This is a genomic window from Proteobacteria bacterium CG1_02_64_396 (genome assembly GCA_001872725.1).
Taxonomy (GTDB): Bacteria; Pseudomonadota; MNWR01; order CG1-02-64-396; family CG1-02-64-396; genus CG1-02-64-396.
Window position 1 is genome coordinate 1 of the sequence record MNWR01000104.1, and the last position, 54,178, is coordinate 54,178.

Here is a 54,178-nt window from a genome sequence, read left to right on the forward strand (position 1 = left end):
CCGTCCTGATCAGATTGCTAGCATTGTAGGAGAGGTTCGTAATCCCGGAGAGGTTGACTTTAAAGAGGGGATGACCCTTTTCGATTTAATCCAACACGCCGGGGGGCCGACCAACGACACTTATATGGGACGGTTGGAAATCAGCCGACTCAACCCCAAAGGAAGTGAAAACACTCGCCGCCTGATTGTCCTTTCCGACATCCAACCCATCTTGGAGGGAACGCGCCCCTCCCCGCGCTTGGAGCCCCAGGACATCGTCACCGTGTTCAGTGTAAAACGCTTCCGTCCTGATCAGATTGCTAGCATTGTAGGAGAGGTTCGTAATCCCGGAGAGGTTGACTTTAAAGAGGGGCTGACCCTTTTCGATTTAATCCAACACGCCGGGGGACCGACCAACGACACGTACATGGGACGGTTGGAAATCAGCCGACTCAATCCCAAAGGAAGTGAAAACACTCGCCGCCTGATTGTCCTTTCCGACATCCAACCCATCTTGGAGGGAACGCGCCCCTCCCCGCCCTTAGAACCTCAAGACATCGTCACATTATTCAATGTGAATCATTTCCGGCCTGCCCAAGTTGTCCGAATTTCGGGAGAGGTTCGTAATCCCGGGGAGGTTAACTTTAAAGAGGGGATGACCCTTTTCGATTTGGTCCAATTTGCCGGCGGCCCCACCAATGACACGTACATGGGACGGTTGGAAATCAGCCGTTTGAACCCCCCAGGCAGTCTCGAAGCACGTAGTCTTTTGAGCATTCCACGTTTGGCTGATCTATTGGCGGGAAAAGGGCCGAATCCCCCCCTCCAACCTCAAGACGACGTGAAAATCTACAACCGTGCCCATTTCGAGCCCGAAGCTTCGGTCGGTATTCAGGGCGAGGTACTCAACCCCGGCAACTTCACCCTTATGAAAGGGATGCGGTTGCTCGATCTTGTCTATGCTGCGGGCCTCAAACGATCCTCCTACCTCAAATCGGTGGAACTGGGACGTACTTGGTTCGATGGCACCGAAATGAAACACGAACGCCGTAATATCGATCTTGAATTGGTCATCAAGGGGGACGAAAGTGCCAACCCCCTGCTTCAGGCCCGCGATTATGTTGTCGTCCGTCCCATCCCCGACTGGAAGGAGGATCGGACGGTCACTCTGCGTGGCGAGATTGTCTTCCCTGGAACCTACCGACTGGATGACAACGAAACCCTCGCCCACCTTGTTGAACGTGCAGGTGGGTTTACCGACGCCGCTTACCTGCCGGGCGCCATCTTCAGCCGCCAAGCGGTCAAAGCCAGCGAAGAATCGCGCAAACAGGAACTGATTCGGCTACAGGAATCGATAATTGCCGCCGATCTGCAGCAAACCCAGGCCAGCAGCGTTGCAGGAAATGACGCCAGTGTGCTCGACAGCAGGATGGCCACCGCCAAGATGCTGATCGAACGACTCAAATCGACCCCCATGCTGGGACGGATTGTTCTGCAGTTGCACCAGGACGGCACCGTGGAGGGAAGTGTTCGGGATTTGCCCATGGAGGATGGCGATACCCTGTTTGTCCCAAGTAAACCGGCTCAGGTTGCCGTGCTCGGCGAGGTCTACAACCCCACCGCCTTTATGTGGGACGAAGACCTCGATGTCGGCGATTATCTTGCACTGGCCGGCGGCAACACCGAACAGGCCAATACCGATGGTATTTATGTGATTAAGGCCAACGGCTCGGTGATTTCGGCTCATAGTCGCTTTTTCGGCATCGAGGGTTATTCCTTGGCGCCGGGCGATACTGTTCTCGTTCCTCAACTCCTCCAGGAAGAATCCTTTGTTTCCCAGGCCCTACCTTGGTCGACCCTGATGTACAACATGGCGGTGGCGGCAAAGGTTCTACTCGGCTTCTAAACCACGATGGCAAAGAACACAAAAAAGGCCGGGAATCCCCAGCCTTTTTTGTGTCTTTTTTGTGTCTGTAAAATGGTTCGACTCAGCCCAAAACCTCGACCGCCGCTGGTACCTCCGCCTCTAAATAGCGCCGCATACGCTTGAGCCCCTGGACCTCGATCTGCCGCACTCGCTCGCGCGAAACCCCGAGTTCCTCGGCCAAATCGGCCAAACTGCGCGGATCGTCGCTGAGCACCCTTGCCTCAATCACCAACCGCTCACGCTCGGGCAGAACGGTCAGAGCCTGCGCGCCCCACTGGCGAAAACGGGCACCGTCGAGGGTCGCCATGACCTGGACTTCGGGGCCTGGACCTTCATCCTCAACCGTATCGAGCCAGCTCGCTGATCCATCTTGGGTCAGCGGGGCATCAAGGCTGTAATCGCCCCCGTGAACCCGGCCGTCGAAGGTCAAAACCTCGTCGACGCCGATCTTGTGCTCTTGGGCAATCTGAGCGGCGGTGTCGTAATCGAGTTCGGAGATCCGCCGCCGCGCCTTACGTAGAGCGATGAAGAGGCCGCGCTGCAAACGACTGGTACCGATCTTCACCAGCGACCACGATTTGAGCACGTATTCCTGAATGTTGGCCCGGATCCACCACATGGCGTAGGTGGCCAGCCTCACACCCTTGTCGGGGGAAAACTTCGCCACCGCCCGCATCAAACCGATGTTGCCCTCTTGTACCAGATCGGCCAGCTTCAGGCCGTACCCCTTGTATTTCAGCGCCACCTTAACCACCAGACGCAGATGGCTGGTCACCAGGGCGTGGGCCGCTTCAACCTCCCCTTGGTCGATCCAGCGTAGAGCTAGGTCGTGCTCCTGCTGCGCCGAGAGCATCGGGTAGGTGTGGACCTCTCGGATGTACTGGGCCAAACCGGCATCATGGGCCAATAAAGCTCGCATCAATTGCTCCTTGAACTGTTTTGGAACGACCTTACAGGGACCGCTCCCCCGATAACGCTGGCACTCAAAGAGCGGAAGTGCCAAATATAGTTCCTAAACCTGCTCCAGCAAGCGGCATAAGATTGCCTCGGATCGGGTTATCGCGTAGAAATACGGCCTTTTTTTCCAGGCCCCTTCAACCTTTGCAGGACCGAATCATGGACTTAATGCCCCACGTCATGACCACCTACTCCCGGATGCCGATTGCCCTGTCGCACGGCACGGGGTCGCGTGTCGTCGATACCCAAGGCAAGTCCTACCTCGACTTTTTATCGGGGCTGGCGGTAACCAATCTGGGGCATGCCCATCCGGCGGTCACCGAGGCGCTGCGGGAACAAGCGGGCAAGTTGCTGCATTGTTCCAACTTGTTCCAGATTCCGGTTCAGGAAGAGGTCGCCGAGCTGCTCTGTGCCAACAGCTTCGCCAGTCGGGTGTTTTTCGCCAACTCAGGAGCCGAGGCCAACGAAGCGGCACTGAAGATCGCCCGCAAATGGCACGCCCTTGAGGGGACCGGACGCAGCGATTTCATCACCTTCGTCGGCTCCTTCCACGGACGCACCCTGGCCACCGTCACCGCCACCGCTCAGCCAAAATACCAAGAGGGGTTTGGCCCCCTCATTCCCGGTTTCTCGTACGCCAAGTTCAACGATCTGTCCTCGGTCGAGGCGCTGATTACCCCCAAGACCGCCGCCATCATGGTTGAGCCGATCCAGGGGGAAGGAGGCGTGGTTCCTGCCACGCCTGAGTTCCTCAAGGGGCTGCGGGCCCTGTGCGACCAACACGGCATTTTGTTGATTTTCGATGAGGTCCAAGTCGGCATGGGGCGGACCGGGCGGATGTTTGCCCACCACCTGTACCAGGTGGAGCCCGACATCATGACCCTGGCCAAGGCGCTGGCCAACGGGGTTCCGGTCGGGGCGATGCTGGCCCGCGACCCCGTTGCCCGCGCCCTCACCCCTGGTACTCATGCCTCTACCTTCGGGGGCAATCCCTTGGCGATGGCGGGGGCCAAGGCGGTGCTTGAGGTCATGACCGCCCCCGGCTTTATGGATCAGGTGCAACGACAGGGGGAGGCGCTGCGCCAAACCCTGAAGTCGATGCAAACCCGCCATGCCGTGATTAAAGAGGTCCGCGGCGCCGGTTTCATCCAGGGCTTGGTCCTGGAGGTCTCCTGCGCCGAAGTGGTCTCGCTGTGCCTCAATCGAGGTCTTTTGCTCAACTGCGCCGCCGGTAACGTCGTGCGCATCCTGCCGCCGCTCACCCTGAGCGACGCCGAAATGGCCGAAGGGCTCGCCATCCTCGATCAAGTTCTTTCCGACCTTTTTTGAGGCGACACCCCTCTGCCGTACCCAAGGTTTTCCCATGGAACGTAATACAATGCCGTATCCCGATTTCGACCGGACGAAACATCTCCTCACCGTAGCTGATCACCCCAAGGAGCAGGTTTTCCGCTGGATTGATCGTGGCATCGAACTGAAGAAGATGCGCCTTGAGGGGATCGAACACCGCCCCCTGGTCGGCAAGACTCTGGCGATGATCTTCGAGAAGGCCTCAACCCGGACCCGGGTCTCCTTTGAGGCGGGGATGCATCAGCTGGGGGGCCACGCCCTGTTCCTTTCGCCCAAGGATACCCAGCTGGGGCGAGGCGAACCGATTGAGGACACCGCCCGAGTCCTGTGCCGCATGGTCGACGGCATCATGATCCGCACCTTCGAACAAGAGACGGTGGAACGGATGGCCGCCTACTCCTCGGTGCCGGTGATTAATGGCCTGACCGATTTTGCCCACCCTTGCCAAATCCTGGCCGACTTGATGACCCTCAAAGAGCGGTTCGGCCACATCGACGATTTGGTGGTCAGCTGGGTCGGCGACGGCAACAACATGGCCCACTCCTGGATCTTCGCCGCCGCCCACCTCGGCTTCACCCTACGGCTGGCTACCCCCGAGGGGTTTGAACCCCAAGCGGAGGTCATGGCCTGGGGGCAGGAGCGCAATCCCTCGATTTTGCTGACGCGTGACCCTCTGGAGGCGGTGGCGGGAGCCCACGCGGTGACCACCGACGTTTGGGCCTCGATGGGACAAGAGGACGAAGAGGAGGAGCGGGCCAAGATTTTCGAGCTCTATCAGGTTGACGAAGAGGTCATGGAGCATGCCGGTAGCGACGCGGTGTTTCTGCACTGCCTGCCCGCCTACCGGGGCGACGAAGTGGCGGCGGCGGTGATCGACGGGCCGCAATCGCTGGTGTGGGACGAGGCCGAAAACCGGCTGCATGTGCAAAAGGCGGTGTTGGAAGATCTGATGGGGGGTAACCGCTAAGGAAGCGCTGATTTAATGGCGCTTCCGAGCAGCCCAGGGATGGGCCCCCAAAATGGCGCGCAGTCGTAGGAGGCGACCCCGTCGCCGAAGCGCTGCTGATTTTGCAAGCGAAGCCAAAACGGCGCCGCCTCAAGGCGCCTACTTTTGGTTTTGGCGCAGCGTGCCGATTCAAGGCAGGATGCCCTTAATCAGCGTTTCCCTAAGTTGTTCCTCGTTGAACGAGCACAAAAAAGGGCGCCCTTCGGCGCCCTTTTTTGTGCTGCCCCTTCCCTGCCCTACTCGGGCATGAAATCCCGGGCATTGAGTGCGCGCCCCGTTACCCCACGCGAAGCGGGGGAAAGCAAAAATCGGAAGATTGGCAAAATCTGCTCAGGGGGCGGATTGCGGTCGGGCATCTCGCCGGGGTAGGCCCGCTGCCGCATGTCGGTTTGGGTCGGTCCCGGATCGACCGCGTTGATCCGCACCTCGGTTTTTTCAAGCTCCTGCGCCCAAGTCTGGGTCAGCGACTCGACCCCGAATTTCGCCGCCGAATAGGCCCCCCACCATGCCCGCCCCTGCCGTCCCTGAGCGGCGCTGAGGTTCACGATGCTGGCCCAAGGGGCCTTTCTCAGCAACGGCATCAATACCCGGGTCATGGCAAAGGTGCCGGTGAGGTTCACATCGATCACCCGCCGCCAGTTCGCCAAATCGGTCCATTCAAGCGCCGTCATCGGCCCGAGCGCCGCCGCGGCATTCACCAAACCGTTAATCTGTGGGTGAAGCTGGCCGATGGCATCGGCGACCGCCACCAGCTTTTCGTGATCGCCCAGGTCGACATCGACCGCCACCGCCTGACCGCCGAACCCCTCGATGATGTCGAGCACCGCTTCGAGGCCCGCCCGTTTCTTCGCGACCAACACCACCGAAGCGCCCCGGCGTGCCAGATCCAGCGCAATCGCCCGACCGATGCCGCGCGAGGCGCCGGTCACAACAAACGCACCCCCCTCCAGACGCTCGTCGGGACCGGGGATGTGCCATTGGGGGTCGAAGGTGGTGGTGGTCACGTCTCAAGCCTCGTCTTCGTCGTGGTGGTTATGGTTATGCTCGCGGGTCAGTCGCAGCTCTTTTTGCAGGTAGGCGCCGCGTCGCATCAACAAAACGATCAAAATCAACATCAGTCCGCTCTGGATCAGGATCAAATACAGCGCCGCATGGCTGGCCGACTTGGCCAGCAGAGCTCCAAGTCCCAAGGCCAGTGCCATCAGCCAGATGATCCCCACCGTCGCCAGCCGGGAGAAACCCAGGGCGTTGACCCGATGGTGCAGATGGTCCTGGCCGGTGTAGGCGATCCATTCGTGGAAGTTGTGGATCAAATTGCGGTGAATGCGCGAAACGGTGGTGTAGAGGATGTCAAACAGAGGCAGCGCCAGAATCAGCAGAGGGGGCAGATAGGCGCGCAGGCGGTCCCCTTCGGCCCAATCGCCCATCACGCACAGGGCGGCGAGCATGTAGCCAATGAAAATCGAGCCGCCATCCCCCATGAAGGTCAGAGCCGGTTTGTCATAGCGGGCGTTGTAGGGCAGGAATCCCAAGCAGGCCCCCAGCAGGGCGGTGGCCAGCAGCACCATGTCGCTCTGCCCCCCCTGGTAGGCAACCAGGGCAAGCAACCCCGAGGCGATCACCCCCAACCCCCCCGCCAGGCCGTTCATGCCGTCGAGGAAGTTAAAGGCGTTGGCCGCCCCGATCACCCAAAGGATGGTCACCACCGCCTCGATCCACCAACCGACGGGGCCACCCCCCATAAACTCCAGCCGCACCCCGTAATGGACCAGAATCATACTAGCCCCAACCTGAACCCCTAATCGCAAACCGGCCGACAGAGAGTGCAGATCGTCGAGGACCGACACCGCCGCCACCAACCCGGCCGCGAGCACCACCCCCTTGAAGGGGTCGGTGAAATCGAAGTTGAACAGCAGGCTGCCGAAGGTTCCGGCGATGATGGCGATCCCCCCCAGACGGGGAATGGGGGTTTCGTGGATGCGCCGCTCCCCCGGGTGATCGATGGCGCCGCTGCCGAGCGCCAGGGCGATCATCCCCGGCATGAGCAAAAAGGTCAGGGCGAGGGCGTAGAGGGGGACCAGGATCCAGCCGGGGATTCCCAACCCCTTGGCCAGGGGACCGGCGCCGAACAGCACCACCCCCAACGCGAGCAAAACCCCATAACACCACTTGGACAGGGGGAAGGTTTGTCCGAACTCGACCCTCATCGGCGGCACCAACGCTGCACCGCCAGGATCACCCGACGCTGCTCCTCGTCGTCCAGGGCGGGAAAGCAAGGGATCGAAACCAAGGTCGCCCACCAACGGGCCGCGTTGGGAAAACGGGCGGCCCAGGCGGCGTCGATCTCGTGTCCCCGTTCTACCGGACGGGCGGCTGCCACCTTCTGGGTCGCCAGAAAGGCGATCAAATCGTCGGCGGCGGCCCGATGTTCGGCCTGTACCACGTAGCGAAATGGCAGATCCCCCGCGCCACGAGGGAGCGGGATCAGGCGGCTGTTAAATTTTATGGCGTCGAAACGGGCGGCGATGGCACGGCGCCGCGCCACAAAATCGGGCAGCCGTCCCCACTGAATTAAACCCAGCGCCGCTTCAAGGTCGTTCATCCGCGCCGATAGATGGGTGCGATCCATGGGCGCACGGTCGTTATGAATCAAAGATCGAGCTCGGTTCAGAACCCCTTCGTCGTCCCCCAGAATCATCCCGCCGTGGCCGCTGGCCATCACCTTGGTGGCATAGAAAGAGGCAACCGCAAACCGCCCCCGCCCCCCCAGGGGAGCACCGTCGAAGAAGCGGCCGCCGATGGCCTGAGCCACATCCTCGATCACCCCCACCCGCCCATTCAGCGATGCCCAAGGGGTCCAATCGACTGCCAGACCAAAGAGGTGGGGCAGAACCACGGCGCGTGTGTTTTCGTTCAGCACGGCGCTCGCTGCCCCAAGGTCGAGCTGGGGGGTATCCGATGCGGCGTCGGCCTCGACCGGGGTCGCTCCGGTCAGGGTGACCGCGTGATGCAGCGAGGTGCAGACGTAGGCGGGGATCACCACCTCGTCGCCCGGACCGACCCCCAGCCCCAGCAGCAATGCGGTTAGGGCGTTGGATCCCGAACTGGCCGCCACCCCGAAACGCCTGCCCAGCCCCTGCGCCACCAATCCCTCAAATTGCGTCACCTTGGGTCCCGCCGCCACCTGCAGAGATGCAACCGCCGCCGCCACCGCCTGCTCCTCTTCATGGCCAAACCAGGGGCGGCTGTGGGGCACCCAATCGAGTAGGGCCGCGCTCACGCTTGGCACCCGTTGGGGCGAACCTGCCAATGCCCCCCCAACCCCACCGGCAAGAGCATCCGCAGCGCCTCGAACCCCTCGGCGGCCGCCACCCTGGCCTGCACGCCCCGAAAATGGGCATTGGCGTGGGCGATTTGCACGATATCGAGCCCCTGCACCCCGCTTTTGTACACCTGGCTGGCGTGGGCCTTGAGGGCTGCAATCTTGAGCTCAAAGGTGTCGCTGATGTCGGAAAACAGGTGGGGATGAAAGTCGATGGAGGTCGGCCCCTCGAAAAAGAGGACCGAATGGGCATACCGGGAGGCCGAAACCACAGCCTGACTCAGGGTGCGGTGGTCCTGGTGGGTATCTTCAGGGTGGTGGGTGAAGATGAGGGAGGGGGCAAAGGTTTTGATCTGCGCCTCGACCTTCCAGATGAGGTCGGGACTTAACGGCAGCTCGGCGTCGGGGTAACCGAGAAACTCGACCTGCTCGACCCCCAGAATCGCCGCCGAGGCCCGCTGCTCGTCGCTGCGCTCCTGCCCTGAGCCCCCCCGCTCCCCGGCGGTGGCCAGCAGCAGTCGCACTGCGGCGCCGCTGCGCACCAGCGCCGCCAGGGTGCCGCCGCAGCCGATCTCGATGTCGTCGGGATGGGCCGCCACCACCAGCGCCCGCACCGCCTCGAAATGGTTCATACCTGCTCCTTGTCGCATCCCGACAGCAAGATCTCCAGGCTGGAGGGTCCACAGTTCATCATCAAATCGACCACCGACAGGTAGGGAACGAAGTCCCCGTGTAATTGCGCATATTCGGGGTGGCGGTAGTTGAAGAAATCGAGCCCCACCCCCGCCGCGTCAAAGGCCGCCGGTTCAAGGTAATCGCGCCCCTGCGGCCCCGACAGGTAGGTGGTTCCCCCCAGGGCGCGGGTCAGGTCGATCAGCCGCTGGGTCGGATCCTCGCTCACTGCACCCATACGGCTGGCGACATGCAGCGGGGTTTGGATCCCCAACCGTTCCATTGCCCAGGCCACGATGTCAACCGCAAGGGGGGCGAGCAGGGTATCGCCGCGCAGCAACAAGGGGGCAAGCCCCTCAAGAACCTCGTCGCAGAAGGGGGCCTTGGCGTAGGCCTGCTCCAGGGTCCGTACCGCCTTACCCCCCCAACCAGCGTTGGCGACCGGCACCTCGTCGATCCGCATGGGGAAGCGGTAACCGACCGGCACCGTCACCCAGATCGCCCCTTGGGGCCCCTTGATCCGATTGCGGTTCTGCCACTCGTTCTTGTGATACTGCACCGTATCGAGCAACACCATGGCGTCCGCCTGGGCGATCTTGGCGAAAAAGCCGAGCCAGGGCAGAAAGTTGGGTTGGTGGATGGTGACGATCACGGTGATCCTCCTACGGCGGCGAGCAGGCGATCCCACCAGCCCCAACGCGCTTTTTGGCCGTCGACTTGCACGGTGTTGGCCCGAACCTCTTCAGGGGCGCGCCAACGCAGCGGCTGTTGATAGAGACGGTCGAGCCGATTCCTAACGATGATCGACTCGATCTCGTCGATGTATTGCGGCCCCCGAGCCGAGTAGTGCTCCAGCCCCTGGGCCAGCTCCACCCCTTTGGGAAGGCGCCCCTGAGCCTCGATGTCGCGTCGCAACCGGCGCAGCGGCTCGTAACTGGGGTGGCGGTTGAGGTTGCGCATGTACGAGGCGACCGAGGCGGCCAGCGAGGGATAATAGGCGACCTCGTGGGTTGCCCCCTCGACCCGCTCCAGCGGGGTTAAACCGTAGCCCGCCTTGACCCAAACCCCGAAAAGATTGTTGGCCTGTTGGGCAAAACGGGAGGTCCCCCATCCCGATTCCAACGCCGCTTGAGCCAGCACCAGCGAGGGGGGAATCGGTCCCAGATGGGCCAGCAGTGCGTCGACCTGCACCGCCAGGATGCCCCTCTGTGACGCCCCTTCCGGCAACACCTCGTCGGCCAACATCGCCACCACCGCTTGGTCCCCCTCGTCCGTCCCCAGCCCCCGCCTTAAGCGGGATTGCAAATCGAGCAGCCACCCCCGCGCCGTCTCGATGCGCTCGTTTTCGCGCACGACCAACGGCAGCAGGGTGCGGATGAACACCGCCTTGCGCAGCTCGTTGGGAAGCTCGGCCAAATCGCTGGGAAATCGCACCACCGAAACCGGCAGCAAACTCTGATCGGGGGGGAGCAGATGCAACCCTTCGGGATCGCGGCGAAAGAGGTTTTCGAGCCCCTGACTCGACGCGGGCTGAACCAGCACCAGAGGAGGATCCAAATCGAACAGGGCAGTCAAGGGGTGGGGTTGCCGCTCGGGAACCACCACCGCTGCGGGGGCCGGCATCATCCAATACGAAAGACCCACCGAGCCCCCGGCAACCCCCACCGCCAGCGCCAGCGCCATTTTCAACAACAGGGAGGCGTGGCGCGTCATCGCGATCCCCTGGTCACGAACGGGTCAACCCAGCGCCTCGCTGGCAAAGGCCGCCAGTCGGGAGCGGACCCCCGCCACCAGAGTGACGTGGCCGGCGTGGGGCCAATCTTTAAAACGCTCCACCACGTAGGCCAACCCCGAGGTCAGGGCGCTCAAATAGGGGGTGTCGATCTGGCCGGTGTTGCCCAGCACGATCATGCGGCTCTCTTGCCCAACCCGGGTAATCAGACTCTTCATCTGGTTGGGGGTCAGGTTTTGCGCCTCGTCGACGATGACGATGCGCCGGGTGAATGTGCGCCCGCGCATGAACGACATCGACTTGATCTGAATGCGGGAGCGCAGGATCGCCTCGCTGGTCTCTTCGAATCCGGCCAGTAGCGCCAGGTTGTCCTCCACCGCCCCCATCCAGGGGCGCATTTTTTCCTCTTCATCGCCGGGCAAGAAGCCGAGCTCCTGCCCCAAGGGCACGGTGGCGCGGGTGACGACGATGCCGTCGAACACCTCTTTTTCGAGCGTCCATTCAAGTGCGGCGGCCAGAGTGAGCAAGGTTTTGCCCGAACCGGCCAACCCCAAAATGCTGACCAGATCGATGTCGGGATCCATCAGCAGATTCACCAGCATGTTCTGCTCCCGATTGCGGGCCTCGATCCCCCAGACCGAGGCGCCCCCGCCGGCGTAGTCGGTGATCCCCAGAATCTCGACCCCCGCCACGTCGATGGCGGTGATCCGACCGACGAACTCGCTCCCCCCCGCCTGACCGGGGAAGATCAGAAACTCTTGAAAATGGGGGGGGGGCAGATCGGCGGGCCAGGGGAAACGATACCGAGGGTGGCCCTGGTGAACATCGGCTTGAAGGGTGTCGCCCAGCGCCTCCCAGATCCCCTCGGGCATGGCGCGCCAACCGGCGTAGAGCTGCTGGTCCTCGTCGACCACCCGGTCGGTGCGGTAATCCTCGGCCTGAATGCCAAAGGCGCGGGCCTTGAGGCGCAGGTTGATGTCTTTGCTGACCAGAATGACGGGGCGGGGGGCATGGCGGCGCATGAGCTGAACGGTGAGCTCTAAAATCGCGTTGTCGTTGCTGCTGCCCAGGCGCTCCAGCCCCTCGATCCCGTCGGACTGGGGGAGCAGCACCCGCAAAATACCGCCGTCGGGCAACGGGGCACCGTCGCGCACCTTGTCGGGGGTGTCGAGCAGCTGATCGAGCATCCGGGTGGCGGTCCGGGCGTTGCGCGCCACCTCGTCGACCCCCCGTTTGTGCCGGTCGAGCTCTTCGAGCACCACGATGGAGAGGATCACCTCGTGGGCCCCAAAACAGGCGATGGCGTTGGGGTCGTGGATCAAAACGTTGGTGTCGAGCACGAAGATTTTGGCGTTGGGGCTCATGCAACCTCTCGGGTCTTGAGGGAAAACCGCCTCATACTAAAACGACGTCGAATTCTTCTCGCAGCATGGAGACATCCTCACGCAGCAGAATCGGTTTATCCATGAACGATTCGAGCCCCGCCATCGATTCGCGGCACTCCGATTCGAGGTAGTCGATCACCTCGGGGTTGGCAACCACCATAAGCTTTTCGGCCGAAAACTGCCGGCTGGTGCGCAGCACGTCGCGCAGAATTTCAAATGCAACCGTCTCCAGGGTTTTGATCATCCCCCGTCCCGAACAGGCGGGGCAGGGCTCGCACAAGGTTCCGGTCAACGAGCGGCGGGTCCGCTTGCGGGTCATCTCGATCAGCCCGAGCTTGCTGATGTTCAAGATATTGGTCCGAGCCCGGTCGGCCCGCAGCGCCTCGCGGAAGTTTTCGACCAGCCGCTCCCGATTGCCCTCGTCCTGCATGTCGATGAAGTCGATGACGATGATGCCGCCGAGGTTGCGCAGCCGCAGCTGGTTAACGATCTCTTGCGAGGCCTCCAGGTTGGTTTTGAAGGCGGTCTCTTCGAGCGAGGTGCGTCCCACGTAGCGGCCGGTATTGATGTCGATGGCGGTCAGAGCCTCGGTCTCGTCGATGACCAGATACCCCCCCGACTTGAGCGGCACCTTACGCGACAAGGCCCGCTTGATCGCCTCTTCGACTCCGTGCAGATCGAAGATCGGACGGTCGCCCGCATAGTGTTGCAGCTTGGTGGCAAACTCGGGCATGTAGCGGCGACTGAAGGTGCGCAGCCGGTCGTAGGATTCTTTGGAATCGACCTGCAAGCGCTCGATCCCCGGCTCGACGATGTCGCGCAGTGCCCGCAGCTGCAGATCGAGATCCTCGTGAATCATCGACGGCGCCGCGTCGTTCAGGCGTGGATGTACATCCTTCCAGAGCCGCAGCAGAAAAGCCCGATCCCGGGCCAGCTCCGCTTCAGAGGCGCCGTCGGCCAGGGTGCGCACGATCCACCCCCCTTTTTCATCCTCTTGGCGCATCCCCTCGATTAATCCGGTCAGACGGCCCCGCTCCTCTTCGCTTTCGATGCGGCGCGACACCCCGATGTGTTCCAAGGTCGGCATGTAGACCAAAAAGCGGCCCGGCAGGGTGATGTGGGTGGTGATTCTGGCCCCCTTGGTCCCCAGAGGGGCCTTGGTGACCTGGACGGAGATCTCTTGTCCTTCGCTGAGCAGGCTTTCGATGGGGGGGCGCGCGATCTCGACCGGGGCATCCTCGCCGTTGCCATGCACCTGGCGGTCGAAGTAGCTGACGAAATCCTTGAGGCCGGTGTCGACGTCGCCGGCATACAAAAAGGCGGCCTTGGGTAGGCCGATGTCGACGAAGGCTGCCTGCATCCCCGGCAGCACCCGCACCACTTTGCCTCGGTAGATGTTGCCCACCACCGAGCGCTCGTGAAAACGCTCCACCAGCAGCTCGCGCAGCACCCCGTTTTCGAGTCCGGCAACCCGCACCTCTTGTGGGGTGATGTTGACCAACAGTTCGTCCAACCCACGATTCATAGTCCGCTCCAGTCGGGGCGAATCCCCAGGCGGTAGAGATGTTCCAAAACCTCGGCCAGGGGCAGCCCCACCACGTTGCTGTACGAACCCTCGATCCGGCTCACCAACCCCGCGCCGATCCCCTGAATCGCATACCCCCCCGCCTTGTCGTCCCCCTCATGGGAGGCGACGTAGTGGTCGATCTCCCAATCGAGAAGGTGGCGGAAGGTTACACCGGTTTGGCGGAAGAAGGCCTCGTCGCAATCGGGACCCACCAGGGCGACCCCGGTCAGCACCCGATGGGTCTGGCCCGACAGGGCGACCAGCATGCGGTGGTGGTCGTCCCCATGACGCGGCTTGCCCAGCACCTCGTCTCCCAACACCACCACCGTGTCGGCGGCCAGCACCACCGCCTCGGGGTGCTGGAGGCGCACCGCATGGGCCTTGTCGCGCGCCAGCCGCAGCACCATCGCCTCGGGGCTCTCCCCCGGCTGGCGCACCTCGACCACGTCGGCGGGCTCAATGAGCGGTTCGAAGCCGACTTGGCGCAGCAGATCGCGGCGGCGAGGGGAGGCGGAGGCGAGGATCAGGGGGGGATGGTGCAGCAGGGTCATACCGGTGGAATCCAAATCTGCGGCATCGACTCGACCACCACCTGCTCTTGCAGGGCACGGATTTCGGCCCCTTGCCCCAGTTCGGTACCGGCGGCCCGTGCGGTGGCGGCCCCCGCAGCGGTGGCGAGCCGCAGCGCTTGGGTGCCGTCGGCACCTTCAAGCAGGGCGGTGAGGAATCCGGCCACCATCGAATCGCCCGCCCCAATGGTCGAGGCGACCTCGATGGTGGGTGGGGTGGCCCACCAGGTCCCTTGCGCGTTGGCGAGCACCGCCCCCGCCTTGCCGTCGCTGAGCAGCACCGATTGGGGCCCCAGGGTGCGCAACCGTTGAGCCGCCTGGGCCAGTTCGTCGCGGTTGTCGGCGATGGGATGACCGAGCAACTCCTCGGCCTCGAAGCGATTGGGTTTGATTAAGAAGGGGCGGGCCCCCACCCCCGCCTTGAGCTCACCCCCCCGGGCATCGAGCACCACCGACACCCCGCGCAAACGCAAATGCTCCAGCAAATCCAACAGCTGCTGGTTCGACACCCCGACGGGAAGGCTTCCGGCCACCACCACGAAGCGGGCCTGATCGAAGTAGTGATCGAGCACCGAAACCAGTCGAAGCCAATGTTCGGCCTCGACGTGGGGACTGGGCTCCTTAAAAACCGTCTCGGTGCCGTCGGATTCCATAACGTAGAGGTTGAGCCGGGTGACCTCTTTTATGGGGACGAAGTGGTTGGCCACCCCCTCCCGATTCAAAAAGATTTTGAGCAGCTCCCCCCGATAATCGCCGGCAAACCCAGTGGCCAGGGTCTGCACCCCAAGCCGGGTCAGCACCCGAGAAACATTGACCCCCTTGCCCCCCGGATCGCGGTGCGTCGTGCGCACCTGATGGGCATGACCCGGTTGCAGGCGGTCGATCTGAAGGTATTTGTCGATGGTGGGATTGGGGGTGACGGTAATAATCATGGGTTGCCGAAAACCGTGTGGGGCCAGGGGGTGCGCTTGTCCAACGCGAAGGGGTAACGCAGACTTGCTTAGGCTCCGAGATCGATTGAATGGGGGAAATCGACCGGAACACCAGGGATCTGGTCTGGTTTTCAGAAGATGCTCTACGAACGGATACTCACGATGAAACGCTGCTCGATCCTCTTGGCGGCGGTGTGGCTTGGGGGGGGATGGTGCGCCGCCTGGGCCGAAACCGCCTCCAAAACCGAACTGCTGCTCTACCTGAACCTCCCCTCCCGCACCTTGATGCTCTACCAAGGGGGACAAGAGGTAGCCCACTATGAGGTGGGTATCGGCAAACCGAGCGACCCCACCCCCACCGGCCACTACCAGATCCACAGCGTGATCTTCAATCCCAATTGGTACAACGGCGCCATCGTCGGCACCGCCCAACAGCGCCGTACACCCCCCGGCCCCGGCAACCCCATGGGCAAGGCGAAGATCCATTTTTCAAAAAACTACTACCTGCACGGCACCCCCCATCCTTGGAGCGTGGGGCAAGCGATCAGCCACGGTTGCCTGCGTCTTGAAAACCGCGACGTGCTCGATTTGGCCCGCCGCCTGATGGCGGACAACGCCCCGGTCGATTTTGCCTCGGTGGAGCAAACCCTGGATGCCGCCCCCCCCGAACCGCGCGAGGTGGCACTCAACCATCCGGTGGCGATGATCATCGACTACCGACTGCTCACCCTCAATCCGCAGGGGGGAACCATCTGGCCCGATGTCTACCGCCGCTTTCCTCAGCCGCTGCAAACGGTGCAAAGCGGCCTGGAGCAGGCGGCGGCCCAACAGGGGCTGGCGCTGCAACTGCCCGCCGGATTGATCGCCGAGCTGACTCGACCGGTGAACCGGAGGATCGACTTCGATTTGGAACGGGAACAACCCCAATGAGGGAACCAGCGGCCCCTCAGCGCCCCGGCACCGTTACCCGAAAGACATAGGGGGAATCCTTGCTGCCCAGGCGCACGATGTGCTCCCCCGGCGCAAGCTCGACCTCGGGCACACCCGAAGAACCGACCATCACCTCGTCGTCGATCACCGTCCCCAAGCGAGCCCCCCGGTCGGCGACAAGGATCGTTCCCCCCTTTTTGAGAAGGGCGCAGTGGCCGGTGGAGACGTCGTAGGGGGGAACATCGGCCAGCTCCAAGTCATTGCCCCCAAAGAAATCGAGCAGGGAGCGCTCTTTTTTGCGTCGCCCGATCCGATAGGGAAAAACATCGACGACCATCGGGCGCTCGTCGAGTACATGCCGGGCCGGTTCGGTGAGCCCCTCAAGAAGGATCCCCCCCTTGGGAATCGGCGGAGGAGGTGGCGGCGCACCCCTTCCTGGCTGTCCCCCTTCGCTCTCTTTCACCATCTCAAGGCGGTGCACCGCCCCCAGGGCCAGCTCCAGCTCGATCAAGCGGTTGTTCAAGGTACGCATGCGCTGAAACAACGCCGAAAAGATCGGCAGTACCACCTTGGGATCGCGCTCCAGCACCGCCAGAAAACCGTCGCGATCCAGGCGAATCGTCTCAACCGCCGTCATGGCCCGGATGGTCGCCGAGCGGGGGCGACGGTCGATCAGCCCCATCTCGCCAAAGACGTCGCCCGGCCCCAACTCCGCCAGGATCACCACCTCACCCGAGGCCATGCGACGCACCACCTCGACCCGCCCTTCGATCAGCTCGAATACATCCTCGGAGGTCTCCCCCTCACGGAGGATCTCGGTTCCAGCTTCGTAGCGAACCACGCGATCGGCAATCGCCTGGGAACGGTCATCCATCGCAAACCCTCCGGTGGTGTGTGGGCACAGGGAAGACCCGTTGGCCCCCGGCACGAACCGCAATCAGCGGTACTCGAACAACATCCGTTGGTGGCGTTTCTCGTTGTCGATAGGGGTGATGACCCCAACCGGATAATCGCCGGTGAAGCAGGCATCGCAATACCCGGCAGAATCCTGCCCCACCGCCTCGTGCAGCCCATTGACCGAGATATAACCCAGGGAGTCGGCCTCGATGAAGGCCTGCATCTGCTCCAGGGTGTTGTTGGCGGCCAGCAGCTCTTCGCGGTTGGGGGTATCGATGCCGTAAAAACAGGGGTTGGTGGTGGGGGGAGAGCTGATGCGCATGTGGACCTCGGCGGCCCCGGCATCACGCACCATACGCACGATCTTCTTGCTGGTGGTCCCCCGCACGATGGAGTCGTCGACCAGAATCACCCGCTTACCCTTGAGTAGCTCGGGGTTGGCGTTGAGCTTGATCTTAACCCCGAAGTTGCGGATCGATTGTTTGGGTTCGATGAAGGTGCGCCCCACGTAGTGGTTGCGGATCAATCCCAAATCGAGGGGGAGCCCCGCCTGCTCGGCATAGCCAATGGCGGCAGCGACCCCCGAATCGGGGACCGGCACCACCAGATCGGCCTCAATCGGATGCTCCAACGCCAAACGCCGCCCCACCTCTTTGCGGGCCATGTAGACGTTGACCCCGTCGATGGTCGAATCGGGACGGGCGAAGTAGACGTATTCGAAAATGCACAAACGGCGGGGAATTTGGGGGGCAAAACGGCGGCTGGTCACCCCGTCACGGGTGATGATGACCATCTCCCCCGGTTCGACGTCGCGGACGAACTCGGCGTCGATTAGATCGAAGGCGCAGGTCTCCGACGACAGCACCCAGGCGTCGCCGAGTTTGCCCAACGACAAGGGTCGGAAACCGTGGGGATCGCGCACCCCGAACATCCGGTTGTTGCTCATCAACACCAGCGAATAGGCCCCCTGAATGCGCCCCAGGGCGTGCACGATGCGGTCGTCGATGCTCTGGGTTCCGGCGTCGCGGGCCAGCAGATGAACGATCACCTCGGTGTCCATGGTCGACTGGAAGATCGAACCGGTCTCTTCCAGCTCGCGCCGGATCGCCTCGGCGTTGGTCAGGTTGCCGTTGTGGGCGATGGAGAGCGTCCCGCGCAGGTAATCGACGACGAAGGGTTGAATGTTACGGATCGCCCCCCCCCCGGCGGTGGAATAGCGGACGTGACCGATGGCCCGATCCCCCTTCAATCCATCGAGCACCTCTTGGCTGAAGATGTCGCTGACCAGCCCACGGGCTCGGTTGGAGTAGGTGGTGGTCTCGTCGTAGGAGACAATCCCCGCCGCCTCCTGACCCCGGTGTTGTAGGGCGTAAAGCCCCAGGTAGGTCAGGTTGGCAGCCTCGGGATGGCCGAGAACACCAAATACCCCACATTCGTCGTGAAATCGTTCGTCATTCATGGTCTTGTGCTTTCGTTCATCCCAACGGGACGCGGTTAACGATTTTGCTCGATGAGATCGCCGATGGGATCGACGTTCTCCTCCTCCTCCTTGGGGGGGGCTTGCTCCTGTTTGCCAAACAGCGATTCCATGAAGTGATCCAGCCATTGGCTGGCTTTGCTCTTCCAACCGGCGGCATCTTCACCCATCAGGTCACCCTGTTTGCCGATCTGCTGCGCCATGTCGCGTCCCGAATCGGCCGCATCCTCGGCCGCCTCCAAAGCCCGTTCTTTGAGCCGCTCGGCCTGTGTTCCCAGGGCGGTACGGTCGCTCCACTGCTGGGGAACCCGCTCGCGCAGCAACACCACCACCGGTTCAACGACGGGGCGGGTTACGGCGTGTTGGTACCAGCTCCCCTCGGTTTGTCCCAAGCCGTCAAGGATCAACACCGCCACCGAGATGAACAAAATCCCCTTGCTCGCCCCAAACAACCCGCCACCGATCCGATTGGGAACCGACAGCCCAACCCCGTGCACCGCCTTGGTGGTCACCATCGCCAGCAGCCAGGCGATCAGCCCGATGCCGACGAAGAGCAACAAGTAGGCGGCGGGGCCGCCGAAGGGGTCGATCTGGCGGTAATCGGCGTTGAGGATCTCCCCCAGCTTTTCGCTGTAGGAGGTCGCGACGATCACCCCCAACACCAGCCCAGCCAGAGAGAACACCTCTTTGATCAATCCACGAATGGAGGCACGCACCACAAGGGTGCCGACGAAGGCGACCACCAGGTAATCGAACCAGGTCATATCCCGTAGAACTCCTTGAAATTCGGGAACAAGGCCACTACCCGCTTAATCGGTCGACGGCCTCGGCAAGATGGTGCACACGGATCAATTCGGCTCCTGGGATCGATTCGGGACTTCCCGTCACCGGAATCACCGCCCGCCGGAACCCCAGCTTCACCGCCTCGCGCAGCCGTTGATCGATCAACGGCACCGGACGGATCTCGCCGGATAGCCCTACCTCCCCCAACGCGACCAGGCCATCGGGGAGGGGATGGTCGCGGAAGGAGGACCAAATCGCCAGCGCAGCCGCCAAATCGCTGGCAGGCTCGGTGAGTTTAAGCCCGCCCACCGCGTTGGCGAAAACGTCCTGATCGCTCAGATGCAGCCCCACCCGTTTTTCGAGCACCGCCAACAACATGGCCAACCGTCCCGAGTCGATCCCCACCGTGGTACGCCGGGGCATGCCGAAGGCGGTGGGCGAAACCAACGCCTGAATCTCGACCAGGATGGGGCGGGTCCCCTCGATCATGGCGGCGACGGCCGAACCGCTGACCGGACGGTCGCGGTGGCCGAGGAAAAGCTCCGAAGGGTTCACCACCTCGGCCAGCCCCTCCCCCGCCATTTGAAACACAGCGATCTCGTCGGTGGCGCCGAAGCGGTTTTTTACCCCGCGCAAAATTCGAAACGGCAGCCCCCGCTCCCCCTCGAAATACAGCACCGTGTCAACCATGTGTTCGAGCACCCGAGGACCGGCAATCGCCCCCTCTTTGGTGACATGCCCCACCAGCATGACCGCCCGCCCCCCCTCGCTGCCCCCCTTGGCCCAACTCACCAGCCGGGCGGCGCATTCGCGCACCTGGGCCACCGAGCCAGGGGCGCTTTCGAGCGCCGAGGTGAACAGGGTCTGCACCGAATCGATCACCGTCAGCGCCGGCGGGTTTTGTTGCAGCAGCTCCAGCACCGCCTCCAGGCGGTTTTCCCCCCCGACCCGCAGCGCGGTGTCGCTGCTTAAACCCAACCGCTGCGCCCGCATACGAATCTGGGCCAGCGACTCCTCGCCGCTGATGTAGAGCGGTTTGTGCCCCTGAGTCGCCAAGCGGTGGGCCACCTGAAGCAGCAGCGTCGACTTGCCGATGCCGGGGTCGCCGCCGATCAGGGTGACCGAACCGGGGACGATGCCCCCCCCCAGCAACCGGTCGAATTCGGCCAGTCCCGTGGCGATGCGCGGCGCCTGACTCAGATCGATCTCGGCAAGTCCGCGCGGCCTGCCCTCTTGTTCGACCACAAACCGGGCTGCAGCCCCCTTGGCCTCGGGGACAATTTTCTCCTCCACCAGGGTATTCCAGCCGCCACAAGCACCGCAGCGCCCATTCCAACGGGGGAAGGAGCCGCCGCACTCCTGGCAGACGAAGCGGGTTTTGTCTTTGGAGGGGACCGATTTGGCCATCAGAAAACCTGCCCGAGCAGGTACTTGAAGTCTTCGTCCGAGAAGACCAGCCCCGCCCCGACGTAGGGGGAGCGCACGGCGGTGTCGAGCAGGTTGTCGCCCCCCGCCGCCACGAAGAGCCGCTCATCCCAGAATCGGTAGCGGGCCGCGATTTTGAAGTGGGGTTTGGTCGAGCCGCTGTAGACGCCATCCATGTCGTAGAGGTCGGAGGTCAAGGCGATGCCGTTGGCCAGATACCAGTCCAGCCCCATGCCGAAAGTGTTTTCTTTGATGCCGATGCGGGGCTCAAGTCCGTCAACCGACCAACCGAATTGCAGGGAGAACTTCAGATCATTGGAGCCGAAACCTCTTCCGTAGAGGCGGTGGTTCGGGTCATGGGAGGCGCGGACCTGACCGTCGGAGACCAACTCAACGCGGTAAAAACGGTCATCCCGGGGTTGAAACCGCAGGCCGAAGTAGCCGCGGCTGACTTGATCGCGCAGCAGATATTCGTCGTGAAAGTCGATGGTGGTACGAAAGGCGTCGACCTTGCCCACCATGTTGTCGACCTTTTCAAGGGTACCGCCCAACCGGTCGGCGGTTTCGGCATCGTTGATGAGCAGCCCCAGGGCACCGTCGGTCCCCTCCAACGCCTGACTAACCCGTTTGATGCTGGCCGCCGCGTCGCGCACCTCGTCGAAGAGGGAGGGATCGCGGATGAAGCGGGCGGCGCTGCCGTCGCCCTCTTCAACCTGCTTGGCCAGCCGGTCGATCCGTTCGGCGGCCGACCGCAGCGCCGTGATAGCGCCGGAAAGGTCCCCTTGGCGCTGGTCCATGACCTCCCGCAGCCCCCCCATCGCCCGTTTGGTGTCGGCCACCGTGTCGGGCAGGTCGCGGGCCAGGGCATCGAGGACGGTGGCCAGATCCTTCGAGGCGCCGCGCAACTGGGCCTCGTCGTCACTGAGGATGTGTTTGAGGCTGGCCGAGACGGCGTCCAGGTTGTCCATGAAACGCTGCACCCGGTCGGCCCCCTCCTCCCCCCCCAAGGCGGCGCGCAGCCCCTCGGTCACCGACTTGACGTCGCGGGCGATGTCGGAGACCTGTTCCATCACCTGCCCCATCGAGGGCTCCTGACGCCCCTCAATGGTCGCCCCTTGGGCAAGAACTGGGGCGTCGAGGGGGACGGTCAACACCACGTAGCGCTCCCCCACCAAACCGCCGCCCCGGACATGGGCCTGGGTCCCTTGGGTGATTTGCACCGGCTGATCGAGGGCAATGGTGACGAAGGCCTGGCCATCGCGCAGGTTGATGGCCCGCACTCGGCCCACCTTAACGCCGGCGACCAGCACCGAGGCCTTCGGGGTGAGCCCCTCGACCGAGGCAAAACGGGCGACGATCTCCCCCTGCTCCCCCGAAAACAGGTGCAACGGCTTGATCTGCAACGACAGGGTCGCCAGCACCGACAGTGCAATCAAGGTGAGCAGACCGACCCGCAGCTCGCTCATACCTGAATGGGCCCCTCGGCCCGGCCCTCGATGAATTGCCGCACCAAGGGATGGGTGCTGGCCCGGATTTCGTCGGGGGTCCCTTGCGCGTGGATCGCCCCCTCGTGAAGCATGGCGATGCGGTCGGCGATGAAGTAGGCGGAATTCATGTCGTGGGTGATGGTGACCGAGGTGGCGCCGAGGCGGCGGTTGATGTCGCGGATCAAACGGTTGATAACGTCGGCCATGATGGGATCGAGCCCTGTGGTTGGCTCGTCATAGAGGATGATGTCGGGGCTGGCGGCAATGGCTCGGGCCAAGGCGACCCGCTTTTGCATCCCTCCAGAGAGCTGCGCCGGTTTGCGCGCCGCAACGCCGGGCAGGCCCACCCAGCCCAGAACTTCGTCGACCCGCTCGCGCACCTTAGCCTTGGACCAATGCATATGTTCGGTCAGCTCGAAGCCGACGTTCTCACCCACCGTCATGGAGTCGAACAAGGCGCCGCCTTGAAACAGCATGCCGAACCGGCGCATCCGCTCCAACTGCTCGGAGGGGGGCAGGGTGTCCATCCGCTCCTCGTCGAGCCAGATCTCACCTGCATCGGGTTTCATCAACCCCAACAAACATTTAAAGAGGACCGATTTACCGGCCCCCGAACGGCCGATCACCACCACGCTCTCACCCGGCGCCACCGTCAGGTCGAGACGGTCGAGCACGCGGTGATCCCCGAAACGCTTGCTCACCCCTGCCATACGCAGACGGGGGGTTGGCAACGGCATGGGTCGACTCCTCGGTGGTTAAATCCCAGCGGCGCCCAACAGCAGCACCCCCAACGCCAGACGGTACATCACGAAGGGGGTCATAGAGAACCGGGCGATCAGCTTGAGAAAGTAGTGAATCGCCAAGTAGGCGCAGACGAAGGCAACGACAAAACCGACCCCCACCGCCAGCCAAGGGGTTTGCTCCGCTGCCTTGAACATCCCCAACGCCTCGTGCCCACCCGCCAGCGCCCCCACCGGAATCGCCAGCAAAAACGACAGCCGCGCCGACGCCACCCGCGACAACCCCATGAAGAGGGCCGCTGTGATGGTGATGCCCGAACGACTGGTCCCCGGCACCAACGCCAGCGCCTGGGCCAGCCCCACCGCCAACACGATGGCCCAGGTCGCTTGTTCTAAATCAAGATGACCGGGGCGGCGATCAGCCAGCCACAACACCAGCCCCCAAACGATGGTCGCCCAGGCAACCACCTCCAGGCTGCGCAGATGGTTTTCGACCAAGCCGTGCCCCAGCAGCCCCGCCAACCCCACCGGGATGGTGGCGACCAACACCATCCAGGCCAGCTTGCCGTCGTGGTTGTTCTGCCACGAGCGCTCACTCACCGTGCGTCCCCAACCATGGATCAAGCGGCGCAGGTCGTGACGGAAGTAAATAACCACCGCAAGCCAAGTGGCGGTGTTCAGAGCGACGTCGAAGGCCAGCCCCTGATCGGGCCAGTCGACCAGCTTGGGCAAAATGATGAGGTGGGCACTGGAGGAGATCGGCAGAAACTCGGTCAACCCCTGGATCAACGCCAAAACCACCGCTTGCAGCATATCCATGGTTAGTGGGCCGTCTGCTGGACGCGGGTTTCGCGGATCACCGTCACCTTAATCTCGCCGGGGTAGGTCAGTTCGTCCTCGATCTTACGGGCAATGGCGTTGGCCAGGGTCAGGGTTCCCTGATCGTCGACCTTGTCTTGGCAGACAATCACCCGCAGCTCACGACCCGCCTGAATGGCGTAGGAGCGCTCAACTCCGGTGAAATTCGAAGCAATGGCCTCAAGGTCACGCAGCCGTTTGATGTAGGTCTCCATCATCTCGCGCCGGGCGCCGGGACGGGCGGCGGAGAGGGCGTCGGCGGCATGCACCAAGGGGGTGTAGGGACTGATCGCCTCGACATCGAAGTGGTGCCCCTCGATGGCGTTGATGACCTCGGGCCGCTCCTTGTATTTGCGCCCCAGGTCACCGCCGATCATGGCGTGGCTCCCCTCGCGGTCGTGGTCGATCGCCTTGCCCACGTCGTGCAGCAGTCCGGCCCGCCGGGCGATCTTGGGATCGAGCCCGAGTTCGTCGGCCATCATCCCGGCAAAGAAGGCGACCTCCACCGAATGGGACAAAACATTCTGGGTGTAGCTGGTGCGGTATTTCAGTGCGCCAAGGATGCGAACCAAATCGGGGTGAACCGAGCCGATCCCGACCTCAAGAATGGCCTGTTCACCCGCCTCTTTGATTTCGCGGGCGACCTCTTTTTCGGCCTTTTTCACCATCTCTTCGATGCGTTGCGGGTGAATGCGGCCATCCTCGATCAGCAGCTCCAGCGCCTTCTTGGCCACGGCGCGCCGCACCGGGTTGAAGCCGCTGATGACCACCGCCTCGGGGGTGTCGTCGACGATCAAATCGACCCCGGTCGCTGCCTCGATGGCCCGGATGTTCCGCCCCTCGCGACCGATGATCCGCCCTTTGAGGTCGTCGGAGGGGAGCGGGACAACACTGACGGTCCGTTCCGAAACGAACTCGCCGGCCATACGCTGAATGGCGGTGGTGATGATCTCGCGGGACCGTTTTTCGGCATCCTCCCTGGCTTCTTGTTCGATCTGGCGCACATGGTGGGCGGCGGCATGACGCGCCTCTTCGCGCATCATCTCCATCACCAGTTCCCGCGCCTCCTCCCGACTTAAGCCCGCCATCTCTTCAAGTTTATGGCTCAAAGCGGCCTCATCCGTTTTGAGTTTTTCTTCCCATTGAGTCATACGCTGGCGATCGCTCTCCAGCCGCTGCGCCCGCTCCTCCATCCGCTCTTCGCGGCGTTCCAGTTGCCCGAGTTTGGTCTCCATAGTCTCTTCGCGGGCCAACAGCCGCTTTTCAAGATTCAGGATTTCCTCACGCTCTTTATCGAGAGCGATTTCGAGTTTGCTGCGCTCCTCAAGCACCTTGTCTTTGAGACGAAAATTCACCTCGGCATCGATGCGACGCTCCATATCGTCGCGCAGCCGACTCCATTCCGATTCGACCCGGGACAGCTCCCGGCGCAACTCCTGTTCCGCCTCACCGGCCGGGGCGACCGGGGGCGATTTGACCCGCGACAAAACGAAGGCGAGTCCGCCCCCCAGAACAGCGGCCACCACCGCCGTGATTAGCAATTCAACATTCATCATCCCCTCCAACGGGGTCGCCCGAGGCGCCCCGTGATGCATAAGCCCAACGCCTTGACGGCGTGTTATTTGGGGGGGGGCGCGACCGCCCACCCCACTTCTGTCATCACCCCCTCCATGGGGACATCGTGCTCGGCCACCGGAAACGAAATCGGACCCTGATCGGACCAGGCCAAGCCAATGCGGCGCGGCCACGTTCCATGATCGCGCCGATAGGCATCAAAAAAACGGTCGAAATATCCACCCCCATAACCCAGCCGCTCCCCATGGGGGCCAAACGCCACCATGGGGGCCAACACCCACAAATCGGCGGGAAGGGCCGCAACCGCAGGACCATTGGGTTCGGGAATACCAAAACGGCCGGGCCGCAGGTTCTCCTCAAGGCAGGAGACCCAATCGAGCAGGCCAGGACCGGCAATGCGGGGGACATAGGTGGGGATGTTTCGAGCTTGCAGAAAAGCGCGGATCGTCCCCGTGGGAAACTCGCCTTGGCAATCGCAATAGACCAAGACCGCAGGGGCGTTTTGCAGGAGAACCCAAAGCTGGCCAACGACATCGGGGGAGATGGGTGAAGCGGAACGGGATCGCAGGTGTGCGATCATTTCGGCCCGAATCGACTTTCGGCGCTCAGATAAGCCGCCCATAGTACCCCGCGCTGCCGTGTGGCGTAGCGTGTTGAACCCGGTCACATAAAGTGGGCGCCTTTGCCGGACCATCAGGGGACAAGGCCAAGGCCCCATCCTACACACAGGTCCATCGCGACAGGCCCCGGGTTACGAATATTGGTTCAAACCTGCATCACCAATCACGCACAGCGCAGGGCGTTCAAGCCATGGAACAATCTTAGAAGAGGAAAGACAGCCGATGCATCGAGAAAACTAGGAGGCCTCCAACACCCGGTCGACCAAAGCCACCAACCGCTGGGCTCGATCATCGACGCGACGTTGCTGCTGCTCTAAAGCCTCTTGTGCCTCGATCAATTCATCGACCACCTGCAACAAGGCAAGCGTCGCCGAACGTTCCATGGCCAGCACCTGATTGCCGCTGACCCGTTTCAAGGTTTGTTCGGCGTGATGGACGATCCGTTGCAACCGCCCCTCATCGAGGTCGGTGCGCAGCGGATACTTCTTCCCAAGTAGAGAAACCTCAATCGACCGTTTGCTCATGATGCATCCAGGTCCAGCTTCTCTAACCGTTCGACCAAACCTCTAACCCGGTGACGGATTGCCTCACGTTCACTCAGCAAACGGCTGTTTTCTTCACTCAGCCGCCGCTTTTCCTCACTCAGGGAAGAGAGTTTCTCTTCCCCATCTTGAAGACGGGTGTGCATGGAATCGCTTTCGCGTTTCCAGCGACCCAGATCCTCCATCAAGCGATGGAGCTTTTCTTCAAGAAGATCCAAAGATTCCAAGGGATTCGCCCGCTCTACATGCTATGCAATGACATTGGTTCCGCGCCGACACCCACCATCAAAACCATGTCGAACGCAAAGTCAGGATACGTCTGCTGTCGCGCATGGGTCAAGAAGCCTGCCTTCCTCTTCATCCCAGGTATCAAGGCAGTTTGCTGCTTCCCATCAAAAACGTGTCGATCCCCTTGGCGGCGCGGCGTCCATCGGCAATCGCCCGCACCACCAGCGAGGCGCCCCGGGCCATATCTCCGGCGGCAAACACGCCGGGGATCGAGGTCATCATCGTCTCATCGACCTGAACATTGTTGCGTCCATCGAAGGCGACCCCCAGGTCGCTCAACAGCCCTTCATGCACCGGTTGGGTGAAACCCATGGCCAAAAAGACCAGATCGGCGGGGACGGTGCGACGACTCCCCGCGACGGGGGTCATCTGCCAGCGTCCCTCGACTTGGCTCCAGGAGACCTCTTCGAGGGTCAAGGAGGTCACCCGACCTTGCGCCCCCTCGGCCTGGATCGTGTTGACCGACCAGAGCCGCTCGCAACCCTCTTCATGGGAGGAGGAGGTACGCAGCTTATTGGGCCACAGCGGCCACGGCGTGGTCGGATCGCGCTCTTCGGGGGGCTTGGGCAGCAACTCGATCTGCAAAACCGAGGCGGCCCCTTGCCGGTTGGAGGTACCGACGCAGTCCGAACCGGTGTCGCCGCCGCCGATGACCACCACATGTTTGCCCTTGGCGTCGATCCATTCGGCTTCGGCAATCGTGTCGCCCGCCACCCGGCGGTTGGACTGGGCCAGGAACACCATCGCCAGATGGATCCCCTTGAGATCGCGCCCCGGCACCTGCAAATCGCGGGCTTTCATGGCGCCACCGGTTAAACACACCGCATCGAAAGAGGACTTGAGCACGTCTGCCGACACATCGACCCCGACGTTCACCCCTGTCTTAAAAATCACCCCCTCGGCCTGCATCTGGGCCATGCGGCGGTCGATCACCCATTTTTCGAGCTTAAAGTCGGGGATGCCGTAACGCAGCAAACCGCCGATTCGATCGGCCTTTTCGAACAGGGTCACCGCATGACCGGCCCGAGCCAACTGCTGAGCGCAGGCCAGACCGGCGGGGCCGGAACCGACCACCGCCACCGTTTTACCGGTTGCTTGCGCCGCCGGTTGCGGGGTAATCCATCCCTCTTCAAAGGCCCGCTCGACAATATTCTTTTCGATCAGCTTGATCGAAACAGGGTCGTCGTTGATGCCTAAAACACAAGAGGATTCGCAAGGGGCGGGACAAACCCGACCGGTGATTTCAGGCAGGTTGTTGGTGCGATGCAGCACCCCAATCGCCTCCTGCCAGCGACCGCGATAGACCAGATCGTTCCACTCGGGAATGACGTTGTTGACCGGGCAACCCCAATGGCAAAAGGGGATGCCGCAATCCATGCAACGGGCGCCCTGCTCACCGACCGCCGTTTGGGGCAGCGCCTCAGTGAACTCGTGCCAATGCTGCAAACGTTCGGCAACCGATTGGTAATCCTCGACCTTACGCTCGAACTCCAGGAATCCGGTCGGCTTACCCATGTTGCACCTCCCCGGCAACCCGCCTGGCCTCTTCGCGCTGGCGTTGCTCCAGTACCCGGCGGTATTCGATCGGCATGACCTTCACAAAACGGGGCAGCCATTCCTGCCACCGTTCGAGAATGGCCTTGGCCTTGCGGCTGCCGGTGTATTTGTGATGACGCCAAACCAACTGATGCAGCAATCTGGCATCGGCATCGTTCAAAGGATCGATCTCGACCAAGCCGTGGGTCTCAAGATCACCCCCCTGGTGATCGACCTCTTCAAGCAGATCGGCCTCGTCGCTGATCGGCTCCAGGTCGACCATAGCCAAGTTGCAGCGGTCGGCGAAATCGCCGGTTTCGTTCAGAACGAAGGCGACGCCGCCGCTCATACCCGCCGCAAAGTTGCGCCCGGTCGGCCCCAACACCACCACCACCCCGCCGGTCATGTATTCGCAACCGTGATCGCCGGTCCCCTCGACCACCGCCAGCGCCCCCGAATTTCGCACCGCAAAGCGCTCCCCGGCCATGCCGTGGAAGTAGGCCTCGCCGCCGGTCGCCCCGTAGAGCAGGGTGTTGCCGACCACAATCTGGGTCGTGGGGTCGTACCCCGCCTCGGGGGATGGACTGACAACGATGCGACCACCGCTCATCCCCTTGCCGACGTAGTCGTTGGCCTGACCTCGCAGATTCAAGGTCACCCCATCGACGTTGAAGGCGCCAAAGCTCTGCCCCCCGATCCCGGTCAGGTTCACCAGAATGGTGTCCTCTTTGAGGCCCCGTTGACCGAAGCGGCGGGTGACCTCGCCCGCCAGCATGGTCCCCACCGAGCGGTGGACATTCTTGATCGGCATATCGATGGCGACCGGAATCTGCCCGGTCAAGGCGGGCTCCGCCTCGACGATCAACTCGTTGTCGAGGCTGGCCTCCAAACCATGATCCTGCTTTTGGGTGCAACGGATCTTGTCGCCCTCGAAGGTAGCGGGATGGGCCAAGATCGCCGAAAGGTCGACCCCCTTGGCCTTCCAATGGGAAACCGCCTTTTTCATGCCGAGTTTGTCGACCCGACCGATCATCTCGTCCATGGAGCGGAAGCCCAGGTGGGCCATCCATTCGCGCACCTCTTGGGCGATGAACATGAAGAAGTTGACCACGTGGTCGGGACTGCCGTTGTAGCGGCTGCGCAGGCGGGGGTCCTGGGTTGCGATCCCGACCGGGCAGGTGTTGAGGTGGCATTTGCGCATCATGATGCATCCCTCGACGATGAGGGCAGAGGTGGCAAAGCCGTACTCCTCGGCCCCCAGCAGGGCGGCGACCACCACGTCGTAGCCTGTCTTGAGCTGACCGTCGGTCTGCACCACAACCCGCGAACGCAGGTCGTTGAGCACCAGGGTTTGCTGGGTTTCGGCCAGGCCGATCTCCCAGGGAATCCCGGCATGTTTGATCGAGGTGAGCGGTGAGGCGCCGGTGCCGCCGTCGTGACCGGCAATCACGATCAGGTCGGAATGGGCCTTGGCCACACCGGCAGCTACCGTTCCAACGCCGACCTCGGCCACCAACTTCACCGAGATGACAGCCTGGGGATTGACGTTCTTCAGATCGAAGATCAGCTGAGCCAGATCCTCGATGGAGTAGATGTCGTGGTGGGGCGGCGGCGAAATCAGGCTGACGCCGGGGGTCGAATGGCGCACCCGGGCGATGATCTCGTCGACCTTATGGCCGGGAAGCTGCCCCCCCTCACCCGGCTTGGCACCCTGGGCGACCTTAATCTGCAACTCGTCGGCGTTGACCAAATAATGGGTGGTCACCCCGAAGCGACCCGAGGCGACCTGTTTGATGGCACTGCGGGCCGAATCGCCGTTGGGGTAGGGGGTGAAACGGGCCGGATCCTCACCCCCCTCACCGGTATTGCTGCGCCCGCCGATCCGATTCATGGCAATCGCCAGGGTCTCGTGGGCCTCTTTGCCGATCGACCCGAAACTCATGGCGCCGGTGCAGAACCGTTTGGCGATGATCTCGGCCGATTCGACCTCATCCAGAGGGATCGCCTCGGGCAGCAGATCGAGCTCGAACAGGCCGCGCAGGGTCGCCATCTTGCGCGATTGATCGTCGACCTTGGCTGAGTAGGCCTTGTAGGTTTTGTAGCTACCGCTGCGGGTAGCGTGTTGCAGCAGATGGATGGTTTCGGGATTCCACTGGTGAAACTCGCCGTTGGCGCGAAAAGCGTATTGCCCGCCGCTGGCCAGCAGGTCGCTCGGCTCCCCTGGCGTGGGGGCAAAGGCGCGGCCATGACGCTGGGCGGTCTCCTGCGCGATCTGCTCGATGTCGATCCCGCCGACCCGCGAGGCGGTCCCGGCGAAATAACGGTCGATGACGCTGCGATTGATACCAATGGCCTCAAAGATTTGAGCGCCACAATAGGATTGCAGGGTCGAGATCCCCATCTTGCTGAAGATCTTGAGCATCCCCTTGCCTGCCGCCTTAACAAAACGGGCCCGAGCATCGGCAATGCTGACCTCGGTGGGCAGAATGCCGTCGCGGGCCATCCCTTCAAGGCTTTCAAGGGCCACCCAGGGGTTGATCGCTTCGGCGCCGAACCCGACCAGCAGCGCAAAGTGGCCGGTCTCGCGGGCCTCTCCGGTCTCGACCACCAGTCCGGCCCGGGTGCGCAGCCCCCCCTCGACCAGATCATGGTGGACCGCCGAGATGGCCAGCAGGGCTGGAATCGGGGCGTGGTCGCGGTCGACCCCTCGGTCGCTCAGAATGACCACGGTCGCGCCATCGACGTCGATGGCCTTGCGGGCGAGCCGACACAAACGGTCGAGCGCCTCGGTCAACGCCGCACCGCCGCCAGCAACCGGATAAATCGCCTTCAGGGTCACCGCTTTAAAACCGTGCCCGGCAAAGGCGCGGATCCGCTCCAGATCTTCACAGGTCAGGATCGGCTGCTTGAGCCACAACCGTTTGACCTGGTCGCAATCCTCGCTGAGCAGATTGGGACGCAGCCCCAAAATCGAGGTCAGCGACATCACCAGCTCTTCGCGAATGGGGTCGATGGGGGGGTTGGTCACCTGGGCGAAGAGCTGCTTGAAGTAGCCGTAGAGCAGCTGGGGCTGATCCGACAACACCGCCAGGGAGGCGTCGTTGCCCATCGACCCGATCGCCTCTTGCCCCGAGGTTGCCATGGGCAGCAGCACGATCCGCTCATCCTCGCGGCTGTAGCCGAAGACCTTTTGTTGCAGATGCAGCGCGGCATCGTCGAGCACCTCGGGGCGCTGGGCGCTGCCCAAATCGTCCAGTCCGATCCGGGTTTGTTGCACCCATTGCCGGTAGGGATGGCGCTCGACAATCCCCCGTTTGACCTCTTCGTCGGCGATGATCCGCTTCTGCTCGGTGTCGATCAGCAGCATTTTGCCCGGCTGCAACCGCCCGCTGGCCTTGATCTGGGCAGGAGGGACGTCGAGTACCCCAACCTCGGAGGCGAGAATCACCCGGTCGTCGCTGGTGACAATGTAGCGGGCCGGGCGCAGGCCGTTGCGATCCAGGGTGCCGCCAACCCGGGTGCCGTCGCTGAAGATGATCGCCGCCGGACCGTCCCAAGGCTCCATCACCGCCGCGTGGAATTCGTAGAAGGAGCGTTGATCGGGATCCATGCTGGTGTGGCTCTCCCACGCCTCGGGCACCATGAGCATGGCGGCCTGGGGCAGGGAGCGACCGTTCATCACCAAAAACTCAAGGGCGTTGTCGAAGGTGGCCGAGTCGCTGGCCTCCTCGCGCATGATCGGGAAGGTTTTGGGCAGATCGTCGCCGAACAAGGGGGAGGCCAGGGTCGCCTCGCGGGCGTTCATCCAGTTCTTGTTGCCCCGAACCGTGTTGATCTCACCGTTGTGGGCGATCATGCGGAACGGCTGGGCCAGATCCCAGGTGGGGAAGGTGTTGGTCGAAAAACGTTGATGTACCAGCGCCAGGGCCGACTCGATGGCCGGATCGCACAGGTCGGGGTAGAAACGGTCAACCTGCTCGGCCAGCAGCATCCCCTTATAGACGATGGTATTGGCGCTCATGCTCGAAAAGTGGAATCCCTTGGGAATCCCGTCAAACGCCTCGCCCGTCAGGCGGAAGATGCTTTTGCGGATGACGTACATCTTGCGCTCGAAGGCCTCCCCCTCCAGCCCCTCGGCGGCCACGAAGACCTGCCGAACCACCGGCATGGCGCTACGGGCGACCTCGCCGACGGCATTGGGCTCAACCGGCACATCGCGCCAAGCCAGCAGCCGCTGCCCCTCGGCGGCGATCACCTGCGCGACGATGGCCTCAATGCGGGCGCGCACGGTTTCGTCCTGGGGCAAGAAGACCTGCCCCACCCCGTAATGGCCCGGTTCGGGCAGCTCAATATGCTGCGCCGCCAGCTCTCGCCTAAAAAAGCGGTGGGGCAGTTGCAGCAAAATACCGGCGCCGTCGCCGGTGCGCGGATCGGCGCCCACCGCGCCGCGGTGGGTTAAATTCACAAGGATTTCAATCCCTTGCCGCACCAGTTCGTGGGATTTTCGACCTTGAATGTCGACCACGAAACCGACGCCGCAGGCATCTTTTTCCTGAGAGGGATCGTACAAGCCGGACTTGGGGGGCAAACCGAGACACGCCATCGCTGTTGCGCCTAACCAGTCAATGAAATATGGAAGAGCCCCATGGTGCTGCAGTCAAAAACGGGGGCCCGTCGCCCGGTGGGCGGAAAAAAAGGGGTGGGAGTATAGGCATCGCATGGTCGCGGCGCAAAAAGTGCGTGAACCCTTGTGAAAATCGGGTTTTGATGGAATATCGGTAGGCCGGTTAAACCTTCGCGGCAACACGTTCCATCCCGAGGTTTCCATGAAGCTGCGCCATAAAAGCAACCTGTTCGTCACCCTTCTCGGCGTCGGGATGCTGGTGGTCATCACCGGCATCTCGATGTATTCCTTTCGCCATTTCTCGCTTCAAACCGCCGAACATCAAGCCCAGAAAACGGCGGAGATCATCCGAACATTCCTCACCGAGGCGATGGCGGCCGGAACCATGTTCGACGACGAGCACCGGGAGCAATTGTTGTCCCGGATCGCCCAGACCCCCGGTTTTTCGCAACTTCGCATCGTACGCAACTCAAATCTGGGGCAGGAGCCTTTTTCAGCGGCCCCCATCGTGTCGCAACAACCGGATGCCATCGAGCAGCAGGTTCTTGCCTCCGCACGAGCTCAAACCATCCTTTCAGGCAATTTGTCCCCCTCGCTCCGGGTTTCGATCCCCTACATCGCCCACAACAACGGCACCCCCAATTGTATGGAGTGCCACGATGTCCCCGAAGGGACCGTCTTGGGGGTGATTACCCTGGAGACCGATCTGTCCTCCATGCAGGCCGAGGCCTTAACCGCCAATGCGGGATTGATCGCCGCCACCCTGTTTTTCTTACTGCTCGCCGCCTGGATCATCCAACGCGGCGTCACCCCCATGATCCACACCGCCGAATCGGTGCAGACGGTGTTGTTTCGTGCCGAGGCGGGTGATTTTTCTTCCCGATCACCCGTGCTTTCCGACGACGAAACCGGATCCATCGCCCAGGGGGTGAATCATCTGATGGAGGAGCTCGACCAGAACATCGGTCGGATCGAGCAACAGATCGTCAGCTTGACCGGCGAGGGGCATGCCGAAGGGGGGGACCAATTGGCCGGAACCGTGGCGCTCGTCGACCAATTGGTCGAGGCGCAGCGCTTCAAGCGAGCCATCGAGGAGGACGAGGATCTACCCGAGGTCTACCGTCGTCTGCACGAAATGCTGGAACGGGATTTCGATTTCAGCCGCTTTTCGATCTATGAGGTCGACAACGTCCGCGGTCGCATCCACCCCGTTTCGGTCAACGGTTGCACCGAGTTATGGTGCGACCGTGCCATCCTCACCACCCCCCAATCGTGCCGGGCCCGTCGTACCGGCCACACGGTCGAAAACCTCGAAATCCCCCATATGTGCCGCTCCTTTGCCCCCGGCAAGGACTGCGACGAAACCCTCTACCATGTCTGCCTCCCCATGATCCTTTCCGGCGCGGTAGGGGGGGTCATCCAGCTGGTCTTCCCCGAATCCGAAAAAGAGATCGTGCAGCGCTACGTCCCCTTCCTCAAAGTCTACCTGCGCGAGGCTGCTCCGGTCATCGAGACCAAACGGCTGATGGCGGGACTCAAAGAAACCACCCTGCGCGACCCGATGACCGGCCTGCACAACCGCCGCTCCCTAGAGGAATACCTCGACACCCTGACTGCTGGCATCAAACGGCGTGGGACCCAACTCGGGGTCTTGATGTGCGATGTCGACTTCTTCAAACAGGTCAACGACCAGCACGGCCACGAGGTGGGGGATGTGGTGCTCAAAGAGCTCGCCAAGATCCTGACCGAATCAGTGCGAGCCTCGGATCTGGTGGTGCGTTATGGGGGGGAGGAGTTCGTGGTGCTTTTGCAGGACAGCAACGCCGAAAACTCGGTGATGGTGGCCGAGAAGATCCGCTCCAAGCTTGAGGAACACGTCATGCGGGCCGGAACGACCACCTTGAAGAAAACCCTGTCGATCGGGGTGGCGGAGTACCCCGGCGATACCGACGCTTTTTGGCAGGCGGTGAAGTACGCCGACGTTGCGCTGTATCAGGCCAAGGAGGGGGGGCGCAATCGGGTGGTCCGTTTTACCCCGGAGATGTGGCCCGAGGGGGATTACTAAAAAGCGCCGATCGATTCGGCGCTTCCTTGCGCCCCATGAATGGGGCGCCAACAAGCAGGAACGTAAGTGACTGATTTTGAAAGAGAAGCAAAAACGACACCGCCTCATGGCGCCTACTTTTGGTTTTTGCGCAGCGTGCTGATTCAAGGCAGGATGCCTCTAATCAGCGTTTCCCTAGTCTTTGCCAAGCGTCGCTGAAAAAGGCTGGGGCCTTGATTCGGCGTTTCCCAACCCCCACCGGAGCTAGCGCAGCACTACCAAGGGACGACTCTGGTAGAGCATCTCGATATGGTCGGCCATCTTCTGAGCCTGACCCCGATTGGGGTATTCCCCCAATTGGACCCGGTACCAAACCGAGCCGTCGCCCTGTTCGCGGCGCTGGATGGTGACCGGCTCACCCAGGGGGGTGAGTTTTTCCTTCAGCGCCAACGCTTCGTCCTGCTCGTGGAACGAACCGACCTGCACGGTGTAGCTGCTTTTTTGCTCGATCAGACCGGCAACGGGATCATTGCCGGGGGCTGCGATCACCGGTTGAGCCGACTGTTCCTCCCCCGCCTCTTGCCGGGTGGTGGAGGGGGTTGTCGAGGGGACAGTGGTTTGGGGTAGGGTGTCGTAAAAGTCGATCTCGCTGCGGTTGGCGTCGCTGGCGGCATGGTTGGGGGCAACCGGAGCAACCGTACCCACCAACCCGGCTTGGTGGGAGCGCTCCGAAGCCTCCCAACCGTGGCTTTTGCCCAAAAAATAGCCCGCCACGAAGGCGATCATCACCAAACCCACCGCCGCTCCGGTGACCAACAACGGACGAACCGCCCCCCGCTCGCCGCGCCTATGGTCTCTCATCGTCCCCCCCTCATCCGACTACATCTGCTCCGGCGCGTGGACGCCGAGCAATCCCAGACCGTTGTCCAGCACAATCCGCACTGCGTTGAGCAATTCGATGCGGGCACGGCGCAGATCCTCCTCCTCGACCAGAAAGCGGCTGACATTGTAGAGCTGGTGAAACGCGGTAGCGGTCTCCTGCAAAAAGTAGGGAATCTTGTGGACCTCGCGGGATAGTGCCGCCGACTCCACCACCTCGGGGTAACGGGCGATTTGCCGAATCATGGCCAGCTCCGCCGGCTGGTCGAGCCGCTTGAGGTCTTCGCTGCTCGCCCCCTCCACCACGAAACCCCGCTCCTGGGCCTGGCGCAAAATACTCATGATCCGGGCGTGGGCGTATTGCACGTAAAAAACCGGGTTGTCGTTGCTCTGGCTGACCGCCAAGTCCATGTCGAAATCGAGGTGGGCGTCGGCCCGGCGCATGCAATAGAAGAACCGGGCGGCATCGACCCCCACCTCTTTGATGAGGTCGATTAAGGTTTCGAACTGACCGCTGCGGGTACTCATCGAGACCTTCTCACCACTACGGAACAGGCTAGCAAACTGCACCAGCTCCACCTCAAGATGCTCAGCCGGATGCCCCAACCCCTGCATCGCCGCCTTCAAACGGGGGACGTAGCCGTGATGGTCAGCCCCCCAAACATCAACGATGGTATTGAATCCCCGCTCGAATTTGTCGTGGTGGTAGGCGATGTCGCTGGCCAGATAGGTGGGAACACCGTTTTCGCGAACCACCACCCGATCCTTGTCGTCGCCATAGTCGGTGGAGCGCAGCCACAGCGCCCCATCCTGGGTGTAGACCACCCCGCGCTCCTTGAGCACCTCGATGGCCTGCTCGACCTTTCCGGCATCGAACAGACTTTGCTCCGAAAACCAAATGTCGAAGCGGACCCCGAATTGCTTCAGGTCGTCGCGAATCCAGGCCAGGATCTCCCGTCCGGCGAAGGAGCGAAACTGCGGCAGCATCTCGGACTCCCGCGCCCCATCGCCCCAGTCGTCCCCCATCTCGGCCCGAAATCGGGTGGCCAGATCGCGGATGTAATCGCCCTGGTAGTGATCTTCGGGAAAGTCGACCTGTTGGCCCAGGAGCTCCCGGTAGCGGTACCAGACGCTACGCCCCAGGATGTTCATCTGGTTCCCCGCATCGTTGACGTAGTACTCGCGCACCACGTCGAAACCGGCGGCGGCCAACAGGTTGCCCAACACATCGCCATAGGCGGCGCCCCGGCCATGACCGACATGGAGCGGTCCGGTTGGATTGGCGCTGACATACTCGACCTGAACCATCCTGCGTTGCCCCATCTCGGAGCGCCCGAAACGGGCCCCCTCCTCCCGCGCCTTCAGCAGCACCTGCGCCCAGGACCAGGGGTGAAAGCGGATATTGAGATAACCGGGACCGGCGATTTCCAATGAGGCGATGGTGTCGTCACCCGCCGCCTCAATCTTTTCTTTGAGCTTTTCGGCCAAAACGCGGGGCGCCATCCGCGCCTGCTTGGCCAACCCCAGTGCCACGGGGGAGGAGAGATCCCCCATTTCGGGGTGTGGGGGGGTCTCAATGGCGATGGCGGGCTCCGCCTCAACGGGGAGCACCCCCTCTTGTTTCAACGCCGCGATGGCGGCGACCAAGTGTTCGGTAAAGGTATGTTTCATAGGAAGATTCGAGCCTGCCTGAGGTTACGGAAATCGAAGGGGCGCAAGGGTAGCAGAAGCGCCCCCGAATTAGGAACGGACCGGCGACGGAACCTCGGACTCCTCCCCCCCTCTATTCCCGAGCTAAAAGGTCGGGATTTTACTTGCCACCGCCCTCCCCGTGGCTTAGCGTTCGCCCTCCTTGCCGTGCTCATTCGTGCCCGTTTTCTTTTTTCTACCCCACGGTTCGACCGAGAACCGACGTTTGAAGGAGGTTTTTCATGATTACCATGACCGAAAGCGCGGTCGACAAGGTGCACAACCTGATCGAGGCTGAAGGCAATCCCAACTTGAAGCTACGCATTTTCGTGCAGGGGGGCGGCTGCTCCGGCTTTCAGTACGGTTTTACCTTTGACGAGAACCAAGGCGAGAGCGACACCGTGGTCGAACAGGGCAAAATCGCGGTGCTGGTCGACGCCATGAGCGGACAGTACCTCAACGGCGCCGAGATCGATTATGTCGAAGACCTCAACGGCGCCCAGTTCGTCATTAAAAACCCCAACGCGGCGTCGAGCTGTAGCTGCGGGAATAGTTTTTCCTGCGGTTGAACGCACGTCGTCCCAGCAACACCAAAGGCCCCCCAACTGGGGGGCTTTTTTATTGCCTACCCACCCCAAGCTTTTGCAGCTTGGGGGCAATTCCTATATAAAACCGGACCTTTGAGAATCTCCCCCCTGAGGAGGCATGCCGCGCATGAGCATCAAGTCCGACATCTGGATCCGGAAGATGGCCCGCGACCATGGGATGATCGATCCCTTCATCGACGGCCAACTGCGTCACGACGACGAAGGTCGCCGCCTGATCTCCTCGGGGCTCTCCTCCTACGGCTACGACGTCACCGTAGCCAATGAATTTAAGATCTTCACCAACGTCAACAACGCCATCGTCGATCCCAAAGAGTTCAGCGCCCACTCCTTTGTCGACGTCGTTGCCGACGAATGCATCATCCCCCCCAATTCGTTCGCCCTGGCCCGCACGGTGGAGTATTTCAAGATCCCCCGCGACGTGTTGGTGGTCTGCTTGGGCAAATCGACCTACGCCCGCTGCGGCATCATCGTCAACGTCACCCCCCTCGAACCGGAATGGGAGGGGCATGTGACCTTGGAGCTCTCCAACACCACCCCCCTGCCGGCCCGGATTTACGCCAACGAGGGGATCGCCCAGATGCTGTTCTTCCAATCGGACGAGCAATGCGAGGTCTCCTACGGCGACCGCAAGGGCAAATACATGGGGCAACGGGGCGTCACCCTGCCTCGGTTGTGATCCATTTTCATCGGGCAATCGCCCCCGTTTGTCGAGTCGAGCGTTGACCCCTTCCCATACCCCCCTCCCCGGCCTGCAAGGGCCTGTCCGCATCCCCGACCTGCTGGCCCATCGCCGTGTCGTCACCGTCGAGGTCAAGCCGCCGAAGGGGTGCGATGTGGGCTCGGCCCTGGCCGAGGTGGCCCCCATCGCCGACCGGGTTGACGCGGTCAACATCACCGATTCGACCCTGGCCCGGATGAAGATCTCCTCTATCGCCCTGGCGGCGATCATTCAAGAACGCTTCGGGGTTAATACCGTCTTCAATTTCACCGCCCGCGACCGCAACCTGATCGGCCTGCAAAGCGAACTGCTCGGTGGCTGGGCGCTGGGATGTCGCAATCTGCTGGCCCTGACCGGCGATGCGGTCGCCATCGGCGACCACCCCGAGGCCAAACCGGTCTTTGAATTCAATTCGGTGGGGCTGGTGAAGACGGTGCGTACCCTCAATGAGGGGACCGATGCCACCGGCCACCCACTTGAGGGCAAACCCCACTACGGCATCGGCGTAGCCGCCAATCCGACCGCGCCCAAGCTTGAGAGCGAGATCAAACGGCTGGCCAAAAAGGTCGAGGCGGGGGCCGAGTTCGTCATGACCCAGCCGGTCTACGAACCCCAATCGCTGCACCGTTTTCTCGATCTGGTTGCCCCCCTGGGCATCCCGGTGCTGCTCGGTATTCTGCCGCTCAAATCGTTCAAACTGGCCCGCTTTCTCGACGAAAAGGTCCCCGGCGTCCACATCCCCACCGACCTGCTGGCCCGCATGAATAAGGGCGATCCCGAGGCGGAACTGGCCCAGGGAACCCAAGAGGCAATGGCGATGCTCGACGCCGCCCGCGACCGGGTGGCGGGCTTCCACATCATGCCTGCCGGACACACCGGGGTGGTGCTGGCGCTGGTCGACCATCTCGACCGGGTAGGCTTTCGCGCCCTACCCCCCCCGCAATGAGTCCCCCGCAGCACCTGTTTCGTATCGCCACCACCCGAGGACTCGAAGACCTGGCCGCAGCCGAGGCGAGCGCGGCCGGTTTGGTGCTCTCTGGCAAAGAGCCGGGGGCGATTTCGGCGCGGGGAAGCTTGCCCGCCGGGATGCGGCTGTGCCTGCAAGGGCGCACCATCGGTCGGGTCTGGTTGACCCTGGCCCGTTATCGGGCGCGTCATTGGGATGCACTCACGGGGGGACTTGCGGGGTTACCCTGGGGGCGGTTTTTGCCCAGCGGCTCTACCGTGGCGGTGCGGGCGAGCAGTCAACGCTCCCGCCTCTACCACGAGGGGGGCATCGCCGGGCGGGTGGGGGAACGCCTGGCCGCCAAGGGGCATCCCGTGGTTCCCTGGGGCGAGGCGAAGCAACGCCTGCTGGTGGCAGTGATCGAGGACGAGGTTTCGGTCCGTCTTGATCTATCGGGGGAGCATTTGGCACGGCGGGGTTGGCGGGTCGATCCGGGGCTGGCCCCCTTGCGTCCCGACCGGGCCGCCGCCTGTTTAATCGCCGCCGGTTACCGGGGCGATGAGGCGTTGCAACTCCCCTTTTGCGGCAGCGGCACCCTGGCGGTGGAGGGGGGGTGGATCGCCGCCAAACGGGCGCCGGGGCTGACCCGTCCCATGGCCTTCACGGACTGGCCCGAGGTCTCCCAACGCCCCTGGCGCAAAATGCTGGACGAGGCGACCGTGCGGCTGCAAAACCCCGTCGCCCCGATTGTTGCCTGGGACCTAGATCCACAGGCACTCTCGCGCAGCCGGGCCAATCTGGCCGAGGCGAAGATGGCGTCATGGGTGGATGTGGTGCAGGGGGATGTGGGACGGATGCCGTTCGATCCGAAGGTGCGCCCCGGTCTGTTGCTGGCCAACCCCCCCTACGGGGAGCGACTGGGGCGGGATTTTCCGCAGCGCTGGTGGCAACCCTGGGTGGCGGCGGGCTGGCGGGTGGCGCTGCTGCGCCCGGCAAACGCGCCAGTCCCCTCAAACTCGGCCCAGGCGCTACTCCACTTCGACCACGGCGGGCTGCCGGTCACCCTATGGCAGGTCAGCCCCCCAAGGCCTTGATGCGATCCCCCAACTGCTGCCGGGCAGCGGCAGCGTCGAGGCTACGCACCAAATCCTTGATGTAGGGGATGGAACGGGGGGCCATCGACAGCCGCCGCAGCCCCAGCCCCACCAACAACTCGGTGAACCGCTCCATCCCCGCAAGCTCGCCACAGATCCCCACGTCGACCCCGAACCGTTGTCCGACCCCGACCAGTTGCAGGATCCCCCGCAAAATCGCCGGATGCTCCGGATCGTAGAGAGAGGCGACATGTTCGTCGTCGCGGTCGACCGCCAGGGTGTACTGCACCAGATCGTTGGTCCCAATCGAGAAAAATTCGACGTGAGGGGCGAAGAGGTCGGCAATGGTGAGCGCGGCTGGGGTTTCGATCATCACCCCCAGGGGAGGATTGGGGTGATGCACGATTTTGGCCTGGGCTAACGCCTGGGATTCTTCACGCAACATCTCTCGAACCCTGAGCACCTCCCCCACCGAGGTCACCATCGGTAGCAGAATACGGACCCGGTCGGGGGCGATGGCCGCCACCCGCATCAAGGCGCGCAATTGGGGGCGAAACAACTCGGTGAAGCGCAGACACAGCCGCAAGCCGCGCAGCCCCAGGGCGGGATTGATGGCGTGCAGGGTCGGGATTTGCGGCAGCGCCTTGTCGGCCCCGATGTCGAGGGTCCGAATCGTCACCATCCCCTTGCTGCGCCGCACCAGCCGCAGGTAGGCCTGGAAGTGCTCCTCCTCGTCGGGCAGATCGCTGCGGTCGAGGTAGAGAAATTCGGTCCGATAGAGCCCGACCCCCTCGGCACCGCTGGCCTCTAAGGTGGGGATCTCGTCGGGCAGGTCGACGTTGGCCTCAATGACGATCCGCTCCCCATCAAGGGTCAGGGCCGCCTCCTGCACCCGCCCCATGATCTCTTGAAAGCGCTGCCCTTGCAGGGAGATCCGCTCCAGCGATTCCTGAATCAGGTCGGGGGCGGGATTCACAACGACCAGACCGGTCTGGGCATCGACCAACACCAGATCGCCGGTCTCGACCTGGGTCATGACCCCCATGGCCCCGACCACAGCGGGAATGCCGAGGGAGCGGGCGATCACCGCCGTATGGGAGGTCAGCCCCCCCCCTTCGGTGACAAAGGCTTTGATTTTACGGTGGGCCAGATGGGAGGTGTCGACCGGGGTGATGTCCTCGGCGACCACCACCGACCCTTCGGGAATCGCCCGCCAGCCGTCGCCATCCTCGCTGCCGAGCAGTGCCCGCATCACCCGCTGTCCGACCTGGAGCACGTCGACCGCCCGCTCCTTGATGTAGGGGTCGGGCAGATTGCGAAAGAGGTCGCAGATCTCGCCGATCTGCTGTTTCACCGCCCACTCGGCGTTGATGGAGCGCTCGCGAATGCGGCGGACGACCCCATCGAGCAGGGTCGGGTCTTGCAGCAGCAGCTCGTGGGCCTCAATCAAAATGGCAGGATCGCGGCTACCTAGGTTGCTGACCATCTGCTTGGCAGCGGCCAGTTGCCCTTTGGTTTGCCGGATTGCCTGTTCGAAACGGGCAATTTCAAACTCGATCATCCGGGCCGAAACGCTGCGCTCCGGCACATCGAGGTCGCCCCGGTCGAGCCGATAGACCACCCCCAGCTCCATGCGCCGACCGATCCCAACCCCGTTGATCTGAGCACCCGAACCGTTGGAGCGGGCCAATGCCTCGGGGGTGAGGATCATTGCTCCTCCCCGAAACGGTTGGCGACCAGCGCGGCCAACGCCTCGACCGTCTGCTCCTCGTCCTCCCCCTCGACCCGCAGGGTCAATTCGCTGCCGGGCCCGGCGGCCAACATCATCACCCCAAGAATCGACTTGGCGTTGATCTCGATGTCGCCTTTTTTAAGGAATACCTGACTTTTAAAGCGGGAGGCCTCTTGGACGAACCGGGCCGAGGCACGGGCATGCAGACCCAGGCGATTGACGATGTGCAGCGTCGCCTCACGCATGCTTCAGCCCCATGCGTGCCCGCCCCGGAAGAAGCTCCCCGGCGATCACAATCGACTTGGTTCCGGCGTCGCGTACCTGTTTGGCCAGCGCCTGCAACGAATTTTCTTGTCTGCGCCGGTCGGCCGCCTTAACCAGCATGGGCAGATTGACCCCCGCCACCACCTCAACCTTGTCGCCGAGCAGGCTGAGCGCCAGATTGGAGGGGGTACCGCCAAACATGTCGGTTAGGATCAACACCCCCTCGCCGGTATCGCCCCGCGCCACCCCTTCCTTAACCCGCGCCAGCGCCTGGTCGGGGTCGTCGGCCGATTCGATGCCCACCGCAACAAAGTTTTGCTGCTCCTCACCCAGAATATGGACCACCGCCCGATAGAGCTCCTGCGCGATTTGGGCGTGGGTGACAACGACAAGACCGATCATGGGATGCCTCCGTGGGGGCTGAACAGCGATTAATCGGTGGAATGGGGGGGGGAGTCGGGTGGATCAACCTTATCGCGGTGCCGTACCAACAGGTCGGGGTAGTGGCTGGCCAAACGGTGGGCCAATCCCTCGATCAAATAGACACTGCGATGTTGCCCACCGGTGCAGCCAATGGCGATGGTGACGTACCGCTTGAGCGCCTGGGCAAACCCCGGCAGCACCTGGCGCATCAAGGCCTCGATGCTATCAAGGTAATGCCCCACCTCGTCATGTCCCTGCAGAAAGTCGGCAACCGGTCGGTCGCAGCCACTCAGGGGGCGTAGATCGGGGTCGAAGTAGGGGTTGGGTAAAAAGCGGGCGTCGAACAGAAAATCGGCCTCCATCGGCAGCCCCCGTTTAAAACCGAACGAGAGCAACACCAGGGCCGGATCCCCCTTCATGCCCAAGCGGTCGATCACCGCGCGGCGCAACTGGTGTACGTTCATGGCGGTGGTATCGATGCGCAGCTCCGCCTCCTGACGCACCGGCGCCAAAAGGTCGTACTCCAACGCTACCGCCTCGCGCAGCGCACGCCCCGCCCCCACCGGATGGCGCCGCCTCGTTTCGCTGTAGCGGCGTAGAATCACCCCCTCGTCGCACTCCAGAAAGAGCAGGGAGGTCTCGGCGATGGGGTCGAGCTGGGCCCGCAACCCTTGCCACTGCGCCATTTCATCGGCATTACGAATATCGAAGCCCAGGGCAATGGGACGATCGGGGTGCTGTTCGAAACAGCGGCGAGCGACCTCGGGGAGCAACGAAAGGGGGGCGTTGTCGACGCTTTCGAACCCTTGATCTTCGAGGGCATGCAGGGCAGTGGAACATCCAGCACCCGACAAGCCCGAAATCAAAACGATGCGCCGACCTCGCCAACCCACCGTCAGCCTCCCCCCTCCATGAACATCCGCTCTTCGAGCTCCCGGGCCAGCTGCTCGGCGGGGTTGATCCCTTGGCAACGCAGCTGCTGCATCCGCACCGCCACCTCAACCAAAATCGCGATGTTGCGCCCCGGCGACACTGGCAACGCGATGCAGGGAATCTCTTCGTGCAGGATCGATTTGTTGCTTTGTTCCAACCCCAGGCGGTCGACCTGAACGTGCTGTTCCCAGGGGACCAATTCGATGATGAGCTGCAAACGTTTGTGTTCCAGGACCGCCGCAGCCCCGAAGAGTTTTTCGACGTCGAGAATCCCCAAGCCCCGGATCTCAAGATAGCGCCGCAGTGGCGCCGGGGAGGTCCCCCCCAAAATCCCCGGCGCATCGCGGCGCAGCTCCACCACGTCATCGGCGACCAAGCGATGGCCTCGGGTGATCAACTCCAGCGCCGTTTCGCTCTTTCCGATGCTGGAGGAGCCGGAGATGATCGTGCCGATCCCGTAGATATCGAGAAAGACCCCGTGAATATGGGTGGTGGGGGCGAGCTGAAGTTCGAGAAAACGGGTGGCGATGGGGAAGAATACGGCGGCGGTCAAGGGGGAGATCAGCAGAGGGACACCATGACGACCTGCAGCATCAACCAGGGCGGGATGAACCTCGCCATCGGTCAGCAGCACCACAGCGGTGAGATCGCGCTCGAAAATCCCGGCAATGGCCTGGGCTTTTTGGGCTTCGTCCAGAGTATTTAAAAAACCGGTTTCGGTACGGGTAATGACTTGGAGGCGATGGGGGTCGAGGTAATCGACGTAGCCGGTCAAAGCCAGGGAGGGTTTTTGCAGCTGGGGATCGCGGATCTGACGCCCCCCCCCTTCGTGCCCAGCCACCCATGTCAGTTGCAACGCGGCGGCTTCATTCTGGAACAGCTCGGAGATGGTGACCGCCATCGGCATGATTAGCCGCCTCCCTGATCCCCCCGACTGAGCTGCTCGTCGTAGCGGGTGAGGATGGAATAGAGCTCTTCACCGTTGTCCGCCGCCATTAACTCGTGGCGCAGGGCGTCGATCTTGAGCAGTCGGGAGATCCTCGCCAAAACCCGCAAGTGTTCGCTGACTGAGTCGGCAGGGGCGATGATGGCGAAGAAGAGATGAACCGGGGCGCCGTCCATCGCATCGAAGGCGATCCCTTCGGTGGAGCGCCCGAACGCACAACAGGGGTGGTCGATCCCCTTGATTTTTCCGTGGGGGATGGCGATACCGCCGCCGATGCCGGTGCTACCGAGTTTCTCGCGTTCCATGAGCACCCGCAGCACCTCGGTGATGGCCACCCCCTCCATCTGCCGGGCCAACCGGTCGGCCAGATGTTCGAGGACCACCTTTTTGGTCGCCCCAATGAGGGGATCGACCACCGCTTGCTGGGGGAGAATGGCGGCCAAGCCGTCGCCGACTTGACCCCCCTGCGCCGTCGAAACCGCCACGACCGATCAGACCTGGGGTTCGATCAGGCCGTAGTTCCCATCCTTGCGGCGATAGATCACGTTGATCTGCTCGTTCTGGGAGTTGGTGAACACCAGAAACTCGTGGTCGATCAGGTCGAGTTGCAGGGCTGCCTCTTCGACGCTCATCGGCTTGAGGGTGAAGCGGCGTGAGCGAATCACCACCGGACTGCTGGGCTCGCTCTGTTCGGCAGTCCCTTCGACCGAGATCTGCTCCAAAACCGACATATTCAGGTTCAGGGCGCGGTCGGCCTTGCTGGGCATATGGTGGCCCCGGCTTTTCAGTTTGTCTTTGTAACGCTTGAGCTGACGCTCCAGCTTGTCGGCCACCAGATCGATCGAGGCATACATATCCTCGCTCTGTTCCTCGGCATGGATGGTGGTGCCATTGGCCAGGATGGTGACATCGGCGATGTGGCGGAATTTCTCGACCGAGAGGATCACGTGCACGTCGATCACTTGGTCGAAGTACCGTTTCAAACGGGAAATCTTCTCTTCGACGTACTCCTTGAGAGACTCGGTCAGGTCGACGTTCTTTCCGGTAATCGTGATCTGCATGGGTTTTCCCCGGTTACGTTAACAGTGAATCTGGGCATTGAAGCCATCCGCCCCCACTTGGAACCCCGGTTTCGTGGAGCACTTGTTTTGGGGGTCGTGCGGTCGGCAGGACACAAAGGGCGGGAAGCCTACGGACCGGGCAGGGGGCCGTCAACGCACGCCCCGAACCTTCCCCCTTTCTTACCCCATTTTCCCCCCGTGCGCACCCCCCCGAGGGGTCGGGATGCCCCGACATCATCCCCATACCCCCCGCCAACCCCTTTCGCAGGCCCGCCCTCCCTGTATATCCAGGCCGAAATCGTCAGGGGAACTTCCATGGAAACGCCGAAAAAAGCCTCCTACCTTTTTCAGCGACGCTCCGCAAAAAGCGTGGTTTTTGCTCCGCTTGCAAAACCAGTCGGTTACGTCCCTGGTTTTGGCAGCCCATCCCTGGGCTGCTCGGAAGCGCTAATAAATCAGCGCTTCCCTATGGATTTTTAGCGGATATCTCTATTGCCCGATCAGTCCATTGCCGGGTCAGACCCAAGAAATCCTCGTGGCGACAGCGTCGTGAAATACTAGAACCGCCTTCAATAACGGGCGCCGCTCAAAACCGCCATCCCGGCGATTTTTTGAGGATCCGTCAGAGGGTACGCGGGACAAGTAGGTGCTCGGCATAATTGAAAATGTCTCTTCGCCGTCGGCCAGATCGTCTGCGCACGTCAGCCATTAATTCACCCCAAATCCTCTATTCATAACAACGTCACGTCGTTGGAACAAAAGGGGGCCGCAGATGAAGGATGATCGTTTCAGGATGGGCGGGGCCACAGGTTTTGGCATCGTCAAATAATGTATAGGAGGCCGATTAAGCATGGCCCACAAAAAAAGCTTCACAAGAAAAGCAAAATAAAACTATGCTTCCGACATTGCAGGTTGCCATTCATTTATGGGTTGTCCCTGTTTTTCCCACTCGTCTGGAGGTATTCCATGAACAAAGCTGAAGAGATGCGCCTGTTGATCGAAATCAACAAAGAGCTTGATGGCCTGCGTGCCGTTGTTGCGGGCAGCAAGGGGACCGTGACCGACGTCGAGGTCCTGAACGGAATCCGCAAGCAAGCTGGCCGTTTCAGCAAGGTTGCCCGCGATTACGATAGCGCCCTGAACCCCGACCGCCCCCGCCGTGGCCGTCGTCCCAAGGGGGAGTAATCCTCCGGTTGGGCTGGTTGCGGGGGAAATATCCCCGCCCCCAGAGGCTCTTCAAAAAAACCGCCGGATTAGCTCCGGCGGTTTTTTTTTGTCGTTGCGAGCACCCTTGATAAGTAATGGCCAGTGTGGGAATGGGGGTGGGCAGCCACCACCTCCGGGGTTCCAGTCACCACCACTTCACCCCCTCCGGCACCCCCTTCAGGGCCCAGATCGATAATAAAATCGGCGCTTTTGATCACGTCGAGGTTATGTTCGATCACCACCACGGTATTGCCCGACTCCACCAACCGTTGCAACGCCTCAAGCAATTGATCGACATCGGCAAAATGCAGGCCGGTAGTCGGTTCGTCCAGAATGTACAGGGTCCGCCCAGTCCCCTGTTTCGACAGCTCCCGCGACAGCTTCATCCGCTGCGCTTCCCCCCCCGAAAGGGTGGTTGCCGACTGCCCCAAGCGGATATATCCCAAGCCGACGTCGAATAGGGTTTGCAGCTTGCGATGAATCACCGCATGGTGGGCGAAAAAAGGCATCGCCTCCTCGATGGTCATTTCTAACACTTCGGTAATATTTTTACCCTTGTAGGCAATACGCAGCGTCTCTTCTTGATACCGCTTGCCATGGCAGGCATCGCAAGTTACGAACATGTCGGGCAGAAAGTGCATTTCGATGCGAATCAGCCCATCCCCCTTACACACCTCGCAGCGCCCTCCCTTGACGTTGAACGAGAACCGCCCCGACTTATACCCTTTGGCCCGCGCCTCGGAGGTTGCGGCATAGAGGTCGCGGATGGGGCCGAACAGCCCGGTATAGGTCGCCGGATTGGAACGGGGGGTGCGGCCAATGGGGGATTGGTCGATGGTGATGACCTTGTCGAGGTAGGCGGTCCCGTCCAGCGCATCGAGGTGGGGCAACTGAGTCCTACGCCCCTTGAGCGACTGATCGACGGCGGGGGCCAGGGTATCGAGGATCAGCGTCGATTTACCCGAGCCGCTCACCCCGGTCACCAAGGTCAGGGTCCCCAAGGGGATGTCGACATCGACCGCCTTGAGATTATTGCCGTGGGCGCCGCGCAGCTCTAAGAAGCGGCCATCCTTGGCGCGGCGACGTTTTTTGGGTACCGCGATCCAGCGTTCGCCGCGCAGGTAAGCGCCGGTCAACGAATCGGGGTTGGCCTCGATGGCGGCCAAATCGCCCGCCGCCACCACACACCCCCCGTGTTCCCCGGCGCCGGGCCCCATGTCGACGATGAAGTCGGCCGCCCGCATGGTGTCCTCGTCGTGCTCAACCACCACGACGGTATTGCCCATGTCGCGCAGCCGTTTCAGGGTGGAAATCAGCCGGTCGTTGTCCCGTTGATGCAGTCCAATTGAGGGCTCATCGAGGACGTAGAGCACCCCCGAAAGCCCCGCTCCGATCTGGGTCGCCAGCCGAATCCGCTGCCCCTCCCCCCCTGACAGACTCCCCGCTTTGCGGTCGAGGGTGAGGTAGTCAAGCCCCACGTTAATCAGAAAGTCCAGGCGACTTAGCCCCTCTTTTAAAATCCGCTGCGCCACCGCCTTGCGCGAGGGGGCCAATACCAGCGAGGTCAGATGCTGGCGTGCCTTGGCGATGGTCATCGCCTCAAGGTCGGCAATATTCAGCCCACCGATCCGCACCGCCAGTGCCTCGCTGCGCAGCCGTTTGCCCTGGCACGCGTCGCAAAGGCGCACCGACAAAAAGCGGCCGAGATCCTCGCGTACCTTTTCGGAATCGGTCTCCCGCCAGCGCCGCTCTAAATTGGGGATCACCCCCTCGAAGGGGCGGTTGACCGAATAGCTGCTACGCTCGCCCGCGAATTCAAAGCGGATCGTCTCGCTGCCCGAACCATAGAGCACCACCTGTTGCACCTTTTCATCCAAATCCCCCCAGGCGGTGTCGAGGCTGAATTGGTAATGGGTGGCCAGCGCCTCGATGGTTTGCCCGTAGAACTCCCCCTGCCCCCCCCAGGCAGCGATGGCGCCGCCACGTAGCGACTTGCGGGGTGAGGGGATCACCCGTTCGGGATCGAAAAACTGCTTTTCTCCCAATCCATCACACTCGGGACAGGCCCCTTGGGGGGAATTGAACGAAAACAGGCGCGGCTCTAGCTCCGGCAAGGTGAAGCCGCACTCGGGACAGGCCAGATGTTCCGAAAGCAGGAGCGGATCCAGCGCCGCCTCCCCCTCCTTTACCACCGGCACCACCCGCACCAATCCCTCGGCCAAAGCCAATGCCTGTTCCAAGGCCTGACCTAGACGCTCTTGCACATCACCCTTGAGGACAATCCGGTCAACGATCACCTCGACGTCGTGGCGCACCTTGGGATCGAGCTCCGGCACTGCGTCCAAGGTATACATCTGCCCGTCGACCAGCACCCGCTGAAAGCCATCCTTACGCAACTTGTCGAATTGGGCGGCAAAGGCCCCCTTGCGACCCCGCACGATGGGGGCGTTGACCATAATCCGGGTCCCCTCGGGCCAATCGAGCACCCGGGCCACCATCACCGGCACCGGGCAGGCGTCAATGGGGATGTTGTCGTTGGGGCAAAAGGGGGTGCCAACCCGGGCATACAGCAGGCGCAAGTGGTCGTGGATCTCGGTGATGGTGCCGACGGTGGAGCGGGGGTTGTGGGAGACCGACTTCTGCTCGATGGCGATGGCGGGCGACAGGCCACTGATTTCGTCGACGTCCGGTTTTTCCATCAGTTGCAAAAATTGCCGGGCGTAGGCCGAGAGCGATTCGACGTAGCGCCGCTGCCCTTCGGCATAAAGGGTGTCGAAGGCCAGCGACGACTTGCCCGAACCCGAAAGGCCGGTAATTAAAACCAGACGGTTGCGGGGGATGGAGATGTCGAGGTCGCGCAGGTTGTGGACCCGGGCGCCGCGAATATCGATGGTATCCATGGGGGAGACGCCAAAAAGACAAGAAGGGAGGGAGGAAGTTGTCTATGCTTGCCGGGGCCGGTGGTTCATCCGCCCCAACCCAATAGTACCGCTACGCCGCCGCCGCCCGAGGGATCGCGCGCGGCGATTTTCCTGAGAACCCTCGAACGACAAGCTGGAGGAATCCATGATTAACAAGGTGATTTTGGTCGGCAACCTCGGCCGCGACCCCGAAGTGCGCTACACCCAAAACGGCGATGCGGTGGCCACTCTGAACATCGCCACCACCGAATCGTGGCGCGACAAACAGAGCGGAGAGCGTAAGGAGTCCACCGAGTGGCACCGTGTGGTGATCTGGGGCAAACAGGCCGAGATCGCCAAGCAATACCTGAGTAAGGGGCGGCAGGTCTACGTCGAGGGGCGGTTGCAAACCCGTAAGTGGACCGACCAGAACGGGCAAGAGAAGTACACCACCGAGGTTCGCTGCGACAACTTCAAAATGCTCGGCGGTCGCGGTGGTGAAGGGGCTGGCGGTGGTGGATTCGATGCCCCTCGTGGCGGCGGCGCCCCTAGCCAGAATCAAGACCCCTTCGGCCCCCAGGGCGGCGGCAACAACAGCGGTCCGGCCTTCGATGACGGCTTCGGGGACGACGACATCCCCTTCTGATCGACCCCCGCGCCGCCGGGCAACCCTGGCGGCGCGGGCTACCGCTTTATCCCTCGTTTGACTCCGAAAACAGCGCTTTCAACACGCTCCCCGCCTTGAGCACCCCACCCCCCTCTTGAGCAGGAACCGCCTGGGCGGAATCGATTTTTGCCTCACCCTTCTGAGCCGAGGCAACAGCCGGACGTTTGCGGGCGGCGGGGCGTTTGGGCTTGCTCGGCTCCGGTTGGGTCTCGGAGGCAGATGGCTCGACCGGGGCAGCCACGGGCTGTGCGCTGGCAGCAACTACCGCCTCGACCACCGGAGCGACGCTTTCCCCTCCCCCCTCGACCTGTCCCGCATCCGCCGGTTTGCGGCGACGGCGACGGCGCTTGGGTTTCACCCCCTCCCCTTCGACGGCAGTTGCTGCCTCGGGAGCCGGGACGGGCGGGGCCACCTGGGCCACCACGACCTTTTCATCGGCCTGGGGCGCTGCCTCGCTCGGTTGTTCGCTGCGGCGTCGACCACCGCGCTCCCCCCTCTCGGAACGACCACCACGCCCTTTTCCTCCATCTCTTCCCGAAGACTCTTTCGGTTTGCGGGCCGAGCGGGGGGGCTCAATCGGGGTCACCAGCTCCGCTTCTTCGAACCACTCCACCGGGATCTTCATACCAATGTACTTCTCAACGGCGGGCAGGTTTTCGGCGGTGTATTCGTCGCAAAAGGTCAGCGCATCCCCCTCGGTCCCTGCACGGGCGGTACGACCAATGCGGTGGACGTAATCCTCGGGATCAAGGGGCAGATCGAAGTTGACCACATGGGTCACCCCGTCGATGTGCAGCCCGCGGCTGGCCACGTCGGTGGCGATCAAAATCGGCAACTTGCCCTCTTGAAAACGGCTGAGAACCGACAACCGCTTGGTTTGGCGCACGTCGCCCGAGAGGTAGCCCGACTCGTAGCCGTTGGCCGCCAGGTAATCCTGGAGCTTTTCACCCATCCGTTTGGTGTTGATGAAAATCATGATGCGGGTGGCCTGCTCCCCCATCCTTTTAAGCCAACCCAGCAAGAAGGGGATCTTTTCGCGGCTGCCAATATGGTAGAGGGCCTGACGCACCTTCTCGGCGGTCATCTGATCGGGGGTGGCCGAAACGAAAACCGGTTCGTTCATGAAGCGCCGGGCCAACTCCCGCGAGTTGAACCCCATGGTGGCCGAAAAGAGCAGGGTCTGACGGCGGTCGGGGCCGGGCATCTTGGAAAAGAGCCATTTGAGATCGTCGATGAAGCCCAGATCGAACATCCGGTCGGCCTCGTCGATAATCAGCACCTGAAGCTGCTTAAGGTCGTAAACCCGCTGTTTGAGGTAGTCCATCAACCGCCCCGGCGTTCCCACCAGTACGTCGATGTCACCCGCCTCCAGCTGCTTACGCTGCTTTTCGTAGTCGACGCCACCGAAGACACACAGGGTGTTCAAACCGGTATGGGCCCCCAGCACGGCGGCATCTTTTTCGATCTGCACCACCAGCTCGCGGGTCGGGGCCAGTACCAGTGCCCGGGGCAGGCTGCACCCCTCCTGCCGTGCCACTTGGCGGTCGCTGGCGTGCAGCCGTTGGTAGGTGGCGATCAGGAAGGCGGCGGTTTTACCCGTGCCGGTCTGAGCCTGGCCGGTCACGTCGCTACCTAAGATGGCAGGGGGGATGGATCCTTCTTGAATCGGGGTCAGGGCATCGAAACCGGCATCGCGAATACCGGCCAGCAAACCCTCATGCAACCCAAGCTCTTCAAACTTCATGAATACCTCGAAACTACAATCAACATCGATCCGGGGGCCAAGCCGACCATCGGTCCTCGGCCATCATCCGAAAAATACAAAAAAAGCCCGGCCCCGAGCGAGGGACCGGGCTTGAAACTACGCCTATCTTCACACGATGCGCCCCATCAAGCCACGCCAACGCCAAAATGGCGCCCTTTGCTACGCTCAATGGCCGTATCCGGTCCCCTGAAACAGATAATCGGAGAGCTGGGCGAATTTGTGGATCATCCGCCGCGCCATATCGTCCACCTGCAACACGATGAATTGCATGATTTTGAAGGCGGTGGGGGGGTGGTCGTGCATGAAACGCTCAAAATCCGCCCGCTTGAGAACATAAACAACCGTCTCGGTGCGGGCAATGGCGTTGGCCGAATGGGGCCGTCCATCGAGAAAGGTCAAATAACCAAAAATGTCGCCCGCGCCAAAGGTATAGAAGGGATACCCCTTTTCCCCCTTTTCGTTGCGCCCGTATTCGCTTTCGACCGTCAACTCGACACTGCCGTCGCGCAGCAAAAACAAAAAGGGATCGGTTTTGCCCTCGGCGAAAATCACGCTGCCCTCGGGGTAACGCCGTTTTTCCAGGACGGCAGCCAACGCCGCCACCTGATCGGAGGACATATCGCGGCAAAAGGGCTGGTCGGCAAATTTTTTGACTTCGATGTCTTCGATAATCATGGCGTCTCCCCTCGAAAGTGGCGTGGCGGCTCGTACATGGTGGGCTGATTGAAAGCGCCCGTTATGGTACAGCAAGCCGGGTGCCATAACCGACAAAAATAGAGCCCCATTAGCAAGGCTATGTGTAACTATTCAGCCCCACCCCCAAAAAAACACTTGACAAGGTTTTTTCAAGAAAATCCAGTCCTCGCCTTAATCTGCCGGGCGCCGCTCAAAAGGGTGTTTCCTGTGCCCCATAAGGCGCCCTAACCCTCGCCGATGTAGCGGCCACTACGGGGGGGTGTTGCGGGGCTCTTCAGGGCTGTGTGGCGGCTTTACGGCACGAAAAATCGACCCCAAAAACCGGTGTTATCATCGCCTCACGACAACCGATACGAGGTGAACCCCGGTGACCATCAACCGCATCGATGCCACGGCAGCGGTGGCACACGTTAAAAAATTACTGGCG

The 54,178-nt window shown here is 62.2% G+C and carries 47 protein-coding genes and 1 other RNA gene; 11 read left to right on the forward strand and 37 right to left on the reverse strand.

Going from position 1 to position 54,178, the window contains the following annotated elements:
- Positions 1–70: 70 nt before the first annotated feature.
- On the forward strand, positions 71–1,885 hold the full coding sequence (locus tag AUJ55_12305) for a hypothetical protein (protein ID OIO54080.1): 1,815 nt from the start codon (positions 71–73) through the stop codon (positions 1,883–1,885).
- A gap of 82 nt (positions 1,886–1,967) precedes the next feature.
- Here AUJ55_12305 and AUJ55_12310 read toward each other — a convergent pair whose 3' ends face one another.
- Positions 1,968–2,825: a hypothetical protein gene (locus tag AUJ55_12310; GenBank protein OIO54081.1), complete on the reverse strand. Its 858-nt coding sequence runs from the start codon at positions 2,823–2,825 to the stop codon at positions 1,968–1,970.
- Between the two features lie 197 nt (positions 2,826–3,022).
- On the opposite strand from AUJ55_12310, the gene AUJ55_12315 reads away from it, so the two are divergent.
- Together AUJ55_12315 and AUJ55_12320 are read left to right on the forward strand one after the other, a co-directional pair.
- On the forward strand, positions 3,023–4,192 hold the full coding sequence (locus tag AUJ55_12315; protein OIO54082.1) for an aspartate aminotransferase family protein: 1,170 nt from the start codon (positions 3,023–3,025) through the stop codon (positions 4,190–4,192).
- A 49-nt stretch (positions 4,193–4,241) separates the two neighbouring features.
- The gene (locus AUJ55_12320) at positions 4,242–5,180 is read left to right on the forward strand and encodes an ornithine carbamoyltransferase (GenBank protein OIO54083.1); all 939 of its coding nucleotides are present in this window, start codon (positions 4,242–4,244) and stop codon (positions 5,178–5,180) included.
- A 275-nt stretch (positions 5,181–5,455) separates the two neighbouring features.
- Here AUJ55_12320 and AUJ55_12325 read toward each other — a convergent pair whose 3' ends face one another.
- The 10 genes from AUJ55_12325 to AUJ55_12370 are packed head-to-tail and all read right to left on the reverse strand — an operon-like array spanning position 5,456 to position 15,398.
- Entirely contained in the window at positions 5,456–6,190 is a 735-nt protein-coding gene (locus AUJ55_12325) for a hypothetical protein (protein OIO54124.1), read from the reverse strand.
- 36 nt (positions 6,191–6,226) lie between these two features.
- On the reverse strand, positions 6,227–7,426 hold the full coding sequence (locus AUJ55_12330; GenBank protein OIO54084.1) for a hypothetical protein: 1,200 nt from the start codon (positions 7,424–7,426) through the stop codon (positions 6,227–6,229).
- Positions 7,423–8,499, reverse strand: a complete 1,077-nt coding sequence (locus AUJ55_12335) for a hypothetical protein (GenBank protein OIO54085.1) — start codon at positions 8,497–8,499, stop codon at positions 7,423–7,425. The genes AUJ55_12330 and AUJ55_12335 overlap by 4 nt, the downstream gene beginning before the upstream one ends.
- Complete coding sequence (locus AUJ55_12340) at positions 8,496–9,173, reverse strand: hypothetical protein (GenBank protein OIO54086.1); 678 nt, start codon at positions 9,171–9,173, stop codon at positions 8,496–8,498. Before AUJ55_12340 ends, AUJ55_12335 begins: the two co-directional genes overlap by 4 nt.
- A complete protein-coding gene (locus AUJ55_12345; protein OIO54087.1) occupies positions 9,170–9,865 on the reverse strand; it encodes a hypothetical protein in 696 nt (231 codons plus the stop codon). The genes AUJ55_12340 and AUJ55_12345 overlap by 4 nt, the downstream gene beginning before the upstream one ends.
- Entirely contained in the window at positions 9,862–10,926 is a 1,065-nt protein-coding gene (locus AUJ55_12350) for a hypothetical protein (GenBank protein ID OIO54088.1), read from the reverse strand. Before AUJ55_12350 ends, AUJ55_12345 begins: the two co-directional genes overlap by 4 nt.
- 24 nt (positions 10,927–10,950) lie before the next feature.
- Positions 10,951–12,309 (reverse strand): hypothetical protein, encoded by a 1,359-nt coding sequence (locus AUJ55_12355; protein OIO54089.1) that lies wholly within the window; start codon positions 12,307–12,309, stop codon positions 10,951–10,953.
- A 31-nt stretch (positions 12,310–12,340) separates the two neighbouring features.
- A complete protein-coding gene (locus AUJ55_12360; protein ID OIO54090.1) occupies positions 12,341–13,855 on the reverse strand; it encodes a ribonuclease E/G in 1,515 nt (504 codons plus the stop codon).
- Positions 13,852–14,448, reverse strand: a complete 597-nt coding sequence (locus AUJ55_12365; GenBank protein ID OIO54091.1) for a septum formation protein Maf — start codon at positions 14,446–14,448, stop codon at positions 13,852–13,854. The genes AUJ55_12360 and AUJ55_12365 overlap by 4 nt, the downstream gene beginning before the upstream one ends.
- A complete protein-coding gene (locus tag AUJ55_12370; protein OIO54092.1) occupies positions 14,445–15,398 on the reverse strand; it encodes a 1-phosphofructokinase in 954 nt (317 codons plus the stop codon). Before AUJ55_12370 ends, AUJ55_12365 begins: the two co-directional genes overlap by 4 nt.
- 162 nt (positions 15,399–15,560) lie before the next feature.
- Here AUJ55_12370 and AUJ55_12375 point away from each other — a divergent pair, with 162 nt between their 5' ends.
- Positions 15,561–16,328, forward strand: coding sequence for a hypothetical protein (locus AUJ55_12375; GenBank protein OIO54093.1), 768 nt, complete (start codon positions 15,561–15,563; stop codon positions 16,326–16,328).
- A 16-nt stretch (positions 16,329–16,344) separates the two neighbouring features.
- Here AUJ55_12375 and AUJ55_12380 read toward each other — a convergent pair whose 3' ends face one another.
- The 14 genes from AUJ55_12380 to AUJ55_12445 form a co-directional block, all read right to left on the reverse strand.
- Entirely contained in the window at positions 16,345–17,202 is an 858-nt protein-coding gene (locus AUJ55_12380) for a hypothetical protein (protein OIO54094.1), read from the reverse strand.
- Positions 17,203–17,265: 63 nt separating this feature from the next.
- Entirely contained in the window at positions 17,266–18,684 is a 1,419-nt protein-coding gene (locus AUJ55_12385) for an amidophosphoribosyltransferase (protein OIO54095.1), read from the reverse strand.
- Between the two features lie 35 nt (positions 18,685–18,719).
- Positions 18,720–19,466 (reverse strand): hypothetical protein, encoded by a 747-nt coding sequence (locus AUJ55_12390; protein ID OIO54096.1) that lies wholly within the window; start codon positions 19,464–19,466, stop codon positions 18,720–18,722.
- Between the two features lie 37 nt (positions 19,467–19,503).
- A complete protein-coding gene (locus AUJ55_12395) occupies positions 19,504–20,892 on the reverse strand; it encodes a DNA repair protein RadA (GenBank protein OIO54097.1) in 1,389 nt (462 codons plus the stop codon).
- Complete coding sequence (locus AUJ55_12400) at positions 20,892–22,376, reverse strand: hypothetical protein (GenBank protein OIO54098.1); 1,485 nt, start codon at positions 22,374–22,376, stop codon at positions 20,892–20,894. The genes AUJ55_12395 and AUJ55_12400 overlap by 1 nt, the downstream gene beginning before the upstream one ends.
- Positions 22,373–23,134 carry an ABC transporter ATP-binding protein gene (locus AUJ55_12405; protein OIO54099.1) on the reverse strand — a complete coding sequence of 254 codons (762 nt, stop codon included), beginning with the start codon at positions 23,132–23,134 and terminating at the stop codon, positions 22,373–22,375. Before AUJ55_12405 ends, AUJ55_12400 begins: the two co-directional genes overlap by 4 nt.
- 18 nt (positions 23,135–23,152) lie before the next feature.
- Positions 23,153–23,956, reverse strand: a complete 804-nt coding sequence (locus AUJ55_12410) for an undecaprenyl-diphosphatase (GenBank protein OIO54100.1) — start codon at positions 23,954–23,956, stop codon at positions 23,153–23,155.
- A gap of 2 nt (positions 23,957–23,958) precedes the next feature.
- Positions 23,959–25,548, reverse strand: coding sequence for a ribonuclease Y (locus AUJ55_12415; protein OIO54101.1), 1,590 nt, complete (start codon positions 25,546–25,548; stop codon positions 23,959–23,961).
- A gap of 65 nt (positions 25,549–25,613) precedes the next feature.
- Positions 25,614–26,150 carry a 5-formyltetrahydrofolate cyclo-ligase gene (locus AUJ55_12420; GenBank protein OIO54102.1) on the reverse strand — a complete coding sequence of 179 codons (537 nt, stop codon included), beginning with the start codon at positions 26,148–26,150 and terminating at the stop codon, positions 25,614–25,616.
- A gap of 41 nt (positions 26,151–26,191) precedes the next feature.
- Positions 26,192–26,374, reverse strand: a non-coding RNA gene (gene ssrS, locus AUJ55_12425) — 6S RNA.
- Between the two features lie 52 nt (positions 26,375–26,426).
- A complete protein-coding gene (locus AUJ55_12430) occupies positions 26,427–26,714 on the reverse strand; it encodes a hypothetical protein (GenBank protein ID OIO54103.1) in 288 nt (95 codons plus the stop codon).
- The gene (locus AUJ55_12435; GenBank protein OIO54104.1) at positions 26,711–26,959 is read right to left on the reverse strand and encodes a hypothetical protein; all 249 of its coding nucleotides are present in this window, start codon (positions 26,957–26,959) and stop codon (positions 26,711–26,713) included. Before AUJ55_12435 ends, AUJ55_12430 begins: the two co-directional genes overlap by 4 nt.
- Before the next feature lie 142 nt (positions 26,960–27,101).
- On the reverse strand, positions 27,102–28,535 hold the full coding sequence (gene gltD, locus AUJ55_12440) for a glutamate synthase (protein ID OIO54105.1): 1,434 nt from the start codon (positions 28,533–28,535) through the stop codon (positions 27,102–27,104).
- Positions 28,528–33,159 (reverse strand): glutamate synthase subunit alpha, encoded by a 4,632-nt coding sequence (locus tag AUJ55_12445; GenBank protein ID OIO54106.1) that lies wholly within the window; start codon positions 33,157–33,159, stop codon positions 28,528–28,530. The genes gltD and AUJ55_12445 overlap by 8 nt, the downstream gene beginning before the upstream one ends.
- Before the next feature lie 223 nt (positions 33,160–33,382).
- On the opposite strand from AUJ55_12445, the gene AUJ55_12450 reads away from it, so the two are divergent.
- Entirely contained in the window at positions 33,383–35,245 is a 1,863-nt protein-coding gene (locus AUJ55_12450) for a hypothetical protein (GenBank protein OIO54107.1), read from the forward strand.
- Between the two features lie 243 nt (positions 35,246–35,488).
- On the opposite strand, the gene AUJ55_12455 is transcribed toward AUJ55_12450, so the two are convergent.
- Both AUJ55_12455 and AUJ55_12460 read right to left on the reverse strand, forming a co-directional pair.
- Entirely contained in the window at positions 35,489–36,085 is a 597-nt protein-coding gene (locus AUJ55_12455) for a hypothetical protein (protein ID OIO54108.1), read from the reverse strand.
- An 18-nt stretch (positions 36,086–36,103) separates the two neighbouring features.
- Positions 36,104–37,774 (reverse strand): arginine--tRNA ligase, encoded by a 1,671-nt coding sequence (locus AUJ55_12460; protein OIO54109.1) that lies wholly within the window; start codon positions 37,772–37,774, stop codon positions 36,104–36,106.
- Positions 37,775–38,034: 260 nt separating this feature from the next.
- Here AUJ55_12460 and AUJ55_12465 point away from each other — a divergent pair, with 260 nt between their 5' ends.
- The 4 genes from AUJ55_12465 to AUJ55_12480 all read left to right on the forward strand — a co-directional run bounded on the left by AUJ55_12465 (position 38,035) and on the right by AUJ55_12480 (position 41,158).
- Positions 38,035–38,361: an iron-sulfur cluster insertion protein ErpA gene (locus tag AUJ55_12465; protein ID OIO54110.1), complete on the forward strand. Its 327-nt coding sequence runs from the start codon at positions 38,035–38,037 to the stop codon at positions 38,359–38,361.
- Between the two features lie 145 nt (positions 38,362–38,506).
- Positions 38,507–39,076: a dCTP deaminase gene (locus AUJ55_12470; protein ID OIO54111.1), complete on the forward strand. Its 570-nt coding sequence runs from the start codon at positions 38,507–38,509 to the stop codon at positions 39,074–39,076.
- Positions 39,077–39,149: 73 nt separating this feature from the next.
- Positions 39,150–40,064, forward strand: a complete 915-nt coding sequence (locus AUJ55_12475) for a hypothetical protein (protein ID OIO54125.1) — start codon at positions 39,150–39,152, stop codon at positions 40,062–40,064.
- The gene (locus AUJ55_12480) at positions 40,061–41,158 is read left to right on the forward strand and encodes a hypothetical protein (GenBank protein ID OIO54112.1); all 1,098 of its coding nucleotides are present in this window, start codon (positions 40,061–40,063) and stop codon (positions 41,156–41,158) included. Before AUJ55_12475 ends, AUJ55_12480 begins: the two co-directional genes overlap by 4 nt.
- Here AUJ55_12480 and AUJ55_12485 read toward each other — a convergent pair.
- Genes AUJ55_12485 through AUJ55_12515 form a run of 7 tightly spaced genes read right to left on the reverse strand, consistent with a single transcriptional unit; the run spans position 41,139 to position 46,517 of the window.
- Entirely contained in the window at positions 41,139–42,869 is a 1,731-nt protein-coding gene (locus AUJ55_12485) for a phosphoenolpyruvate--protein phosphotransferase (GenBank protein ID OIO54113.1), read from the reverse strand. The genes AUJ55_12480 and AUJ55_12485 overlap by 20 nt on opposite strands.
- On the reverse strand, positions 42,866–43,135 hold the full coding sequence (locus AUJ55_12490) for a phosphocarrier protein HPr (protein ID OIO54114.1): 270 nt from the start codon (positions 43,133–43,135) through the stop codon (positions 42,866–42,868). The genes AUJ55_12485 and AUJ55_12490 overlap by 4 nt, the downstream gene beginning before the upstream one ends.
- On the reverse strand, positions 43,128–43,556 hold the full coding sequence (locus tag AUJ55_12495; GenBank protein OIO54115.1) for a hypothetical protein: 429 nt from the start codon (positions 43,554–43,556) through the stop codon (positions 43,128–43,130). Before AUJ55_12495 ends, AUJ55_12490 begins: the two co-directional genes overlap by 8 nt.
- A gap of 29 nt (positions 43,557–43,585) precedes the next feature.
- Complete coding sequence (locus AUJ55_12500; GenBank protein ID OIO54116.1) at positions 43,586–44,470, reverse strand: RNase adaptor protein RapZ; 885 nt, start codon at positions 44,468–44,470, stop codon at positions 43,586–43,588.
- Positions 44,471–44,472: 2 nt separating this feature from the next.
- Positions 44,473–45,417: an HPr(Ser) kinase/phosphatase gene (locus AUJ55_12505; protein OIO54117.1), complete on the reverse strand. Its 945-nt coding sequence runs from the start codon at positions 45,415–45,417 to the stop codon at positions 44,473–44,475.
- Positions 45,418–45,419: 2 nt separating this feature from the next.
- Positions 45,420–45,899 carry a hypothetical protein gene (locus tag AUJ55_12510; GenBank protein ID OIO54126.1) on the reverse strand — a complete coding sequence of 160 codons (480 nt, stop codon included), beginning with the start codon at positions 45,897–45,899 and terminating at the stop codon, positions 45,420–45,422.
- 48 nt (positions 45,900–45,947) lie between these two features.
- Complete coding sequence (locus AUJ55_12515) at positions 45,948–46,517, reverse strand: ribosomal subunit interface protein (protein ID OIO54118.1); 570 nt, start codon at positions 46,515–46,517, stop codon at positions 45,948–45,950.
- Between the two features lie 966 nt (positions 46,518–47,483).
- On the opposite strand from AUJ55_12515, the gene AUJ55_12520 reads away from it, so the two are divergent.
- On the forward strand, positions 47,484–47,702 hold the full coding sequence (locus tag AUJ55_12520; GenBank protein OIO54119.1) for a hypothetical protein: 219 nt from the start codon (positions 47,484–47,486) through the stop codon (positions 47,700–47,702).
- A gap of 68 nt (positions 47,703–47,770) precedes the next feature.
- On the opposite strand, the gene AUJ55_12525 is transcribed toward AUJ55_12520, so the two are convergent.
- Positions 47,771–50,623, reverse strand: a complete 2,853-nt coding sequence (locus tag AUJ55_12525; protein ID OIO54120.1) for an excinuclease ABC subunit A — start codon at positions 50,621–50,623, stop codon at positions 47,771–47,773.
- Between the two features lie 166 nt (positions 50,624–50,789).
- On the opposite strand from AUJ55_12525, the gene AUJ55_12530 reads away from it, so the two are divergent.
- Positions 50,790–51,269, forward strand: a complete 480-nt coding sequence (locus AUJ55_12530) for a single-stranded DNA-binding protein (protein OIO54121.1) — start codon at positions 50,790–50,792, stop codon at positions 51,267–51,269.
- Positions 51,270–51,315: 46 nt separating this feature from the next.
- Here AUJ55_12530 and AUJ55_12535 read toward each other — a convergent pair whose 3' ends face one another.
- A complete protein-coding gene (locus AUJ55_12535) occupies positions 51,316–53,034 on the reverse strand; it encodes a hypothetical protein (protein OIO54122.1) in 1,719 nt (572 codons plus the stop codon).
- 186 nt (positions 53,035–53,220) lie between these two features.
- Entirely contained in the window at positions 53,221–53,730 is a 510-nt protein-coding gene (locus AUJ55_12540; GenBank protein ID OIO54123.1) for a hypothetical protein, read from the reverse strand.
- Positions 53,731–54,178: the final 448 nt, after the last annotated feature.

Coding starts and splice junctions, on each gene's coding strand:
- AUJ55_12305 (OIO54080.1), top strand. CDS start 71: ATGACCCTTTTCGATTTAATCCAACACGCCGGGGGGCCGACCAACGAC.
- AUJ55_12310 (OIO54081.1), bottom strand. CDS start 2,825: ATGCGAGCTTTATTGGCCCATGATGCCGGTTTGGCCCAGTACATCCGA.
- AUJ55_12315 (OIO54082.1), top strand. CDS start 3,023: ATGGACTTAATGCCCCACGTCATGACCACCTACTCCCGGATGCCGATT.
- AUJ55_12320 (OIO54083.1), top strand. CDS start 4,242: ATGCCGTATCCCGATTTCGACCGGACGAAACATCTCCTCACCGTAGCT.
- AUJ55_12330 (OIO54084.1), bottom strand. CDS start 7,426: ATGAGGGTCGAGTTCGGACAAACCTTCCCCCTGTCCAAGTGGTGTTAT.
- AUJ55_12340 (OIO54086.1), bottom strand. CDS start 9,173: ATGAACCATTTCGAGGCGGTGCGGGCGCTGGTGGTGGCGGCCCATCCC.
- AUJ55_12350 (OIO54088.1), bottom strand. CDS start 10,926: ATGACGCGCCACGCCTCCCTGTTGTTGAAAATGGCGCTGGCGCTGGCG.
- AUJ55_12355 (OIO54089.1), bottom strand. CDS start 12,309: ATGAGCCCCAACGCCAAAATCTTCGTGCTCGACACCAACGTTTTGATC.
- AUJ55_12360 (OIO54090.1), bottom strand. CDS start 13,855: ATGAATCGTGGGTTGGACGAACTGTTGGTCAACATCACCCCACAAGAG.
- AUJ55_12365 (OIO54091.1), bottom strand. CDS start 14,448: ATGACCCTGCTGCACCATCCCCCCCTGATCCTCGCCTCCGCCTCCCCT.
- AUJ55_12370 (OIO54092.1), bottom strand. CDS start 15,398: ATGATTATTACCGTCACCCCCAATCCCACCATCGACAAATACCTTCAG.
- AUJ55_12375 (OIO54093.1), top strand. CDS start 15,561: ATGAAACGCTGCTCGATCCTCTTGGCGGCGGTGTGGCTTGGGGGGGGA.
- AUJ55_12380 (OIO54094.1), bottom strand. CDS start 17,202: ATGGATGACCGTTCCCAGGCGATTGCCGATCGCGTGGTTCGCTACGAA.
- AUJ55_12385 (OIO54095.1), bottom strand. CDS start 18,684: ATGAATGACGAACGATTTCACGACGAATGTGGGGTATTTGGTGTTCTC.
- AUJ55_12390 (OIO54096.1), bottom strand. CDS start 19,466: ATGACCTGGTTCGATTACCTGGTGGTCGCCTTCGTCGGCACCCTTGTG.
- AUJ55_12395 (OIO54097.1), bottom strand. CDS start 20,892: ATGGCCAAATCGGTCCCCTCCAAAGACAAAACCCGCTTCGTCTGCCAG.
- AUJ55_12400 (OIO54098.1), bottom strand. CDS start 22,376: ATGAGCGAGCTGCGGGTCGGTCTGCTCACCTTGATTGCACTGTCGGTG.
- AUJ55_12405 (OIO54099.1), bottom strand. CDS start 23,134: ATGCCGTTGCCAACCCCCCGTCTGCGTATGGCAGGGGTGAGCAAGCGT.
- AUJ55_12410 (OIO54100.1), bottom strand. CDS start 23,956: ATGGATATGCTGCAAGCGGTGGTTTTGGCGTTGATCCAGGGGTTGACC.
- AUJ55_12415 (OIO54101.1), bottom strand. CDS start 25,548: ATGAATGTTGAATTGCTAATCACGGCGGTGGTGGCCGCTGTTCTGGGG.
- AUJ55_12420 (OIO54102.1), bottom strand. CDS start 26,150: ATGATCGCACACCTGCGATCCCGTTCCGCTTCACCCATCTCCCCCGAT.
- AUJ55_12430 (OIO54103.1), bottom strand. CDS start 26,714: ATGAGCAAACGGTCGATTGAGGTTTCTCTACTTGGGAAGAAGTATCCG.
- gltD (OIO54105.1), bottom strand. CDS start 28,535: ATGGGTAAGCCGACCGGATTCCTGGAGTTCGAGCGTAAGGTCGAGGAT.
- AUJ55_12445 (OIO54106.1), bottom strand. CDS start 33,159: ATGGCGTGTCTCGGTTTGCCCCCCAAGTCCGGCTTGTACGATCCCTCT.
- AUJ55_12450 (OIO54107.1), top strand. CDS start 33,383: ATGAAGCTGCGCCATAAAAGCAACCTGTTCGTCACCCTTCTCGGCGTC.
- AUJ55_12455 (OIO54108.1), bottom strand. CDS start 36,085: ATGAGAGACCATAGGCGCGGCGAGCGGGGGGCGGTTCGTCCGTTGTTG.
- AUJ55_12460 (OIO54109.1), bottom strand. CDS start 37,774: ATGAAACATACCTTTACCGAACACTTGGTCGCCGCCATCGCGGCGTTG.
- AUJ55_12465 (OIO54110.1), top strand. CDS start 38,035: ATGATTACCATGACCGAAAGCGCGGTCGACAAGGTGCACAACCTGATC.
- AUJ55_12470 (OIO54111.1), top strand. CDS start 38,507: ATGAGCATCAAGTCCGACATCTGGATCCGGAAGATGGCCCGCGACCAT.
- AUJ55_12480 (OIO54112.1), top strand. CDS start 40,061: ATGAGTCCCCCGCAGCACCTGTTTCGTATCGCCACCACCCGAGGACTC.
- AUJ55_12485 (OIO54113.1), bottom strand. CDS start 42,869: ATGATCCTCACCCCCGAGGCATTGGCCCGCTCCAACGGTTCGGGTGCT.
- AUJ55_12490 (OIO54114.1), bottom strand. CDS start 43,135: ATGCGTGAGGCGACGCTGCACATCGTCAATCGCCTGGGTCTGCATGCC.
- AUJ55_12495 (OIO54115.1), bottom strand. CDS start 43,556: ATGATCGGTCTTGTCGTTGTCACCCACGCCCAAATCGCGCAGGAGCTC.
- AUJ55_12505 (OIO54117.1), bottom strand. CDS start 45,417: ATGCCGATGGCGGTCACCATCTCCGAGCTGTTCCAGAATGAAGCCGCC.
- AUJ55_12515 (OIO54118.1), bottom strand. CDS start 46,517: ATGCAGATCACGATTACCGGAAAGAACGTCGACCTGACCGAGTCTCTC.
- AUJ55_12520 (OIO54119.1), top strand. CDS start 47,484: ATGAACAAAGCTGAAGAGATGCGCCTGTTGATCGAAATCAACAAAGAG.
- AUJ55_12525 (OIO54120.1), bottom strand. CDS start 50,623: ATGGATACCATCGATATTCGCGGCGCCCGGGTCCACAACCTGCGCGAC.
- AUJ55_12530 (OIO54121.1), top strand. CDS start 50,790: ATGATTAACAAGGTGATTTTGGTCGGCAACCTCGGCCGCGACCCCGAA.
- AUJ55_12535 (OIO54122.1), bottom strand. CDS start 53,034: ATGAAGTTTGAAGAGCTTGGGTTGCATGAGGGTTTGCTGGCCGGTATT.
- AUJ55_12540 (OIO54123.1), bottom strand. CDS start 53,730: ATGATTATCGAAGACATCGAAGTCAAAAAATTTGCCGACCAGCCCTTT.